This is a genomic window from Sphaerisporangium aureirubrum (genome assembly GCF_042658925.1).
GTDB classification, from domain to species: domain Bacteria; phylum Actinomycetota; class Actinomycetes; order Streptosporangiales; family Streptosporangiaceae; genus Sphaerisporangium; species Sphaerisporangium aureirubrum.
In genome coordinates, this window is record NZ_JBHSRF010000013.1 from 1 (window position 1) to 57671 (window position 57671).

Here is a 57671-nt window from a genome sequence, read left to right on the forward strand (position 1 = left end):
CGGGTGCTGCTGGCCGCGGCGGTCGTCGCGGCCCTCACCGGCGGGGCGGCCGGCGTCGCGGGCGCAGCGCTGACGCCGGGCCGGGAGGCGGCGCCGGCGCCGCTGCCCCGGTCGGCGGCCGGGCCGGTCACCGTCCTCGGAGGGCTGAGCGGCGTCGCGGCGCGGGTGCTGCCGAGCGTCGTCTCGATCGAGGCGGCGGGCGGCACCGGCTCCGGCTTCGTGATCGACGCGGCCGGGCACATCCTCACCAACGCTCACGTCGTCTCCGGCGGCACGCGGGTGACCGCGGTGCTGCACGACGGCAGGCGCGTCACCGCGCGGGTCGTCGGCTCGGAGCCGGACGACGACCTCGCGGTGCTGGAGGTGGACGGCGCCCCCGGGCTCACCCCGGCCGTCCTCGGGAGGTCCCGCGACGTCGCGGTGGGCGACCAGGTGCTGGCCGTCGGCTCGCCGCTCGGGCTGTCCGGCACGGTGACGTCGGGCATCGTCAGCGCGGTCGGCCGCCTGGTGCCGCTGAGCAACGGGCGGCTCAGGGCGGTGCAGACCGACGCCTCCATCAACCCGGGCAACTCCGGCGGCCCGCTGGTCAACGCCCGCGGGGAGGTGATCGGTGTGAACACCGCGATCCTGTCCAGGCGGGGCGGCGGCTCCATCGGCATCGGATTCGCCATTCCCATCGACCGGGCCGCCGCTGTCGCGGAACGAATCATCCGAAACTAGGTTCTTTTCATGAGGTTGCTCGTTGTCGAGGACGAAGAAGATCTGGTCGACGCCCTGAAGGTGGGGCTCGTCCGGGCCGGATACGCCGTGGACGTCGCCTACGACGTCGGTCAGGCGGAGGAGAAGCTCCAGACGAACGACTACGACCTGGTGCTTCTCGACCTGAACCTGCCGGGAGGCGACGGGTTCGACCTGTGCCGGTCGATCCGGCGCGCCGAGTACGGGAACGCCGTGCGGATCCTCATGGTCACCGCCAGGGACCGTCTCGACGACCGGGTCAGAGGGCTCGACGAGGGGGCCGACGACTACCTGGTCAAACCGTTCGCCTTCCCCGAGCTGCTCGCCCGGGTGCGCGCGCTGCTGCGCAGGGACGGCGGGGGAGGCACCGCGGTGCTGGAGGTGGGCCAGCTGCGGCTGGACACCGCCCGGTTCGAGGCGTACCGGGCCGGCCGGCAGCTCCCCCTGACGCCCAAGGAGTTCGGCGTGCTGCACTACCTGATGACCCGGCCCGGGCACGTCATCTCCTCCGAGGAGCTGCTCGAACACGTCTGGGACGAGCACACCGACCCGTTCACCAACACCGTCCGGGTCACCGTCGGCAACCTGCGGCGCAAGCTCGGCGTCGAAGGCCTGATCGAGACCGTGATCGGCAAGGGATACCGGCTGAGAGAGCAGACGTGAAAGGAGTGCCCGGCTTCGCGCACACGATCCGCTTCCGGCTCACCGTGCTGTACTCCGGGCTGCTGTTCGTGCTGGCCGCGCTGGTGCTCGGCTCCATCTACTTCGCGGTGTCCAAGAGCACCGAGCAGCGGCCGTACACCACCCAGTACGCCAAGGCGTTCCGAGACGGCTCCTACGTCGGCAAGCAGGAGGTGGTGCTCGTCAAGGAGGTCGAGAACGCCGTCAACGTCCAGACGCTGCAGACGTTGCGCGACTACTCCCTGGCCACGCTGGCCGCGCTGTTCGTGGCCAGCCTCGGCATCGGGTGGGTGCTGTCCGGCCGGGTGCTGCGGCCCGTGCGGGCCATCACCCGGACGGCCGCGGAGATCCAGGCGACCGACCTCACCCGGCGGATCAGGCTCACCGGGCCCAAGGACGAGCTGCGCGACCTCGCCGACACCCTGGACACCATGCTCGACCGGCTGCAGCACGCCTTCCGCACCCAGCGCCAGCTCGTCGACGACGCCTCCCACGAGCTGCGCAGCCCGCTGGCCATCATCCGGGCCAACGTGGACGCCGTCCTCACCTCACCGGAGAGCACCGACGCGGAACGCGCGCACGCCGCGGCCATCGTCGACCGCGCCACCACCCGGATGACCCGCCTCGTGGAGGACCTGCTGGCGACCGCGCGCCGCGCCGCGCCCGCCCTCGCCGACACCGACGTGGACGTCGGCCCGGTGGCCCGCGAGGCGTGCGAGGAGTTCGGCACACTCGGCGCCGAACGCGAGATCACGCTGCGCCGCTCGCTCCCCGAGGGCCTGGTGGTCATCGGCGACCACGACGCCCTGCGCCGCGCGGTCGGCAACCTGCTGTCCAACGCCGTCCGCCTGGCGCCGTCGCGCAGCGAGGTCGTCGTGGCGGCCGGCGACGCCGACGGCTGGATCTGGGTCGCCGTGGAGGACGCCGGCCCCGGCCTGACCGAGGACGACCAGGGCCGCGTCTTCGACCGCTTCTGGCGCGGCGACGTCAGCCGCCGCGACCGCCACACCGGCCTGGGCCTGGCCATCGTCCGCCAGATCGTCGAATCCCACGGGGGCCACGTCCGCCTGTTCTCCCGGCTCGGCGAGGGCAGCACCTTCGTCCTGTGGCTCCCCGCCGCCGGAACCCTCCCCGGCCCCCTGCCCGGCATCAATCCCCTCGCCCTGCTCGCCCGCCCCTGAGCCCGTTCGCCCTTCCCCCCTTCTAAACTGGACGCCAACGCACAGAAGGGCGCACGGAATGAACGGCGCGCAGTCCCTCATCCGTACCCTCGCCGACGCGGGCGTCGACGTGTGCTTCGCCAACCCCGGCACCTCCGAGATGCACTTCGTGGCCGCCCTCGACACGGTGCCCGAGATGCACGGCGTCCTCGGGCTCTTCGAGGGTGTGGTGACCGGCGCCGCCGACGGCTACGCCCGCGTCGCGGGCAGGCCCGCCGCCGCGCTGCTCCACCTCGGCCCCGGTCTCGGCAACGGCCTGGCGAACCTGCACAACGCCCGCCGCGCCCGCACCCCGGTGGTCGTGGTCGTCGGCGACCACGCCACCTACCACAAGAAGTACGACGCGCCGCTGGAGTCGGACATCGAGGCGGTCGCCGGTTCGCTGAACGGGTGGGTGCGCCGCTGCGCCGCCACCGGGGACGTGGGCGCCGACGCCGCGGCCGCGGTCGCCGCCGCGATGGACGCCCCGGGCCGCGTCGCGACCCTCGTCCTGCCCGCGGACCTCTCCTGGGGCGAGGGCGGGCGCCCGGCGCGGCCCGTCGCGCCGAAGCCCCCGGCGCCGGTCGCCGCCCCGGCCGTCGCCCGGGCCGCCGACCTGCTGCGCGGCGGCGAGCCGGTGGTCCTGCTCATCGGCGGCCCCGCCTGCCTGGAAGCCGGTCTGAACGCCACCAGCCGCATCAGCGCCGCGACCGGCGCCAAGGCGCTGGCCGAGACCTTCCCCGCGCGCCTCCAGCGCGGCGCCGGGCTGCCCGCCGTCGAGCGCCTCGCCTACCGCTCCGACCAGGCGACGGCCCAGCTCGCCGGGCACCGGCACCTGATCCTCGCCGGGGCCACCGCGCCGGTGACGTTCTTCGCCTATCCCGGCGAGCCGAGCGACCTGGTCCCGGAAGGCTGCCGGATCCACACGCTCGCCGAGCCCGGCCAGGACGTCGTCCGCGCGCTCACCGACCTGGCCGATCTGGTGGCCCCCGGCACCGCCCCCGTGCCGCACCCGTCCCGCCGCCCGCCCCTGCCGTCCGGCCCGCTGACCTTCGCCAACTGGGCCGACGTCATCGGCGCCCTGCTCCCGGAGAACGCGATCATCTCCGACGAGAGCAACACCTCCGGCGTCCTGCTCCCGAAGGCGACCGCGGGCGCGCCCCGCCACGACCTGCTCACCCTCACCGGCGGCGCGATAGGCCAGGGCATGCCCGTGGCCACCGGCGCCGCCATCGCCGCCCCCGGCCGCCCCGTCGTCACCCTCCAGTCCGACGGCAGCGCCCTGTACACCATCTCCACCCTGTGGACCCAGGCCCGCGAGAACCTCGACGTCACCACCGTCGTCCTCAACAACCGCGCCTACGCCATCCTCCGCCTCGAATTCCAGCGCGTGGGCGCCAGCTCCCCCGGCCCCGAAGCCGCCCGCCTCCTCAGCCTGTCACCCCCCGACATCGACTTCGTCCACCTGGCCGAGGGCTTCGGCGTGCCCGCCACCAGAGCCACCACCGCCGAAGAACTGGCCGCCCAGTTCGCCGAGGCCCTGCGCGCCCCCGGCCCTCATCTCATCGACGCCGTGATCCCTCCCGTCCTGTGACGGCGGGGATCAGGCCGGTGGCCGCGGGCCGGCGTGCTCGCGCATGAGCAGCTGGTCGAGTTTGGCGTTCACGGCGGACAGTTCCTGGCGCATCGCTTCCAGGTCGGCCTGGGCGCGGGTCTCGGCGGGGGAGGGTTCGGCGTCGTTCATGGCGTTGACGACGACGGCGATGAAGAGGTTCAGGGCGACGAAGGTGGACATCAGGATGTAGGCGATGAAGAAGATCCAGGCCCAGGGGCGGTGGGCCATCACCTCGTGGGCGACGGTGCCCCAGTCGTCGCCCGTCATGATCTGGAAGAGGGTGAACAGCGAGCTGGACAGGTCCTCGAAGCGGGCGGGGACCAGGTCGCCGAAGAGTTTGGTGGTGATCACGGCGGCGATGTAGACCATCAGGACCAGCAGGCCGATGATCGAGGCCATGCCGGGGACGGCGGCCAGCAGGGCTCCGACGACGCGGCGCATGCTCGGCACGGCCGAGACCAGGCGCAGGGCGCGCAGGATGCGCAGGGCCCGCAGCACCGAGGTCGGGCCGGAGGCGGGGACCAGGGACACGGTGACGATGACGGCGTCGAACCAGTTCCACGGGTCCTTGAAGAAGGAACGCCCGTAGGCGTACAGGCGGGCGGCCAGCTCGACGGTGAAGATCGCCAGTGCGGCGCGGTCGACGACGTGCAGCAGGCCGCCGGCGTGGTCCATCAGGTAGTCGCTGGTCTCCATGCCCATGGTGACCGCGTTGACGACGATCACCGTGATGATCGCCCGTTGGACGAGAGGTCTCTCCAGGACGGCGCGGATGAGTTCTTGCCCGGGCACCTTCGCGATCGCTCCCTCTAGCGTGAAGACCGACAGATCCGCCGATCATGGTAGAGGCAGGACGAGGCGGCACAGACCGGCGAGGCGGGGACGACGGCCGCCGGGGGCGGCCTCAGCGGGACAGCAGACCGCGGGCCACCAGCTCGACGGCCACCACGATCGCCACGGTCTCGGCGGCCAGCAGGGCCACCAGGACCACGAGCTGGACGATCCCCGCCTGGACGGGACCGGCGCCGCCCAGCAGCATCCCGACGAAGGCGCCGGGCAGGGTGACGAGCCCGACGGTCCTGGTCTGGTCGAGGGCGGGCACCAAAGCCTGGGCGGCGGCGGGGCGGCAGATCTCCAGGGCCGCGGCGCGGTCGGTGAAGCCGAGGGCCAGAGCGGCCTCCACCTCTCCCCTGCGCTGGGTGAGCTCGTCGACGGCGCGCCGTCCCGCCAGGGCGGTGGCCGTCATGCAGCCGCCGAGCAGGATCCCGGCGATCGGGATGAGCACGAGCCCGGCGTTGGAGACGACCCCGCTGAGGGTCAGCAGGGCCAGCACGGGCACGGTTCCGGCGGCGATCGGCACACTGGCCCACCAGGCCGTGGAGCCGTTCGTGATGCGGCGTCCCGCGGTGAACGCCGCGACGCCGAACATGAGCGCGATGAACCCGCCCACCGCGGGCGACGCCGTCACCACCCAGGTGATGACGGCCGACACCGCGGCCAGCTGCACCGCCGCCCGCACGCAGGCCGTGACCACGGCCCCGCCGTGCCCGAGGTGGCCGAGACGCGCGACGGCCGCGCCCAGCGCGACCATCAGCACCAGCACGACGGGCAGGGCGGGCGTGACGGAGATCAGGGATGACGACTGCACGGCGACCAGTCTGCTACGGGCCGGACGTCACCACAGTTTGTCGATCTCCCCGGGATACAGCTCGACGCGGGCGTGCTCGAAGGAGAGGCGGTGGGTGCGGCCCCGCGGCGAGAAGAAGTCGGCCATGGTGACCTTGTCCATGCCGGGGTGGTCGCTCGGGAAGGGTGCCTCCGGGGTGCCGCCGACCAGGACGGTGCCGGGGAGGGTGTGCCAGCCGGCGCTCTCGTAGAAGGGGGCGAGGGGGCGGTCGCAGGTGAACAGGCCGATGTCGAGGTCGGCGGCGGCCATGGCCGTGTGGGCGGCCGAGACCAGGTGGTGGCCGTGCCCTCGGCGGCGGGCGGTGGAGCGGGTCACCACGGTGCTGAGGCCGCCCGCCCGGTAGGAGCGGCCCGCGTGGGTGATCTGCTTGGTGAGGATGTCCAGGGTGGCGAGCACGTGCCCGTCGTCCACGAGGATCATGGAGACCGGGTGCAGGGCCGGATCGTGGGCGGGGTCGGCGCCGGACGGCCACACCTCGCGCCACAGGTCGAGGATCTGGGTGCGGAACTCGAGCGGGACGGCCTCCTCGGGGAACGACATGATCTGCATGGGACGAGTGTGCCCTGCCGCCGGACCGCGCGATGAGCGCCGCGACCGTTTGTCTCGCGGGTGAATTTTCCGGTGGGCTAAAAGTGATTAACAGCCGGGGCCATCGTCAGCATTTATTGTGCTATTCCCCTCCTACCGCCTGTAGTGCACTGAGCGGCACCAGACGCGGGGAGCGTCAAAAATGGGGAGGAATTACGAAATGTCCGATCAACTGTCGGCGGGGGCCGAGCTCGCGTTAGGCGACAAGCTCACCTCACCTAACGGATTATTCGAACTCGTCCTGCGATCGGATGGGGATCTCGTACTACGTCATCTCTCCACACCGGTCGTACTGCCGAACAATTCATCACGCGGGCTCCCCGCCGGGGACGACGCGGCGTACTGGTCGTCGGGCACCTGGGCGCTGCCCGAGCCGCAACGCCCGTCCCGCGCGCTCATGCGCGACGACGGGAACCTCGTGCTGCTCGACAAGGGCGGGGCGATCCGCTGGGCCTCGGGCACCTTCGGGGACGGCCTGCACGGCGCCTACCTGGCGCTGGAGAACGACGGGAACCTCGTCGTCCGCCACGGCGAAGGGCTGCCCATCTGGGCGACCGGCAGGCCGGGAGGCGCGGGAAACATCCCGGCCGCGGGACGACTGAGGGCGGCGGACGACCTGTCGGCCTCGCTCGACCGGCTCGGACGCCTGCCTCCGGTCATCACGGGATCGAGCGACCTGGCCCCGCCCCAGTCGTCCACCGTGGACGCGAGCGGGGTCGCGTACATCGTGACCGAGCAGCGGCGACGCCTGGTGAACGAGATCGTCGAGCAGTCGTTCCTGCAGGACCTCGCCGCGATGGGCGTCTGGCCCGGACAGGTGATCCAGGGGCGGGCGCTGCTGGCGGGGGACGTCGCCCAGATCGGCCCGCTCTCGCGCGTGCCGGGCACGGTCACGGTGGTCACCGACCTCATCGCCGACGTCGCCGGGGCGGGCCAGAGCCGTGAGGTGGCGAGCCCGTCGGTCTCGACCGTGAACGAGGCGCGGCGCTCGGTCATCACGCAGGTCAATCCCACCGACTCCCCGGGAATCGTCAAATTCGGCGTGGAAAAGGCGTCGACCCTGCGCGAGGTCGGCGTCAAACTCGGCCTCACGGTGAAGGGGACGAGCTTCGGTGTCGACGCGAACGCCTCGCTCACCCAGACGTACAAGCAGAGCGTCGCGGTGGCGGTGATCCGGCAGATCTTCTACTCCGTCACTTTCACGCCCAGTGGCCCGCAGGCGGCGGGATTCTGGGATGAAAGTGTGAAATTCCAGGATATAGCCCCATATGTCGGCCCGGACAATCCGCCGCTGTTCATCGACAGCGTTCAATACGGCCGGCTCATCTGCCTGACGGCGCAGGGATCGTATTCCAGCGCCGACCTGACCGCCGCCCTGCGCGCGAACGTGCAGAACGCGACGTCGGTGACCGGCAGCGCCGACGTCCGCACGCAACAGATCATGGAGAACTCCGAGGTCAAGGCCTACACCATCGGCGTCCCCGGCCGCCAGACCTTCCAGACCCTCGCCGACCCCATCGACGACCTGCGGCAGGTGTTCAAGAACGGCCTGATGTTCAACAGCCAGAACCTCGGCGCGCCGATCTCCTTCACCGCCCGCCACGTCGCGGACGGCACGCTGGCCCGGGTCGCGCTCGCCGCGGAGTACGTCCAGCCGCTGGCCGCGCAGGGCGCCGACATCACCGGCATGCACTTCCACCCCTACGACGGCCCCGGCGGGGGGCTGGTCAACACCGGCATCAACGTCAACCCCGGCGACACCGTCACGGTCAGCACGAACGGCGAGATCTGGTCGGGCGTCTTCGCCGCCGGCCTCCACGGCCCGGAAGGCTGGCCCGGCCACCACGCCGACCAGGCCGCCCCCAAGCCGGACGGCACCGCCTACGCCCTGCTCGTCTCCTTCGGCGGCACCGCGGGCAGCTGGATCGAGGCGGGCCGCTTCTGGCAGGGAACACCCCCCAACGGCAGGCCGGGCCGGCTGCTCCTCAACATCAACGACAACAACCCCTACAACGGCAACGACTGGCGCAAGTTCGACAGCACCGTCGACGTCCACCGCGGCGACGCGGGCTCGGCGGGCGTCTTCATCTGACCGGACGTGACCGGATGCCCCCCCGCGGGGGCGATCCGGTGACGGACCGGTGCGGGACACCCGGGAACGCGGCCCGCTCCCGGGTGTCCCGCCTTCCGTCCCTAGGCCCGAGAGGTCAGCTGTTCCTTGCGGCGCAGCGCGCCGGCGAGCGTCGGGCGGGTAACGGTCATGCGGTAATTCGGACGCCTGTTCCCGTGGTTTCACTCTGGGAACATTCCGGACATTTGACGGTAATTGATCATCTATAGCGTCACGGGCATCCGAGGTTCTCCCAAGGAGCAAGTGGTGCACAGAACCCGCTTCACCCTCACAGCTCTCCTCGTCCTCTCCCTCATCCCCACCCTCGCCCCCACGGCCGCCGAAGCCCACCCCCGGCCGCGGGTGCTCGATCTGGAGACGCTCACCGGAGCGCAGGCCGTGGCCATGATGGCCAAGGGGCAGCTCACCTCCGTGGAGCTCACCAAGGCCTACATCGACCGGATCGAGGCGCTGAACAAGCGCGGACCCGGGTTGAACGCCGTGACGCAGCTCAACGCCGCCGCGCTGAAGGACGCGGAGACCGCCGACCGGCAGCGGCGGTCGGGCCGCGTGCTCGGCCCGGCGCACGGGCTGCCGATCCTGCTGAAGGACCTCATCGACGTCACCGGCATGTACACCTCGGCCGGCAACTACTCGCTGCGCAAGTCGTACCCGGCGACCGACGCGGGCATCACCAAGAAGCTGCGCGAGCACGGCGTGGTGATCCTCGGCAAGGTGGGGCTCTCGGAGTACGCCAACAGCTTCGGCAGCCAGCCGTCCGGGTTCGGCAACCTCACAGGTCAGGTGCTCAACGGCATCGACGCCGACCAGAACCCCAGCGGGTCGTCCTCGGGAACCGGCTCGGCCATGGCGGCGGCCATGTCCACGCTCGGCATCGGCACCGAGACGTCGGGCTCGATCATCAGCCCGTCGAACGCGCAGAGCCTCGTCGGCCTGCGGCCGACCGTCGGGCTGGTGCCGGGGTACGGCATCGCGCCGATCAGCGCGTCGCAGGACATCGCGGGGCCGATGGTCCGCAGCGTGTCGGACGCGGCGATGACGCTCGCCTCGATCGCCGGCCCCGACCCGGTCGCCGACGCGGGCTACCGCGCGATGTTCGGCGACGACTACATCGCGACCGGCGTCATCCCCGCGCTCCCCGCGACGTTGCCGGACTACATGAAGGCCCTGGACGTGAACTTCGTCAGGGGCAAGAAGATCGGCTACAACGGCACGCTCACCGACGGCACCCCACTCAAGATCGCGTATGACGCGCTGACCGCCGCCGGCGCGGTCATGGTGCCCCGGCCGACGGTGCAGATCCCCACGCTGCCGAGCCTGCCGAGCGGGTACGAGCAGCACAAGAGCATCGACGAGTACTACAAGCGGCTCGGCGCGAAGGCCCCGATCAAGTCGCTGGCCGAAGAGGTGGCCGACAACCAGGCCAACGCCCAGCAGGCCCTGAAGTTCGGCAACAACAGCCACCTCAACGCGCTGAACGGCGACGTCACCCCCGGCGGCGCCAACGAGGTCGCGTACCGGGCGAACCTGATCGTCCGCAAGGCCGCCTGGCACAAGGCCATCAACGACATGGTCACCTACACCGACTCCGACCCGGCCAAGCCCGCCGACCCGGTGATCGCGATCCTCGGTAGCGTCCCCAACGGGCCGCAGGCCGGGTACCCGACGATCACCATCCCCATGGGGTACGGCGCCACCAACCGCCGCGCGGTCAACGTGCAGGTGCACGGCACCGCCTACAGCGAGTACGACCTGCTCGGCGTCGGGTACGTCATCGAGCAGGCCACCCGCCTGCGGCAGCCGGCCTCGTCGGTCAACCCGAGCATGTACCGCTGCGCGAAGACCGAACCCGCGCCGCCGTTCGCCAGGCGCGGGCACTGCAACCCCGACTACGACGCCGTCATGGACCTCATCGGCCGCGCGCCGAGGCCGCTGCCGTTCTCGCTGGAGACCGAGTCGGCGCAGAGCCTCGCCACCCGGCTCGCCTCGGGCAAGCTGAGCTCGGAGGACCTGGTCAAGGCGTACCTCTACCGGATCGCGCTGACCAACGCCGAGGGCCCGGCCACCCAGGCGGTGCGCGCACTCAACACCAACGCCCTCAAGGAGGCCAGGGCGATCGACAAGGAGCGCGACAAGAGGGACAAGTGGGGCCGCAAGCCGGTCCGCGGGCCGCTGTACGGCCTGCCGGTGCTGGTCAACGACGGGTTCGACGTGGACTCGCTGCCGACCACGGGCGGCTCCATCGCCCTGCAGGACCTCCAGCCCAAGCGTGACTCGACGGTCGTGGCCAAGCTCAAGGCCGCCGGGGCGATCATTCTCGGCAAGACCAACATCACCGAGCTGAACGGCGTCTTCGACGCCAACCTGCCGAAGGGGTACTCCTCGCTGGCCGGCCAGGTGCTGCTGCCGTCCGACACCGACAAGACCCCGGCCGGTTCGTCCGGCGGCTCGGCGGCGGCGACGGCGTCCGGGCTCGCGGCGATCACCTTCGGCATGGAGACGTCCCCCGACTCCGCGCAGCTGGTGGCCCCCGCCGACGTGGCGGGCGTAGTCGGCCTGAAGCCGACGGTGGGGCTGGTCAGCCGCACCGGCGTGCTTCCGGTGGCCCGGTCGCAGGACGCGCCGGGGCCGATCACCCGCACCGTGCGCGACGCCGCGAGCGCGCTCTCGGTGATCGCCGGGCCCGACCCGTCCGACCCGGCGACGAAGGGCGCGCCGGTCAAGGACTACACCGCGGGCCTGTCCCCGACCGCCCTGCAGGGCAAGAAGATCGCCGTGGTGGCGAGCACGGCCGAGCCGTACCCCACGGTGGTGACGGCGCTGCAGTCGCTCGGCGCCACCACGGCCCAGGTGACGGTGGGCGCGCCGAGCCCCGACCCGGCGAGCGTCGTGCCGAGCGAGTTCAAGCGCGACCTGAACGGCTACCTGGCCGGTATCCGGCGCGGCCCCGGTGCCCGGTCGCTCCAGGCCGTCATCGACTACAACAACGCCAACCCCGTGGAGGGACTCAAGTACCAGCAGGGCCAGCTGCTCGCCGCCCAGGCCGTCGACCTGGCCGACCCCGCGACCGGCGCGGCGTACCAGGCCGATCTGGAGGCGGGCAAGGCGTCCAACCGCGCGGTGATCGACGGCATCCTCGCCAACGGGACACCCGATGACAAGTCCGACGACTTCGACGCCGTGATGGTGCCGAGCGGCAACGCGCTCATCGGTTACGCCGACCGCGCGGGCTACCCGGCGCTGACGATCCCCGCCGGGTACGGCGCGACCGCCAGCTCCGCGGGCCACAACCCGATCGGCGTCACGTTCGTCGGCACGGCGTTCAGCGAGGGCACCCTGCTCGCCGACGCCTACGCCCTCGAACAGGCCGCCAACGTCCGTCTCGCGCCGAGCTTCACCAACCCCAGCATGTGGCGCTGCGTCCCCGGCAGCACGTTCTTCACCGGAGAACTCTGCAACCCCGGCGACCGCCTGCTCGAATCCCACTCCCACCACTGATCCGCACTCCGAGGGCCCGCGCCGTGCACCGGTGCGGGCCTTCGCGTTTCCGGAAGTTATCCACAGTATCCACAGACTCGTACACAGGTTCGAATACGATCTTCCCGGTGGAGGGAGTCATCTCCGCACAGACGGCGTGCATACTCACGAACGGCCCCCGGTGCACGGCTTGCCGGCGGGGCAGGAAGGCGGTGTGCGCCAATGACGGACACGTCCCACGGGGCGCGGGTGCTCAGGCATGCCGAGGTGTCGGGCGCACTGGCGGCGTACGACGACCGGCGGCTCGCGGAGCTGGTCGAAGGCGCTCGGACCACCGGTGCCGGCATCGGCGGCATGTCGGCGACGCTGGACGTCGGCGGGGTGCCGGTGTTCGTCAAGCGCGTGCCGCTCACCGATCTGGAGCGGCGGCCGGAGAACGTCATGTCGACGGCGAACCTCTTCGGGTTGCCGCCGTTCTGCCAGTACGGCGTGGGATCCCCGGGCTTCGGCGCCTGGCGGGAGCTCGCGGCGAACCTCGTGACGACCGAGTGGGTGCTCGGCGGGCGCAGCGGCGCGTTCCCGCTGATGTACCACTGGCGGGTGCTGCCCGGCGCGGCGCCGCCGGCCGAGGAGCACGCCGACGTCGAGCGGGCCGTGGCGTACTGGGGCGGCGCGCCCGAGGTGCGGCGGCGGCTGCACGCGCTGCGGGAGGCGTCGGCGAGCATCGTGCTGTTCCTGGAGTTCGTCCCGCACACGCTGCACGACTGGCTGGTCGCGCGGGCCGCCGCCGGGGAGGACGCCGTCGCGGCGTGCGCGATGCTGGAGTCGCGGCTGCTCGCCGACGTGGCCTTCATGAACGCGGGCGGGCTGGCGCACTTCGACGCCCACTTCGCCAACGTCCTCACCGACGGCCACCGCGTGTACATCTCGGACCTCGGCCTGGCGACGTCCCCGCGCTTCGACCTCTCCGCGCCGGAGGCCGTGTTCCTGGAAAGCCACCGATCGCACGATCAGGCCCATGTGATCATGGGGATGGTGAACCGGCTGGTGTCCGACGTGTGCGGGATCGCGGCGCCGAACACCGGGTCCGCGGAGCGCGACGCGTTCGTCCGGGCGTGCGCGGAGGGGGCCGAGCCGCTCGGCGCCCCGGCCGAGGTGGCGGCGGTCATCCGGCGGTACGCGCCAGTGGCCGCGGTGATGAACGACTTCTACCGGGACCTGTTCGGAGTGAGCCGGGAGACGCCGTATCCGGCGGAAAAGGTGGAGGCCGCCCTAGCCTCGCTCTCCGTGTCGGACCAAGATCGACGCGGCGGTCGTCGCTTTGCTCTCTGAAATGTTTCGACGCGGAACTTTTCATGTTTCTCTGTTGTGTCCCACACGTCTTGCCTATTCTTCCAAGTGAGTTCGGGGATGACCTAAATCAGGTCGAACTGGTGGTTCGGCATAGATCATGCGGAGTGGGTCATTTTGTCGAAATTTTTCGGTGACGTGGCGTGATGATCGGTGACCATGGGCTGACTCTCCCTGACCTGCTGCGGCGCAGGGCGGAGGAGGAGCCCGAGCGAGACGCGCTCGTGGTCGCCGACGTGGGGACGCTCTCGTTCGGGGAGTGGGACAGGCGGGCCGACGGGTTCGCGCGTGCGCTGATCGAGCGGGAACAGCAGGCCGGGGCGCGGGTGGGGCTCGTGTTCGGGGAGCGGGACTGGATCGACTTCGCGGTGGCGTGGTGCGGCGTGATGCGCGCCGGGTGCGTGGCCGTGCCGCTGTCCGACCGGCTGGCCCCCGCCGAGGTGCGGCACGCGCTGACGGACTGCTCGGTGACGGCCGTCCTGCACGGCGCGGGCATCGAGCCGCCCGAGGTGGGCGACTGGCGGGCGACGCCGGCCGAGCTCGGCGAGGAGGACGGCGCCCCGCTGCGGCGCGAGGTCGCGCCCGGCCATCTGGCGCAGATCATCTACACCTCCGGCACGACCGGACGGGCCAAGGGCGTCGGGGCCACGCACGCCAACCTCGGGTACGGCGTCACCACCAACCCGCGCCGCCGCAAGCTCGCGCACTCCAAGCATTTCCTGCACGCGTTCCCCATCGGCAGCAACGCCGGGCAGACCATGCTCGTCAACGCCCTGGACGCCAGCCCCGCCGCGCTGACCCTGCCCCGCTTCACCCCGGGGCGCTTCGCCAAGCTGATCGAGTCGTACCGCGTGGGGACGGTGTTCGTGGTGCCCGCCATGGCCATCGAGTTACTCAACGCCGGGGTGGCGGACCGGCACGACCTGTCGAGCGTGCGGCTGCTCGGCTCCACCGCCGCCAGCCTGCCGCCCGCCGTCGCCGCGGGCATGGCCAAGGCGTTCCCCAAGGCGACCATCGTCAACTACTACACCTCCACCGAGGCCGCCCCGGCGCAGACCACGATGATCGTGGACCCCCGGCGGTCCTCGTCGGTGGGACGGCCCTCGTCCGGCAGCGACCTCAAGATCGTCACCGCGGACGGCACGACGGCCGCGCCCGGCGAACAGGGAGAGGTCTGGCTGCGCTCCCCCGCCGGAACGCGTGCCTACTACCGGGACCGGCGGCTCACCGACGACATCTTCCAGGACGGCTGGGTGCGCATGGGCGACATCGGCTACCTGGACGACGACGGCTACCTCTACCTGGTCGACCGGGAGAGCGACGTCATCAAGTCCGGCGCGCACAAGGTGTCCACGCTCCAGGTGGAGGCCGCGCTGTACGAGCACCCGGCGGTCGCCGAGGCCGCCGTGGTCGGCGTCCCGCACGAGGTCCTCGGCCGGGTGACCGCCGCGGCCGTCGTCACCCGCTACCCGGTCACCGCCGCCGACCTGCGGGCCTTCCTGCTGGACCGGCTGGCGCGGCACGAGCTGCCGAGCCGCCTGCTGTTCCTCACCGAGCTGCCGAAGAACCACGTCGGGAAGGTGGTGAAACCCCGGCTCCTCGAACTGATCGAGCAGCCGGACGCACCCCCGGCGGCCCACTCCACGTGACAACCCCTGGCGGCCCGCGCGGCCAGTGGGTGGGACAGAGAGAACGAACATGACGCACCGCCAGGACAGCCCCCCGGCTTCGCCGGCCCAGGAGGGCATGTGGATCAGCGAGCGCATGGGCGCCGGCACGGCGTACCACATGCCGCTCGCCCTGTGGTTCGACGGCGACCTCGACGTGGCCGCGCTGCTCGCCGCGTGCGGCGACGTGGCCGCCCGGCACCCGGTGCTCGCCACCACGGTCGAGGAGAGCCCCGGTGGCCCGCGCCTGGCCGCGGCGGCGGAGCCGTCGGTGACGCTCACCGACCTGCCGTCCCCGGCCGCCCTCGACCGGCTCGTGCGCGACGAGGTCACCCGCGGCTTCGACCTGGAGAAGGGGCCGCTGGCGAGGTTCACCCTCGTACCCGCCGGGCCGGGGCGGCACCTGCTGCTGTTCGTCGCCCACCACCTGGTCTTCGACGGCATGTCCAAGGACATCCTGGTCCGCGACCTGGCCCGCTACTACCGCGCCAGGACCGGCGGCGGCCCGCGCGAGGCGGTGACGCCGCTGCCGTTCGCCGAGGCGGCCCGCGCCGAGCACGAACGCGTGTCGGCCGCGCTGCCCGCCGCCTGCGAATTCTGGGCGGAGCGCTGGACCGAGCCCGCCGAGATCGTGCTGCCCGGCCAGCGGCGCACCGCCCACCGGTACGGCGACGGCGACCAGGCCGGCACCGGGACCGATCTCGGGCTCGGCCGGGACGCCGCCGCGGTGGCCGAGGCCGCCGGGGCCACGACCTTCGAGACGCTGGTGGCCGCCACGCACGCGCTGCTGTTCCGGTACGGCGCGCGGGACGCGGCGGTCGCGGTCGACGTGACCACGCGCGGCCCGGCGACCCGCGACCACATCGGGCCGTTCGTCAACGAGTTACCCGTCCTCGCCCGCCCGGCGCCCGGCCAGGAGTTCGGCCGGTTCGTGCGGGAGGTCCGGCGTGAGCTGCGCGAGCTGTACCGGTTCCGGGAGGTGCCGCTCGCCCGTGCCGTCAGCCTGCCGCGCGGCGCCGCGACGCCCGTGTCGCTCAGCTACCGCAGGCGGGACGGCGGCGCCGAACCGGTCTTCCCCGGCCTGGACGTCACCGTCGACCGGATGATGTTCGGCGGGGGCACGCGCAACGCGCTGCACCTGCAGTTCGTGGACGGCCCGGACGGGCTCGCGATGAGCGTGCGGTTCGACCCGGCGGCCGTCGGCCGGGACACCGCCGCGCGGTTCGCCGACGGCCTGCGCGCCCTGCTGCGCCACGCCGCCGCCGACCCCGCCGCCCGGCTGGCCGACCTGGAGATCCTTTCCCCGGCGGAGCTGCGGAGCGTGCTCGTCGACTGGAACGACACCGCGGCGGCGTACCCGGGGGAGGCGACGCTGCCCGGCCTGTTCGCCGAGCGGGTACGGGCCCGCCCGGACGCGGTCGCCGTGACGTTCGAGGGCCGCTCGCTGACCTTCGCCGAGCTCGACGCCGCGGCGGCGAGGCTCGCCCACCGGCTGCGGGCCGCAGGCGTGGGGCGCGGGGACCTGGTGGCCGTGCACCTGCGGCGGTCCGACACGCTGATGGCCGCCCTGCTCGCCGTGCACAAGGCCGGGGCCGCCTACCTGCCGCTCGACCCGGACCACCCGGCGGAGCGGCTCGCGATGATCGTGGCCGACGCCCGGCCCCGGCTGCTGCTGTCCGAGACCGCCGCGCCCGGCCACCTGCCGGGGCCGGTGCTCGTCGTGGACGGGGAGCCGGACACGGCTCCGGTGCCGGCCGAGCCGTCACGGCCGCCGCTGCCCGGCGAGATCGCCTACGTCATCTACACCTCGGGGTCCACCGGCCGCCCGAAGGGCGTGGAGGTCGACCACGGCAACCTGGCCAACCTGCTGCTCGCGATGCGCGACCGGCTCCAGGCGAGCGCCGGCGACACATGGCTCGCCCTCACCTCTCCCGCCTTCGACATCTTCGCCCTGGAGGTCTACCTGCCGCTGGTCACCGGCGGCCGGGTGGTGGTCGCCCCGCACGGCGCCGTACGGCGGCCGGAGGCGCTGGCCCGCATGGTCGCCGAGCAGGGCGTCACCCATGTGCAGGCCACCCCGTCGGTGTGGCGGCTGCTGCTGCCGGGCGGCATCGGCGGGGTGACCGCGCTCACCGGCGGCGAGGCGCTGCCCGCCCCGCTCGCCGCCGAGCTGCGCGCCCGCTGCGACCGCGTCGTCAACGTGTACGGCCCCACCGAGACCACCATCTGGAGCACGTCGGGCGAGCCCGGCGAGACGGTCACCATCGGCCGTCCCATCGCCAACACCCAGATCCACATCCTCGACGCGTCGATGCGCCCGGTGCCCGTGGGCGTCGCGGGCGAGCTGTGCGTCGCGGGGGCCGGAGTGGCGCGCGGCTACCGGGCCAGGCCGGACCGCACGGCGGAACGGTTCGTCCCCGACCCGTTCGGCCCGCCCGGGTCGCGGCTGTACCGCACCGGCGACCTGGCCCGCTACCGCGCCGACGGCGAGATCGAGTTCATCGGCCGCGACGACGGCCAGGTCAAGGTGCTCGGCCACCGGATCGAGCTCGGCGAGATCGAGGCCCGGCTGCTGGACCACCCCCAGGTCGGCGAGACGGCGGTGATCGTCCGCGGCGGGGATCCGGACGATCACCGCCTGATCGCTTACATCGTGCCCGCGCCCGGCGCGGCCCCCGACCCCGGCACGCTGACCGCGCACCTGGCGCGGACGCTGCCGCAGCCGCTGCTGCCGAGCGCGTACGTCGTGCTGGACGCCCTCCCGCTGACCCCCGTCGGCAAGCTCGACCGCGCGGCGCTGCCGGAGCCCGTACGCCAGGCGGACCCCCCGGCCGCCGGCCCGCCTCCCGGTTCGGACCTGGTCGAGGAGGTCCGGCGCATCTGGCTGGAGGTCCTGGAGCCGGACGACGTCCACGAGATCGGCGCCGACGACGACCTGTTCGACCTCGGCGGCCACTCGCTCACCATGACCCAGATCACGGCGCGGATCAGGGAGCGCCTCGGGGTGGACGTGTCGCTGGACGCTTTCTTCGACGACCCCACCGTCGGCGGGGTGGTCGAGGAGATCACGCGCCTGCGCGCCGAGGCGGACGAGGCCCCCGGCGACACGCTCCAGGCGGGGGTGCGGCCCCGGCCCGCCGGGGTGGCCCCGCCGCTGTCGTTCGCGCAGGAACGGCTGTGGTTCCTGCAGCGGTTCGACCCCGACGACGCCTCGTACAACATGTACCTCGTGCTGCGGCTGCGCGGGCCCCTGGACATCCGTGCGCTCGGGGACGCGCTGGACGCGGTGGTGGCGCGGCACGAGAGCCTGCGCACGTCGTTCCCCGACATCGACGGCGCGCCGATCGCGGTCATCGACCCGCCCGGCCCCGTGCGGATCGACCGGATCGACCTGACCGGCGCCGCCGACCCCGAAGAGGAGGCGCGGCGGCTGGTCGCCGTGCGGGTCAACGCGCCGTTCGACCTGGCCGCGGCGCCGCCGCTGCGGGCCGGGCTGCTCACCCTCGGTCGCGACGACCACGTGCTGTGCTTCTCGCTGCACCACATCGTCGCCGACGGCTGGTCCAACAGCATCCTGTTCGACGACCTGTTCGCCTTCTACCAGGCGCGGGTCGCGGGCACCGAGCCCGGGCTGCCCCCGCTGCCGGTGCAGTACGGCGACATCGCGCTGTGGCAGCGGGAGCGGGACTCGGGCGCGGCGGCCGAGGCGTCGCTCGCGTACTGGCGCGACCGGCTCGCCGAGCCGTCCCGCCTGGAGCTGCCGACGGACAAGCCCGCCGGGCGGCGGCCCGAGGGCGCCTTCCACACCTTCCGGGTGCCCGAGGAGGTCGTGGCGCGCCTGGAGCGGGTGGCGCAGGAGCACGGGGCGTCCCTGTTCATGGTGCTGGTCGCCGCGTACCAGGTGCTGCTCGCCCGGCACACCGGGCAGGAGGACATCCTGGTCGGCACGCCGTGGGCGGCCAGGGACCGGGTCGAGCTGGAGCCGGTCATCGGCTACCTCACCGACACGCTGGTCCTGCGGGGCGACCTCCGCGGGGACCCGGAGTTCGGCGACCTGCTCGACGCCACCCGGCGCACCGTGCTCGACGCGCACACCCACCGCACGGTGCCGTTCGAACGGCTCATCGGCGAACTGGGCGTGCCGCGCGACATCCACCACAACCCGTTGCTGTCGACCATGGTGATCCTGCACAGCCAGGTCGGCGACGGCACCCCGCCGGAGCGGGTCGGGGACCTCGGGGTGGAGCTCTTCGACGGCGGGTACCGGCAGGCGAAGTTCGATCTGGCCCTGGAGACCTGGCGGGGCGAGCAGGGCCTTATCGCCGTGCTCGGCTACGACGCCACCCTGTTCCACGCCGCCACGATCCAGGGGCTGGCGGCGCGGTTCGACGTGTTGCTGCGGGGCGTCGCGGACGCCCCCGGCACACGGATCTCCCACCTCCCGATGCTGACCACCGCCGACACCGCGGCCCTGGCCGGCGAGCACACCACCGGCCACCTCACCGACCACTCCGCCGACCATCCCACTGGACACTCCGCCGATCACGCCGCGGTCCACGACGACGCCGGGACAGTGCCCGCGCTGGTCGCGCGGGCGGTCGCCGCGACGCCCGCAGCCACGGCGCTGGTGTGCGGCGGCGAGCGGGTGAGCTACGCCGAGCTCGGCACCCGGACGGCGCGGCTCGCGGCCGCGCTCCGGCGGGCCGGCGTGACGCCCGGGGACGTGGTCGGCGTGTGCCTCGGCCGGTCGGCCGACGCGCTTGCGGCGCTGCTCGCGGTGTGGCGGGCCGGGGGCGCGTACCTGCCGCTCGACCCGGAGTACCCCGACGAGCGGCTCGCCTGGCTGATCGCCGACAGCGGCGCGCGCCTGGTGGTGACCGACGCCGGACTCGCCTCCCGGCTGCCGGAGGGCACCGCGCTCGTCACCACCGAGGCGGCCGGATCCACCGGACGCGCCGGGGAGCCCGGACCCGTCCAGGTGCCCGGGGACGCCGAGGGTGAATGGCACCCGGTCCGGCCCGGCGACCCGGCGTACGTGATCTACACCTCGGGGTCGACGGGCCTGCCGAAGGGAGTGCTGGTCGAGCACGGCGCCCTGGCCGGGCGGGTGCGGTGGATGCGGCGGGAGTACGGCGTCCGGCCGGGTGACCGGGTCGTGCAGTTCGCGTCGCTCAGCTTCGACGCGCACGCCGAGGAGCTGTACCCGGCGCTGACGGCGGGCGCCTCGGTGCTGATGCTTCCCGACGGCGCCGCCACCCTGCCGGACGTGCTGCGCGCGCCGGAGGGCCGCGGCGTCACCGTCCTGGACCTGCCCACCGCGTACTGGCACCGGCTCACCGAGGCGCTCGACGACGTGACCTGGCCGGAGCGGCTGCGGCTGGTGATCCTCGGCGGCGAGCAGGCGCACGCCGCCGCCGTGGCCCGGTGGCGTGCCCGGTTCGGCGACGGGGTGACGCTGGTCAACACCTACGGCCCGACCGAGGCGACCGTCATCGCCACGGCGGCCACCCTCGGCGCGGCGGACGCCGGACACCTCCCGCCGATCGGCCGCCCGCTCGGCGGCACGGTCGCGCGCGTCCTCGGCCGGTACGGCGAGCCGGTGCCGCCCGGCGTGCCCGGTGAGCTGTGCCTCGGCGGCGCGGGCCTCGCCCGGGGCTACCTCGGCCGCCCCGCGCTCACCGCCGAACGCTTCGTCGCCGACCCGTACGGCCCACCCGGAGCCCGGCTGTACCGCACCGGGGACCGGGTGCGGACGCGGCCGGACGGGAACCTCGAGTTCCTCGGCCGCTTCGACGCTCAGGTGAAGGTGCGCGGCTTCCGCGTGGAGCCGGGCGAGGTGGCGGCGGCGCTGCTGACCCACCCGGGGGTGCGCCAGGCGGTGGTAAACGCGGACGGGGACCGGCTGGTGGCGTACGTGGCCGGCTCGGCGGACCCCGGCGAGCTGCGCCGTCACCTCGGCGCGGCCCTGCCCGCGCACCTGGTGCCCTCGGGCTGGGTGCGGCTGGACGCGTTGCCGCTCACGGTCACCGGCAAGGTGGACCACGCGGCCCTGCCGGTGCCCGGCCCGGAACCCGCCGCGCGGTTCGTGCCGCCCCGCACCGACGCCGAGGCGCTGGTGGCCGGGGTGTGGGCCGAGGTGCTCGGCCTGGACACCGAGCGGGTCGGCGCGCTGGACGACTTCTTCGCCCTCGGCGGCCACTCGCTGCTGGCGACCCGCGTGGCGGCCCTGCTGCGCAACGCGCTCGACGCGGACGTGCCGATCCGCATGGTGTTCGACCATCCGACCGTCGCCGGGCTGGCCACCGCGGTCGAGAAGCTGCTGATCGAGCAGCTGACCGGGCTGTCCGAAGCCGAGGCGGCCCACCTGCTCGACGAGGAGGAGGTGCCGAAGTGACCGACCCGGGGGCGGAAGGGCTGTCGGCCACCAAGCAGGCGTTGCTGGCGCAGAAGCTGCGGCGGGGCGCGGCGGCCGTGCCGAGGCGGACCATCACGGCGCGGCCCGGCGGGGAGCCGCCGCCGTTGTCGCACGCGCAGGAGCGGCTGTGGTTCCTTGAGCAGTTCGCGCCGGGCACCACGCAGCTCACCATCCCGCTCACGCTGCGGCTGCGCGGCCCACTCGACGCGGACGCGCTGGCCGCCGCGCTGGACGCCGTGGCGGCGGGGCACGACGCGCTGCGCATGCGCTACCCGGCGACCTGGGACGGCCGGCCGCAGGTGGTGGTCGCGGCCGACGTCACGCTGCCGCTGACCGTCCTCGACGTGCCGGACGACGCCACCGCCAGGGCCCTGGTGGAAGGTTTCCTCGCGACGCCGTTCGACCTGACCGAAGGGCCGGTGGCGCGGGCGCTGCTGGTCCGGCTGGACGCCGAGGACCACGTCCTGGTGATCGCGACGCACCACATCGCCTCCGACGGCTGGTCCGCCGACCTGCTGCTGCGCGAGGTCTTCACCCGCTACGAGGGAGGCACACCGCCGGTCCCCGAGGTGGGCTACGGCGACTACGCGGCCTGGCAGCGCGGTCTGGCGCCGTCGGAGCGCGACCTCGCGTTCTGGCGGGACCGGCTGGCCGGGCTGGAGCCGCTGGACCTGCCGTCCGACCGGCCCCGCCCGCCGGAGCGCACCTACGGCGGCGCGGCGTGCGGCTTCCCGCTGGGCCCCGAGCTCGCCGGGGCGCTGGCGGAGCTCGGCCGCGCGCACGGCGCCACGCCGTACATGACGATGCTCGCCGCCTTCACCGCGCTGCTCGGCCGGTACGCGGGCACCGGCGACGTCGCCGTGGGATCCCCGGTGGCGGGGCGGCAGGTGCCCGAGCTGGACGGGGTCGTCGGCTGCTTCGTCAACATGCTGACCATGCGGGTCGACCTGTCGGACGACCCGGCGTTCACGGACCTGCTGCGCCGCGTGCGCGGCGTCGCCGTGGACGCGCTCGCCCACCAGGACCTGCCGTTCGAGCAGCTCGTCTCGGAGCTGGACCTGCCGCGCGACGTGTCCAGGTCGCCGCTGTTCGGCGTCATCCTCGCGATGCAGAACTACCGCACCGGGACCGTCGACCCGCCGGCCGGGCTGACCGTCGCGGACTTCCCGCTGGACACCTGGGCGACCCGGTACGACCTGGAGCTGTACGTCGCCGACGACCCCGGCGGTGGCCTGTCCGGCCTGTTCGTCTACAACACCGACCTGTTCGAGGCCGCCACGGTCGAACGGCTGGCCGGCCACCTGCGTGCCCTGCTGGAGCGGGTCGTCGCCCGGCCCGAGCTGCGGCTCTCCCAGATCGACCTGCTCACCGACGAGGAACGGCGCCTGGTCGTCGGCGGCTGGAACGACACCGCGGTCACGTACCCAGGCGAGGCCACCCTGCACGGGCCGATCGAGGAGCAGGCGGCGCGCACGCCGGACGCGGTGGCGGTGCGCTTCGAGGGGCGGTCGCTGACGTACGCCGAGCTGGACGCGGCGGCCGACCGGGTGGCGCGCACGCTGCGCGGCCACGGGGTCGGCGCCGGATCGGTGGTCGCCGTCTGCGCCGAGCGGTCGCTGGAGCTGCTGCCCGGCCTGCTCGGCGTGCTCAAGGCCGGCGCTGCGTACCTGCCGGTGGACCCCGACTACCCGGCCGACCGGGTGGCGTTCATGCTGTCGGACGCCGCACCCGCCGCGCTGCTCACCCAGCGGAAGATACGGCCCACGCTGCCGGGCACCGCCGCGGTCGTCCTGGACCTGGACGACCCGGACGTGTGGACGGGCGGCCCCGGGCCGCTGCCGCGCACGGAGCCCGGCGACGTCGCGTACGTCATCTACACCTCGGGCTCCACCGGGCGGCCCAAGGGCGTGCCGAACACCCACGGCGGCATCGCCAACCGGCTCGACTGGATGCAGGAGCGGTACGGGATCGGCGCGGGCGACGTGGTGGCGCAGAAGACCCCGGTGAGCTTCGACGTGTCGGTGTGGGAGCTGTTCTGGCCGCTGCGGTGCGGCGCGAGCCTGGTGCTCGCCACGCCCGGCGGCCACAAGGACGCGGCGTACCTGCGCGACCTGTTCGTCACCGAGGGCGTCACCACCGTCCACTTCGTGCCGTCGATGCTGGCCGCGTTCCTCGCCGAGGAGGAGGCGGCGGACTGCCGCCCGCTGCGCCGGGTGATCTGCTCGGGCGAGGAACTGCCCGCCGACCTCGCCCGCCGCTGCCTGGAGACGCTGCCCGGGGCCGAGCTGCACAACCTGTACGGCCCCACCGAGGCGGCCGTCGACGTGTCGTCCTGGCACTGCCTGCCCGCGACGCTCGCCGTGGCGGCCCGGGTGCCGATCGGCACGCCGGTCGCCAACACCGCGCTGTACGTGCTCGACGCCGCCATGGCCCCCGCGCCGATCGGCGTGCCAGGCGAGCTGTTCATCGGCGGCGCCCAGCTTGCCCAGGGGTACCTCAACCGCCCCGGCCTCACCGCCGAACGGTTCGTGGCGAACCCGTACGGGCCGCCCGGATCCCGGCTGTACCGCACCGGGGACCTGGCGAGGCGCCGTCCCGACGGCGCCCTGGAGTTCCTCGGCCGGATGGACGGCCAGGTCAAGCTGCGCGGCCTGCGGATCGAGCTCGGCGAGATCGAGGCGGCGCTGCGCGCGCTGCCCGCCGTCAGGGACGCCGCGGTGATCGTCCGGGAGGACCGTCCCGGCGACCCCCGCCTGGTCGCGTACATCACACCCGGCGACGCCGACCCCGGGCAGAGCCTCGACCAGGTCCTCGACCAGGTGCTCGACCACGCCGCCGTGCGGGCCGGGCTGAAGCGGACGCTGCCCGACTACATGGTGCCGAGCGGCTACGTCACCCTGGCGGCCCTGCCGCTCGGCCCGAGCGGCAAGCTGGACCGCCGCGCGCTGCCCGCCCCCGTCGCCGGCCGGGACGCCGGGGTGGAGTTCATCGCGCCCGGCACCCCCACCGAGCTGGCCCTCGCCGCTATCTGGGGCGAGCTCCTCGGCGTCGAGGCGGTCGGCGTGGACGACGACTTCTTCGACCTCGGCGGGCACTCGCTGCTCGCCACCCAGGTGGTGGCGCGGCTGCGCAAGCAGGCGGGCGTCGCGGTCAGCGTGATGGACGTCTTCAAGCACCCCACCATCCGGGAACTGGCCGCGCTCGCCGACACGCCCTCCGAACAGCGCGGGCCCCGCTCGCTGGTGCACCGGCTGACGCGGGCCCGCAGCACGACGCCCGTGCTGAGCTACGTCTGCGTGCCGTACGGCGGGGGCAGCGCGGTCGTGTACCAGCCGCTCGCCGACGCCCTGCCGGACGGGCACGCGCTGTGGTCGGTGGCGATCCCCGGGCACGACGTCGGCGTGGACGAGGAGTCGCTGCCGTTCGACGAGCTGGCGGGGTCGATCGTGCGGGAGGTCCTGGAGAAGGTCGACGGCCCGATCGTCGTGTACGGGCACTGCGGCGTCGGCTCGGCGCTGAGCGTGGAGGTGGCCCGGCGGCTGGAGGCCGCGGGGCGGGAGCTCGCCGCCGTGTACATCGGGGGGATCTTCCCGTTCGCCCGGCCGCGCGGCCGGCTGATGTCGCGGATCGCGAAGCTCGCCGAGGCGGAGCGGCTGCGCGGCGACCAGCGGTACGTCAACTGGCTGATCTCGCTCGGGCTGGACATGGGCGACATCGACCCCGCGCAGGCACGCCGCATCGTGCGGAACATGCGCCGCGACTCGCGGGAGTCCGAGGACTACTACACCCGCCTGTTCGAGACGGGCGCCGACCGGCTGCGCGCCCCGGTGATCAGCGTGGTCGGCAGCGAGGACCCGGCGACGGACTACTACCAGGAGCGCTTCCGCGAGTGGCACTTCCTGACGTCCACCTCGGCCGTGGTCGTGCTCGCGGAGGCCGGGCACTTCTTCCTGAAGTACCGCGCCGCCGAGGTGGCCGAGATCGTCACCGCCACCCACCGGGCACTCGCCGCCGCGCCGGACACCGAGCGGCTGAAAAAACCCGCGCGGCCACCGGACGCCACGTGGTGGCTGCACGACGTGTCCCGTTCCGCGACGCCGGTGCGGTCCGCCGGGGTCCAGCCGAGCCTCGCGCGGTTCCTCGCCGTCGCGGGCAGCCAGCTGGTGTCGGTGACCGGCTCGGCGCTGACCGAGTTCGCCGTCCCGCTGTGGATCTACACCACCACCGGGTCGGTGGTGCAGTTCGCCCTGCTGGCGGTGGTCGGCCTGGTGCCCGGCCTGCTCACCGCCCCCGTCGCCGGAGCGATCATCGACCGGTCGAGCCGGCGCCGCGTGATGCTGGCCGGGGACGTCGCCGCGTTCTCGACGCAGCTCGCGTTCGGGCTGCTGCTGTGGACCGGGAATCTCTCCGTGGGCGCCGTCTATCCCCTGCTCGGGTGCCTGTCGGTCGCGCTGACCTTCCAGCGCATCGCGTACGCGACGGCCATTCCCCAGCTCGTGCCCAAGCACTTCCTCGGGCACGCCAACGGCATCGCGCAGCTGGGCTTCGGCACCGCGCAGCTGCTCGTGCCCATCTTCGCCGTCGGGCTGCTGGCCGGGATCGGGCTCGGCGGCATCCTGATACTGGACGTGGTCAGCTACGCGGTGGCGATCGTCGTGCTGCTGGTGGTGCGGTTCCCCGCCACCATGGCCTGGCAGCGCAGGGAGACCATCACGGCCGAGATCCTCGGCGGGCTGCGGTACTCCCTCGGGCATCGCGGCTTCGTCGGCATGCTGCTGTTCTTCGTCGTGCTGAACGTGTTCCTGTCCCCGCTGCTGCTGATGTTCGGGCCGCTGGTGCTGTCGTTCGCCGGGCTCGCCGACGTGGGCAGGATCTCGTTCCTCGCCGGGGTGGGCACTTTCGCCGGGGCGCTGGTCATGATCGTCTGGGGCGGGCCGCGACGGATGCGGCTGCGCGGCGTGCTGCTGTGCACGCTGGCGCTCGGCTGCTTCAGCGTGGTCACCGGCCTGCGCGCCGACCTGACCGTGATCGCCGTCGGCGTGTGCGGCATGACGGCCTGGGTCACCCTGCTCAACGGCATCTACTCCACCATCGTGCAGGTGAAGGTGCCGCAGCGGTTCCACGGCCGGGTGTTCGCCATGAACACCCTCATCGCCTGGTCCACGCTGCCCATCGGCTTCGGCCTGGTCGCCCCGTACGCGGCCTCGGTGCTCGACCCGCTGTTGCTGGACGGCGGCGCACTCGCCCCCACCGTCGGCGCGCTCATCGGCACCGGCCCCGGCCGGGGCATCGGCTTCATGTACCTGCTCTTCGGCGCCGCCATCCTGCTGATCACGCTGATCGCGATGCGCGTCCCCGCGCTCGCCCGCTTCGACCACGAGGTGCCCGACGCCATCGCCGACGACCTGGTCGGCGTCCAGGCCCTGCGCGGCACCGTCCCCACCCTCAACGAGACCACGGAGGTCAGGAGATGACCGAGTCCACAACACGGCGGACGGCCGTGGACGCCGCACGGCTCAGGCGGGACCTGGCCGACATGATCGCGAGCGCCTCCGGCGGCGAGGTCCGCGCCGACGACGTGCTGACGACCGGCCACTCGCTCTCCGCGCTCGGCCTCACGTCCCTGGCCCGGATCCGTCTCATCGACGCCCTGGAGGACACCTACGGCGTGGACGTCGACCTCAGCGGCGACCTGTCCTCCTTCGAGAGCGTCGACGCCCTGGCCACCCACGTCGCGGACCTGCTGGCGGGGAAGCCGTGCTGATCGGGACCTCCGCCACGGTGCCGTTCCGCGGCATCCGGGACGGCGTCTCGACGCTCACCTGGGGCCAGCGCCTGATGTGGCGCGCCGTCCATCTGATGGGACCCAGCCAGTCGTTCCTCAACTGCCCCTGGGTGCTCCCCGTCTACGGCAAACGCGACCTCGCCACCGTGCTGGACGCCCTGCGCGCGCTCCTGGAACGCCACGAAAGCCTGCGGACCACCTTCGCCGCCACCCCCGACGGCCCCGTGCAGCGGGTGACCCGTGAAGGTGAGCTGACCGTGGAGCTGGTGGAGGCCGGCGAGGAACGCGCGCTCCAGGCCGCCGAACGGCTGGCCGCCGAGATGAGCGAAACCGTCTTCGCCCACGACACCGACCTGCCGCTGCGCTGCGCCGTCGTCATCAAGAACGACCGCCCCATGGCCCTGGCGTTCACCTTCTCCCACCTGGCCGTCGACTTCCAGGCCCTGGCGCTGCTGGCCGCCGAGTGGCGTTCTTTGCTGCGCGGCGAAGAGCTGCCCCCCGCCGACTGGCAGCCCATGGACCAGGCGGAACTGGAACTGGAGGAGTCGTTCCGGTCCCGCTCGGAACGCTCGATCCGCTACTGGCGCTCGATCCTCGAAGACGTCCCCCTGGAGGTCTTCGACCACGCCCCCCGCGAGCCCGAGGACCCCCGCTTCATAGAGGTGGGCATGGAGTCCGTCGCACTGGCCATAGGCGCCGAACGCCTGGCGACCCGCTGGACCATCAGCACCACCAGCGTCCTGCTCGCCGCCTGCGCCACCGTCCTCGCCACCGTGAGCGCCCGCCCCCGAGCCGTCATGCAGCTGGTCCACAGCAACCGCCGCGACCCCCGCACCCGCACGATGGTGGGCACCGTAGGCCAAGACGGCCTCTTCGTCCTCCCCCTCCCCACCTCGGACTTCCCCACCACCTGCCAGGAAGCCCACCGCAGCGCTTTGATGGCCTACCGCAACGCCCACTACGACCCCTTCGCCATGGTCGCCATGCGAGAGGAAATAGGCCGGACCCGCGGCACCGAACCCGACCTCGACGCCTTCCTGAACGACCGCCGAGGCGGCACCACCTGGCCCTCCCTCCCCCACCTGGCCCCCACCGCCGACGTAACCCCCCTCCTCCCCAAAACCCGCATAACCATAAAAAACGCCTGGCCAGGCGTCCGCTTCAAAGTCTTCTTCACCATAGGCACCGCCCCCGACACCGCCCAACTGAGCATCATCATCGACACCGCCTACCTCCCCCGAGAAACCGCCAAGAAAATGCTCCTAGGCATAGAAGCCCTACTGGTCCGCAGCCTCACCGAGGACATCCCCATGACCGCCATCCCAGAGGTCTGCGGCATCACCGCATTCAAGTCGCCCTAACGACCATCACCCAGCACTCTCGAAACGGTGCCTTCGGCGCTGTCCTTCTCAGGCGACCCTCACCCAGCCCACGACGCCCCGCAGCGCAAGCCGCCGACGACGCGGAGATCGTGAATCAGAGACATCGCTGCCCCTCCTACGCCGTCAAGGCGTGCAACTCATGAGCGTCGGGAAGGGTGCGAGCCTTCTCGGGGAGGGTGTGGAGGAGATGGGTGGCGTACGTTTCGTTCCAGAGGACTGCTTCCAGCGGGAAGCCATGGCCCGAGTGGTCGGCGGTGACGTGGTCCGGTAGCCGGTCGAAGGTCCGCCTTGCTCCACTCGGACTCCCGCGAAGGCGGAAAGGTGACACTCGCGATCGCCGATTGCCACGACCGCATCCACGTGGACGTCGTGGACGCCGGAAGCGACAGCACCCCTCGCATCCGCGGCGCCGCCCTGTCGGAGGGCGGCCGAGGCCTGCTACTGGTAGCGCGCATCTCCAGTTCGTGGGGCGTCTACGACCACCAGTCCGGCCGCACCATATGGTTCCAAATCGAATACCGGCGCGGCAACGGTCCCTCCAATGATCCCGCACATACGAACGATGCGTTCATCGATCCCATATCAAAGATGATGAATCCGGCCCAGTCACACTGACCAGGATCGCGGATGACCTAGAGAAGCCATACCGGACAGAATTGCACAAGGGAAATCAGACCCGCCTCCTCGCCATGTCCTCTCGGGAGGTGGCGCACGGCACGCGCAACGGACCGTCGGAGGAGCAGGCGAGGGTCGCCTGAAAGAAGACAGCGCCGGAGGCACCATTTCCGGGAGAGCTGCCGCGATACGGGTCAGCCGAGGGCGTGGTCGAGGTTGAAGGCGGCGCTGATCAGGGCCAGGTGGGTGAAGGCTTGGGGGAAGTTGCCTAGTTGTTCGCCGGTGTGGCCTATTTCTTCGGCGTATAGGCCTACGTGGTTGGCGTAGGTGAGCATCTTTTCGAAGGCCAGGCGGGCTTCTTCTACGCGGCCGGCGCGGGCCAGGGCCTCCACGTACCAGAAGGAGCAGATGGAGAAGGTGCCTTCTGGGCCGGTGAGGCCGTCGGGGCTGGCTTGGATGTCGTAGCGGTAGACGAGGGAGTCGGAGACCAGGACGCGGCCGAGGGTGTCCAGGGTGGAGAGCCATTTGGGGTCGGTGGGGGAGACGAACTTGGCCAGGGGCATCATGAGGACGGAGGCGTCCAGGAGGTCGCCGTCCAGGTGCTGGGCGAAGGCGCCGAGGGCGGGAGACCAGCCTCGGCGCATGATCTGGCGGTAGATCTCGTCTCTGGCGTGGCGCCAGCGGGGGATGTCGGCGGGGAGGCCGCGGCGGGCGGCCATGCGCATCGCGCGTTCGATGGAGACCCAGCACATCAGGCGGGAGTAGACGTAGTCGTGGCGTCCGCCGCGGGTCTCCCAGACGCCCTCGTCGGGCTGGTCCCAGTTGGCGCAGACCCAGTCGACCAGGAGGCACAGCTCGTCCCAGCGGTCGCTGGAGATCGGCTGGGCCCACTTGTCGTACAGGTAGATCGAGTCGATCAGGGCGCCGTAGATGTCGAGCTGGAGCTGGTCGGCGGCGGCGTTGCCGACGCGCACGGGGGCCGAGCCCTGGTAGCCCTCCAGGTGGCCGAGCTCGCGTTCGGGGATCTCCCGGCCGCCGTCGATGCGGTACATGATCTGCAGCGGGCCCGTCGGGCTGTCGTCGGAGAGCGTGACGTGCTCGGAGAGGAAGCCCATGAAGGATTCGGCCTCTTCGGTGAAGCCCAGCCTGAGCAGCGCGTACACGCAGAACGCGGCGTCACGGATCCACACGTAGCGGTAGTCCCAGTTGCGCTCGCCGCCGATCCGCTCGGGCAGGCTGGTGGTGGGCGCGGCGACGATGCCTCCGGTCGGGGCGTAGGTGAGCAGCTTCAGCGTCAGCGCGGAGCGGTGCACCATCTCCCGCCACCGGCCCCGGTACCGCGAGCCGGACAGCCAGCGCCGCCAGTACGCCACGGTGGCGGTGAACTCCTCCTCGGCCTCGGCGATCGGGCAGTCCCGGGACACCAGCGACTCGACGTCGCGGTCGAGGGCGAAGACGGCGGTCTCGCCCTCCTGGAGCTCGAACCTGGCGCGGACGTCCTGCCCGTCCTGCTCGATCGGCACGGTGGCGGTCAGGGCGAGGCCCAGGGACGGGGAGGTGAAGATCGCCCGGTCGTCCTCCAGGCGCAGCGTGTGCGGCTCGGCGCCGTACCCGAACCGGGGTGCCACGCGGGCGCGGAACGGCAGGGCGCCCCGCACACAGATGATGCGGCGGATCAGCCGGTGCCGGTCGGCCTCCCTGGCGTCCTCGGGGATCGGCATGAAGTCCTGGATCTCGCCCACGCCGTCGGCGGCGAAGAACCGGGTGATCAGCACGTTGGTGTCGGGGAAGTAGAACTGCTTGGTGGTGCACGGCACGTCCACGCCGAGCTCGAACGACCCGCCCCGGTCGGCGTCCAGGATCGACCCGAACACACTCGGCGCGTCGAAGCGGGGGGAGCAGTACCAGTCGATCGTGCCCTTGGTGTCCACCAGCGCGACCGTGCGCAGGTCGCCGATCATGCCGTGCTCGGCGATGGGCGGGTACCTGCCGTCACCGCCGAACAAGTTTCCCGCTTCAGGCATACCTTCACGCTATGTTCGTGGTTGACCACCCGGGGCCAGCCGAACGCCAACGGCGCACCAGGTTTTCGTAAGCCGGGACCGGGGGCGCGGACAGCCCTCCGCGCGGGTCCCGCGACGGACGGGAGTATGGGTGATCATGACAGACACCGACGCGCTCGCCCTGGTCGTCGGCGGGACCGGGATCGCCGGCCGTGCCGTGTGCCAGGAGCTTGTCGACCAGGGACGGCAGGTGGTGAGCCTGTCGCGGCGGCCCCCGGCGGCGCAGGCCGGCGTGCGGAACGTCCGGGCCGACCTCACCGACGCCGGGTCGGTCGGTGCGGCGCTGGCGGGCCTCGCGCCCGCGCACGTGTTCGTCACCGCGTGGAGCCGCAGGCCGACGGAGGCGGAGAACATCACGGTCAACTCCGCCATGGTGCGGAACGTCCTGGACGTGACGGGGCCGTCCGCCCGCCACGTCGCGCTGCTGACCGGCCTCAAGCACTACCTCGGCCCGTTCGAGGCGTACGCCGTCGGGGAGACGCGCGACACGCCGTTCCACGAGGACGAGCCGCGCCTGCCGATGCCGAACTTCTACTACGCGCAGGAGGACGAGCTGTGGCGGGCCGCTGAGCGGGACGGGTTCGCGTGGAGCGTGCACCGGTCTCACTCGATCATCGGGCACGCGGTGGGCAACGCCATGAACATGGGGATGACGCTTGCGGTGTGGGCGTCCCTGTGCCGTGCGGAGGGGCGGCCGTTCGTCTTCCCGGGCAACGAGGTGCAGTGGAACGGCGTCACCGACGTGACCGACGCCGGCCTGCTGGCGCGTCAGATGATCTGGGCGGCGACCGCCGAGGGCCTGCCCAGCCAGGCGTACAACACCGCGAACGGGGACGTGTTCCGCTGGCGCTGGATGTGGCCGCGCGTCGCGGAGCTGCTGGACGTCGAGCCGGAGGGATACGCGGTGCGGCCCCGGCCGCTGGAGGAGCAGATGGTGGGGAAGGCCGGCGCCTGGCGGGCGCTGGCCGAACGGGAGCGGCTCGCCGAGCCCGACCTCGACCGCGTCGCGTCCCCGTGGCACACCGACAGCGACCTCAACCGGCCGGTCGAGTGCTTCACCGACATGGCCCGCAGCCGGTCGGCGGGCTTCACCGGCTACGTCGGCACCCTTGATTCCTTCGCCGCGTTGTTCGGCAGGCTGCGGGCCGACCGGATCATCCCTGAGTGACGCCGTCCCTGGAGTTATCCACAGTTTCCACAGAGTCGTACACAGGTTCGAATCGAGCGCCTAGCGTAGGTCTCCCATCAAGCGGTTCTCCCAGGCCCAGGCGGCGACCTCGACGCGGTTGCGCAGCCCGAGCTTGGCCTGAATGCCAGAAAGGTGGCTCTTGACCGTGCTCAGCGAGATGAACAGCTCCGCGGCGATCTCCTGGTTGGTGCGCCCCCGGCCGATGGCCCGGACCACCTCGGTCTCCCGCTCGGACAACGGCCGCGCGGGCCCGCCGGCGACCGGCGCCCTCGTGGCCGTGAGGTGGCGCAGCAGCCGCAAGGTGACCGACGGGGAGACCAGCGCGTCCCCGGCGTTCGCCGCGCGCACGGCCTCGACGAGCAGGGCCGGCCCCGCGTCCTTGAGGATGAACCCCACCGCCCCACCGCGCAGCGCTCCATAGACGTACTCGTCGAGATCGAAGGTGGTGACCACCACGACCCGCAGCGGATCCGGCACCCCGGGCCCGGCCAGCACACGCGTGACCTCCAGCCCGTCCAGCCGAGGCATCCGAATGTCCACCAGGCACACGTCAGGCCTGAGCCGCCGAGCCAACTCCACCGCCTCGGCCCCGTCGGCAGCCTCCGCGACCACGGCGATATCCGGCTGATCCTCCAGGATGAGCCGCAGTCCCCCGCGAACCATCGCCTGGTCATCGGCCACCAGCACCCTGATGGTCATCAGCGCCTCCGGACAGGAACCGGCAAAACGGCGTCGTCCGCCGACAGGACGGTGAGGGTCATCGGCGCCTCCGGGTAGGGACCGGCAGGGTGGCGAGGACCGACCAGCCGGTGCCGGGGGCCGGGCCGGCGTGCAGGGTGCCGCCGAGGGCTTCCAGGCGTTCGCGCATACCGGTGAGGCCGTAGCCGGTGCGGTGGCGGGTGGGGAGTTGGGGGGCGTCGTCGGACACCTCGACGGTGACGATGTTCCGGTTCTCGGTGACGCTGACGGTGGCGGAGGCCGCGTGGGGGGCGTGGCGGGAGACGTTGGTCAGGGATTCCTGGACGACGCGGTAGACGGTGCTGGTGATCTCGGGTGGCCATTCGAGGTCGTGGTCCGGGAGCCGCAGGTGTACCGGGAGGCCGTGGCTGCTGAAGCGGCCGACCAGGTCGCCGAGGCCTTCGGGGGCGGGGGTGGCGGGGGGCGCGTCGTCGGCGTCCCGGAGGATGCCTACCACGCTGCGCATCGCGGCCAGCGCCTCCGAGCCGGCTCCCTCGATGCCGGCGAGTGAGTCGGCCAGCTTCTCGGGGTGTTTGCGGGCGACGAGCCGTGCGGCCTGGGACTGCACCACGATGCCGGTGATGTGGTGGGCGACGACGTCGTGCAGTTCCCTGGCCAGTGCCAGGCGTTCGTCGCGGCGCACCTTCTCGGCGACGACGCGGCGGTTCATGTCGAACATGCGCAGGTTGAGCCCGACGGCGAGGGCGGCGAGCCACGCCACACCGTTCAGCACCATCACGGAGGGAAGCCCGGCGGTGGCGGCGGCGAACCCGCAGACGGCCACCACCAGGAACCCCCCGGCCGCGACGGCCCCGGCCGTCAGGACCGGAAGCACCCTGACCGCGGAGCCGACGAGCACGGCCAGCGCCAGGGCCATCGCCGGGCCGGGTTCGCTGGGCAACTCGGCGAGCCGCGCGACCACCGCGGCGGCCGCCGCCACGACCATGCCCGCGACCGCCGCCCAGACGCGGCCCCGTCCGCGCCGCAGGGCGATCGCGCACACCACGACCCCGGTGGCGACACCGAACTGCCACTTGTCGCCGCCCCGCGCCCAGGCGAGCTGGAACGCCCAGAGGGCGAGCACCAGGACGAACACGCCACCGAGCCAGGCGTCCCCCGGAACTCCACGCCACCTCACTGGAACACCCAACGTGTGAGCACCACGGCGAAGGCCGCACCCGGCCAGGCGTCCACCGCAAAGCCCCGCCACCTCACTGGAACAACCAAAGTGTGAGCACCACGGCGAACACCGCACCCGGCCAGGCGTCCCCCGAAACACCGCGCCACCTCACTGGAACAACCAAAGTGCTAGCACCACGGCGAACACCGCACCCGGCCAGGCGTTCGCCGCAAAGCCCCGCCGCCTCACTGGGACGCCCACAGGGCGGGCCTCACGGCGAGCGCCGCATCGAGGCGGGTGCCTGTGGCGGCGTCGCGCCGGCTCACCGGCCGGTTGCGTACGTTCACACGGCCCAGGCTATGAGAGTCGACGCCCGTGCCGAACCAGCCGAAAGTACGGTCGTGCACGGGGGTTTCCCTGCTTTCGACCGATGCCGTCCATCGGCCGGATCCGCAGGCTGGGGCACTATGCCACCTGAGAACTCCTCCTCGGCGCCATCAGACCCACGTGATCACGGCGCGACAGCATCCTCGTCGGCGGCGACGCATGCGGCCGGTGCCGGACCGATGCCGCCGCAGACGTCCTCTCCGCCGCCGGTCCTGCGAGCTCAGGACGCGACACCACCCTTTTCGTCGGCGCCGCACGCGACGGGCACTGGGCCGATGCCGTCGCAGCCCCCTTCCTTCTCGTCGGCGGGTCCGCGTGCTCGCGACGCGGCGCCACCCTCGTCAGCGGCGCCGAGTGTGGCGGGTGCTGGGCCGATGGTGCCGCGGGACGCTTCGTCCTCCGGGCGGTCAGGGGCCGGGCAGGGGGCCGGGTCTCGGCCGAGGATCATCGCGTTGGATGTGGTGCGGGGGTTCGCGTTGTGCGGGATTCTGCTGGTCAACGTCCAGCCGATCGCCAACGCGGGGGCCGTCGTCGTGGGGCCGGGGGCGGAGGGGGGGACGGACGCGGCGTGGATGGGGCTGCTTTTCCCCATGCGCATCTATCCGATCTTCGCGTTGCTGTTCGGTGTGGGGTTCTCGCTGTTGCTGGAGTCCGCGCGAGGACGGGCGGGACGGCCTCGGCTGCTTCTGCTGCGGCGGCTGGTGGCGTTGCTCGGGATCGGGGCGGCGCATCATCTGCTGCTGTGGGAGGGGGACATTCTGGCGATCTACGCGGTCGTCGGGCTGGTGGTGCTGTTGCCTTCTACCTGGCTGCCGCGCCGGGCGGTGGCGGTGGTCGCCGCCGTCCTTCTCGGGACGGCGCTGGTGCTCGCGGGTGGGCAGGTCGCGCTGGTGCCGGGACTGCTCCTGCTGGGGTCGGCGCTGACCCGGTACGGCGTGATCGAGCGGATCGAGCGCTCCACCAAGGTGCCCGCCCTGCTGGGCCTGGCGTTCGCCGTGGCGGCGGCGCCCGCGTTGTGGCTGCAGGCCGGGGTACGGATCGACGACCCCCTGTTCGCCTACGTGTTCCCGCTGGCCGGGCTGCTGGTCGCGGGCGTGTACGTCTGCACGCTGCTGGTCCTGCTCAGGACGCCGCTGCGCTCGGTGCTGCGGGCCGTCTTCGTGCCGCTCGGGCGGATGGCGCTGACCAACTACCTGACGGCGTCGGCTCTCGTGCTGGCGATCACGCCGTTCCTCGGCGGGGCGCCGCACACCTGGTCGGCGACGAGAGTGACGCTGATCGCCGCGGGCATCCTCACCGGCCAGTGGGTGTTCTCCAGCCTCTGGCTGCGCCGGTTCCGGCAGGGACCGCTCGAATGGCTCTGGCGGTGGGCCACCTGGGCTCGCCGGCCTCCCCTGCTCCGGGCGCGGTGACCGCCGTCTCTCGCACACCGCGAGTTCGGCACAGGTGAAATTTTCAGCAGGTCAGGCGGTACGTGCCGAGCACCTTTTGGCTGGTCGCCCAACTAATTACACCACAGGCGCCTGGTCGACGTCCGGTTGACCAGGCGCTGTCATTTGTGCGCCCGTACCTGGTCAGATACTTTCGCTAATGCGGGAGCGCTCCCTTCCACCCCGGATCCCCTCGACCGGAAGACGGAGACCGCACGATGTCCCACCATCTCCTCGGCTCGCGCCGCTGGACACTCCGCACCCTCGCCCTGCTGGTCAGCGCGTCCCTGCTCAGCATCGTCCCCTTCACCGGCACCGCGTCGGCCCACGGCTCGACGATCAACCCCGCCTCGCGCAACTACGGCTGCTGGCAGCGCTGGGGCAACGACTTCCAGAACCCCTCCATGCAGCAGCAGGACCCCATGTGCTGGCAGGCATGGCAGAGCGACACCACCGCCATGTGGAACTGGAACGGCCTCTACCGTGAGAACGTCGCCGGCAACCACCAGGGCGCGATCCCGAACGGCCAGCTGTGCAGCGCCGGTCTCACCTCGGCCGGCCGCTACCGCTCGATGGACACCCCCGGCGCCTGGAAGACGACCACCCTCTCCCGCACGTTCAACATCAACCTGTGGGACCAGGCCAGCCACGGCGCCAACTACATCCGGGTCTACATCTCCCGCCAGGGCTACAACGCCACCACCACGCCCCTCAGCTGGAGCAACCTCGAACTGGTCCGTGAGACCGGCCGATACGCCCCGGGCAACACCTACATGATCAACAACATCTCCGCGGGGAGCCGCACCGGCCGTCACGTCGTCTACACGATCTGGCAGGCCTCCCACATGGACCAGTCGTTCTACTTCTGCAGCGACGTCGTCTTCTGACCTCCCCCTTCCGCCGAACGCCCCGTGGACGCGGCGACGCGGCCGGGATGCCCCGGCCGCGTCGCCCGCCGGCAACGGATCGAGCGGCGGTGCTACGAGATGCTGACGCGGAAGATGCGGTCGGAGCCGGCCGGGTCACCTCCGGCGACATCGGAGTTGGTCGTGGTCAGCCAGAGCTGGTTGGCTCCGGGAACCTTGATCACGGTGCGCATGCGCCCGTAGGAGCCCACGAAGTAGGCGGTCGGTGTGCCGGTCGTGTCGCCGGAGCCCAGCGGGATCCGCCACAACCGCTCGCCGCGCTGCGCCGCCATGTAGATGACGTCCCCGACGACCGCGATGCCGCTGGGAGAGGCGGTGCTCACCGCCCATTCACGCGCGGGGTTCTCCATGCCGGCGGTGGTGCAGGTGCCCTCGCAGACGGGCCAGCCGTAGTTGAGTCCCGGCTTGATCAGGTTGAGCTCGTCGACCCGGTTGTTGCCGAACTCCGCCTCCCACACCCGCCCCCGGGAGTCAAAGGCGATGCCCTGCGGGTTGCGGTGGCCGTAGCTGTAGACCAGCGTGCCGAACGGATTGCCGGGGGCCGGGCTGCCGGTGGTGGTCATCCGAAGGATCTTGCCGCCGAGCGAGTCGCGGTTCTGCGCCTCGTTGGGTGTCTGCGCGTCGCCGGTGGTGGCGTACAAGTAACCGTCGGGGCCGAACGCGAGCCGGCCGCCGTTGTGGTAACGGTTCTTCGGAATGCCCGTGACCAGCGCCGTGTAACCGCTCAGGGTGGTCCCGTCGTAGGTCATCCGAGCGACCCGGTTGCCCTCGGTGCCGGTGTGGTAGAAGTACACGTAATGGTTGCTCGCCCAGTTCGGGTCCACGGCCACCCCGAGCAGCCCGCCCTCGCCTCCGGTGCCCACCGTGTTGGGCATGGTGCCGATCAGGGTCTTGGTCCCCGACAGCGTCACCCGGTGAATGGTGAAGCTGTCGCGCTCGGTGACCAGCGCGCTCTGCCCGTCGGGCAGCCACGCGATGCCCCAGGGAACCGTCCAGCCGGTGGAGATCTGAGTGATGCCGGACGGCACTCCGCCACCGCAGGCCGCGGTGGTGAAGGTCACGGTGTTGCTCGCCGTGGAGGTGTTGCCCACCGCGTCCCGGGCCACCACGTTCAGGGAGTAGGGGCTGGCGCACGCCAGTCCGGTGACCGTGGTCGAGGTGGCGGGCGGGGTGCCGGTGACGGTCGCGTACACGGTGCTGCCACTGCGCACCTCGTACGAGGTCACGCCGCGGTTGTCGGTGGAGCCGGTCCAGCTCAGGTTCGCGGAGTTCGCGGACACCCCCGACGAGGTCAGGTTCGCCGGCGCGCTGGGCGGCGTGGTGTCGGACGAGGCCGAGGTGGTGCAGATGGCCTGGGAGCTGCTGGACGAGGCGTTGCCGGCGGCGTCGCGGCCGAACACCGACAGGCGGTACTGCGTGGCGGGGCTGAGGCCGGTCAGCACCTTTGAGGTCGCGGTGCCGGACGCCTCGTCGATCTTGTTTCCGTCGTTGTAGATGTCGTAGGCCACGACGCCGACGTTGTCGGTGGACGCCCCCCAGCTCAGCGTGAGCGAGGTCTCGCCGATCGCCGAACAGGCCGGAGCGCCCGGGACGGTCGGCGGCTGGGTGTCGGCCGAGGTCGTGCCGAGGTCCAGGTAGTCGAAGTTGGGGTTGCCGCCGGAGGTGGCGGCCCGCGCCCGGACGGTGTTGGTGCCGGCGCGCAGCGAGACGGTGAGCGTGCTGGTCGCCCAGGTGCTCCAGGCGCCGGTGGGGGCGAACGTCCGGCGGGACGAGACGAGCGTGCCGTTGACCAGGATGTCGCTCGGCCGGTTGCCGGTGGTCCCGTTGGCGTAGCGCAGCGCCACCGAGGTGGACCCCGCGGCGGCCGCCTGGACGGTCCACTCCACGTAGGAGCCGATCACGTTCGTGCCGTCGACGAAACCGGTGCCCGAGTACCCGGGGTAGTCCGACGCCACGCGTCCCTGGTAGATACGGGCGTTCTCGGCTTCGTAGCGGGTCGCGGCGCCGGCGGGTGGCGGGGCGAAGAGCGCCACCGCCGTCGCGATCGCCAGCATGACCGTCAGCGCGCGGCCGCGCGGGACCACCCGTAACGAACTCGGGCCGCGCTGGAGCGGCTTCATCCGTGGCATCCGACTGCTCCTTTTATCGTGGCTGAGAAGTGGGAGGTCGGCGAAAGCAGGTCTCCCCGATGTTCCGGAGGTCCAGAACGCGACCAATTGTTAGCGCTATCAATAACTGAGTCAAGATCTCTTTGTGATCTTTCCTGACACGTCGAGTCAGCCGTGTAAGTTTCATTCCTGCTGCTGAGGGAGACGTCGGCGGTCGACCGGCAAGGTCACACCGAGAACAACAGCCCGATCCCGCACGGATCCGTCGGCAAGAATGCCGGCGATCACACTCATTCCGGCTGGACACACGCCCCGCCGGCCGCCACACGCCCGGCCATGGTCGCCACATACCGGGCTGGACGTTATGCGGCAAACATCCAGTTTTATCTATATGTCGGCGAAATATGCCGAAATATACCCGGAACACGCCTGTCGATCATCGGCAACAGAGCGCGCTCACACTCCTTCAGAGATCTTGGAGGTGTTCTGTGAGTTACAGCAGGCGTGGATTCCTCACGACGGTCGGCGCGACGGGCGGGGCAGGGGCGCTGTTCGCCACGATGGGGGCCTTAGGGCTGGCGCCCACCGCCGAGGCGGCGGCGCGTACACCGTTCGAACCGCCGCGGCCCTCGGACTTCAAGCTGACGGGCCGAGGGGCCAAGAAGGTCGTCGTGCTGGGGGCGGGGATCGCGGGGCTCGCCACGGCGTACGAGCTCGGGAAGGCGGGGTACGACTGCACGGTTCTGGAGGCGCTGGATCGGGTCGGAGGGCGGAACTGGACGATCCGGGGCGGGGACCGGGTCACCGAGCTGGACGGGTCAACGCAGGTCGCGCGGTTCTCCGACGGGATCTACTTCAACGCGGGGCCCGCGCGGCTGGCGCAGTGGATGGTCACGATGGACTACGCGCGCGAGCTCGGGGTCGAGCTGGAGGTGTTCACCAACTCCAACGCGCAGGCGTACATCTTCAACGAGCGGGCCGGGATGACGGCGCCGGTGCGGTGGCGGACGGCCAAGGCCGACGTGTACGGGTACGTGTCCGAGTTGCTGGCCACGGCCGCGGACGGTGGCGCGCTGGACGGGAAGCTGACGGCGCAGGACAAGGAGCGGCTGCTCTCGTTCCTCGGAGGTTTCGGGGCGATCGGCAACAAGGCAAGCGGGTTCGCCTACACCGGGGGCGAGCGGCGGGGGCACGCGGTCGATCCGGGGGCAGGGGAGCAGCCGGGCACGCCGTTGCTGCCGGTGCCCTCGTTGTCGGACGTGTTCGCGAGCGGGGTCGGGCAGCGGTTCTCGTTCGAACTCGGGTACGACCAGGCGATGCTGATGTTCCAGCCGGTGGGGGGCATGGACGCCATCCCGAAGGCGTTCGCGCACGCCATCGGCAAGCACAGGATCTCGCTGCGGTCGAAGGTCACCAAGATCACGGACCTGCCGCACGGCGTCGAGGTCGAGTACCAGGACAAGACCGGCAGGACCCGGAAGATCACGGCGGACTTCTGCGTGGCCGCGATGCCCCCGCACATCCTGGCCAGGACCCCGCACAACCTCGGGCCGGACGTGCAGGCCGCGCTGGCCACGCCCACGGTGACCTCGTCCGGCAAGATCGGGCTTGAGTACAAACGCCGCTGGTGGGAGACCGACGAGGACATCTACGGCGGCATCACCAACACCGACCTCGACCTGTCGGTGGTCTGGTACCCGTCGTACGGCTACGGCGGGCGGCGCGGCCTGGTGGTCGGCTACTACCACAACGGCGCCAACGCGGACTCCTACGCGGCGCTGCCGCACCCCGAGCGGGAGAAGCGCGCCATCACCCAGGGCATGAAGATCCACGGCGCCAAGTACCGCGACGAGCTGGCCACGTCGGTGTCGGTGGCGTGGAAGCTGCAGCCGCACATCGAGGGCGCCTGGGTCGGCTGGCCGTCCCGCACCGGCGCGTACCAGCTGCTCAACAAGCCTGCGGGCCGGGTGCACTTCGCCGGCGACTGGCTCAGCTACATGATCGCCTGGCAGGCCGGCGCCCTGGAGTCGGCCCGCAAGACCGTCACCGAGCTGCACCAGCGGGTGCTCACGGACTGACACGAAGGGTCGTGCCCACCGGCCGCCGGGTGGGAAGCGTCACCTGGCGGCCTGGGCGGGCACGGCGTGGCCCGCCCACGCCTCCCGGCCGGTCGTGACGCCGGTTCCCGTGCGCAGCGACTCGCCGATCGCCAGGCTGATCAGGTGGTCCTGGCAGCCTTCGGCCAGCGGGTACGGCTCGGGGGCCTCGCCGCGGCACCAGTCCGTCATGCGGCACAGCAGGTCGACGACGGCCAGGTCGTCCTCGGAGAAGCGGGCCCCCTGGTACTCGTTGCGGTAGACCACCCGGCCGTCGAAGCTGATGTGGTCCAGCTCGAAGCCCTCCAGGTTGAGGTCGATGCCCGTCTGGCGGCGGACCAGCGGCGACTCCACGGGCGTCCTCGGGTCGGCCAGGCGTACGACGCGGTCGTCCACCAGCTCGCCCAGTGAGCCGCGCACGACGATGCGCCGGGTGCGCAGGGGGTTCCACCACTGGTTGTCGGTGAAGTCGTACAGGCCGGTGCCGCTCGCGAACTCCAGGGTGGCGATCGTGGTGGCCCTGTCCTCAGGGGTGGCGTCGCCCGACCAGCCGTCCTTGGACAGCGGGTCGGCCAGCGGTGCGGTGAACGAGCGGGCGTGCACCGTCGCGTCCTCGAAGCCCGCCCCCAGCATGTGCCTGATCAGCGACACCGCGTGGTACAGGTGTGTGGAGGAGATCTGCACCGACGTCACCTGCCCGATGACACCCTCCCGCAGCACGGCCAGCCGCGCCGCGTGCCCCGGCATGAGGACGTACTGCTCGGCCACCTGCACCAGGCCGGTGGACCCCACGGCGGCCCACAGGTCGCGCAAGCCGTCCAGGTCGGGTGCCGGAGGCGTCTCGGCCAGCACCGGGACGCCGTACCCGGCCACTTCCGCGGTGACCTCCGGGGTGACCGGCCACGGCACCGACGGGATGACGTACTCCGGGCGCTCCGCCGCGAGCATGTCCCCCACCGAACGGAACGTCGGCACCCCCCACCGGGCCTCCACCTCGGCCCCGCGCTCCGCTGTGCGGGTAACCACGCCCGACACCGACAACCGCTCGGGAAGCCGCCTCGCGAGGCGCAGGAAGAACTCCGAACGCCATCCGCTTCCCACGACACCGAACCGGCCCGGCCGCGCAGCACTCATGGACGTCACCCTCCCACGCGCGCCCCCGCCGGTGATCGCCGGGGGCGTCCCGGGAAATCGTGAAGGCCTCACCGGAAGTGGTCCGGCGAGGCCTTCACCGCGGTTCGGCGATCAATCCGAGCGGCTCACGAGGGTCCTATCAGTTGTAGGGGTTGTCGTAAGTCGAGGTCCTGGTGCGCTCGCGGTAAACCTGATTGATGAAATCGGAGGCCACCAGAGTGAAGGAAACATTCGCGACCGTACCGCCGTGATTCACCTCGGCGGACAGTATCGTCGCGGTGTAACCACTCGGACACAATGCCGTCGCCGAGCCGACGTTGTAGAACAGCGTGTACTGGTAGACGCCGTTGACCGCGACCCTGATACTCGGCGCGACGAAGCTGGAGACGCGGCACAGCTCGATGTAGTACTTGTACTTCGTGTTCCCGTCGTCGAACTGCAGCGTCCCGTCCGAACGGGCCAGGAGCTGGGCGTTGTTGACGCCGCCGTAGATCGCCTGCTGGATCGGCAGGGGGGCGCCGTAGGCCGCGTGCGCCGGCGTGAGCGGCAGGAGAGCCGCGACGGCCACCAGCAGACCGACGGCCAGGGACCTCGTCGAGCGAAGCCGCCGAGTAGTGGACAGCAATTCGCAACCTCCTTCGACTGACGGCGGCGAAACGCCGCGTCCGGTGTTTCACACCACGGAAAGTCAGGCGTTCCGCACCTGGAGATTATTGTCGGCGACTGAGACTGTCTAATGTGAGCCCGAGTCACGGGGCAACGCATCCCAAAAGGCAAGACGGCACTTATCAACGGTGCCGTTGAACAGGCCGGACGACGCATATTCCCCGCATTGGCCCGTGGAAATTTCATGCCCCGGGAGTACGGTCGCGCCGCGCCGTCGCGGGAAAACCGGCGCCGGAGGCCGGGCGAGGGCGGCAGTATGACTCGACATGGCGGGAAAGACGGTGACCGAGGAGCAGATCCGCGAGTGGTCGGAGGGCCAGGCCTTCGAGCGCGGCAAGATCTATATGGCCCAGGGCCGGGTCGAGGATCTGTCGGTGACGGGGACCGGCGCGACGGCCACGGTGGACGGCTCGCAGCCGTACGAGGTGCGGCTCGAACTCACCGACGCCGGGATGTCCGGCGAATGCTCCTGCCCCCAGGGGGGCGAGGGCGCGTTCTGCAAGCACTGCGTGGCGGTCGCCCTGGCCTGGCTGGACCGGTCGGGCCCGCTGGCCATGCCGGAGGCCCCGGAGAAGATCGGCGACGCGCGGCTGCGCGCGTTCCTCACGGGCCAGGACCACGAGTGGCTGGCCGACGAGCTGATGCGGGCGGCCTCGGCCAGCCCGGTACTGCGCGCCCGGCTGGAGGTGGCGGCGGGGGGCGACGTGCGGGCCGCGCTGGACGACGGGCGGCTGCGGCGGCGCCTGGGGAAGGTGGTCAAGGCCGGCCGTACCGCCACCGCCAAGGAGCAGGACGAGCGGTTCGCCGAGATCGAGGCGGTGCTCGGGGAGGTGTCGGGGCTGGTGGGGGCCGGGTTCGCCGGTACCGCCGCCGGGCTGGCCGAGTACGCGATCGACCTGCTCGTCCCGTACATGGAGCGGGACGGATACCTGGTGTCCAGCACGCTCACCCAAGCGCGGCGGATCCACCTGGAGGCCTGCGCGACCGGCCACCCCGACCCGGTGGCGCTCGCCGACCGCCTGGTGGACCAGGCGCTGGCGACCGGCCGGCTGTTCGTGGACGCGCTGCCCGGGTACGCCGAGGCGCTCGGCACCGCGGGGATGGCCCGCTACCGGGAGCGCGTCGAGCAGGCCGTCGACGACCCGGACGCCGAACCGGCGACGGTCGCGCGGCTGCGGGAGCGGCTGGCCGAGCACGAAGGGGGAGCCGACGCGCTGATCGCGCTGCTGGCGTCCGGCAAGCCCTCCGGCCAGGACGTCCTGCGCATCGCGCGGGCGCTGGTCACCGAGGGCAGGGACCAGGACGCCGTCGGGTGGATCAGGCGCGGCCTGGAGGACTCCCCGGCCGACGCCGATCTGCGCGGTCTCGGCGCCGAATGCCTCGTGCGTGCCGGGGACCGCCGGGGAGCCGTCGAACTGCTGTGGCCCGTCTTCATCGGCGCCCCCACCCTGGTGACCTACCGGGCACTCGCCGAGGCCGCCGCCGGTCACTGGCCACGCTGGCGCGACCGGGCGCTGACCCTTCTGCGCGACCAGCTCACCGAGGCCGGCGACCCGTACCGCTTCGGCATCCTGGTCGAGATCCTGCTGTGGGAGGAAGACGTCGAAGGCGCCTGGCAGGTGGCCGGCGCGGGCGGCATCTCCGAGAACCTGCGGCTCCGCGCGGCCCGCGCCCGCGCCGCGACCCACCCCGCCGACGCCGTCCCCCTGCTGCTGGAGCTCGCCGAGCAGGAGATCGTGAGCAAGCGGAAGTGGGCCTACCCCCGCGCCGCGCAGCTCCTCGCCGAAGCCCAGATCCTGTCCGCCCGGGCCGGGACCGGCGACGACTTCGACCGCCACATGGCCGCCCTGCGCACCCGCCACAAGGCCAAGCCGGCCCTGCGTCTCCAACTCGATCTGGCCCGGCTGCCCTGACCCGCCGAGCCCACGGCGTGAACTCGATGCTGCCTTTGTAAAGCGGATGTAACCGGCGGATGATGACAAGGGTGACAAGCGCGTAACAGGGCCTTTCTATGGTGCCGTGGTGACGTTCCCGCCACCGACTGTCGGGGTGGCAGTTGAGGGGGGAGTCAGGTGACGGTGACCGAGCCGGGGCGTGCCACCACCACCGCGGTGAAGACGGTGTGCTCCTACTGCGGCGTCGGCTGCGGCATGGTGCTGGAGGTCGACCAGGACCCCGGCGGGCGGCGAAGGGTCGTGCGGGCCGTCGGGGACAAGGAGCATCCGGCCAACTTCGGGCGGCTGTGCACCAAGGGCGCGACCACCGCCGACATGCTCGGCGCGCCGGGGCGGCTCGGGACCGCGCTGGTGCGGGCGGAGCGCGGGGCCGTACCCGCCGCGACCCCGGTGGACGCGGCGATCAGCGAGACGGCACGGCGGCTGCGCGCGATCGTCGACGAGCACGGGCCGGACGCGGTGGCGTTCTACGTGTCGGGCCAGATGAGCCTGGAGGCGCAGTACCTGGCCAACAAGCTCGCCAAGGGCTTCGTCGGGACCAACCAGATCGAGTCCAACTCCCGGCTCTGCATGGCCAGCGCGGGCACGGGGTACAAGCTGTCGCTCGGCGCCGACGGCCCGCCCGGGTCGTACCAGGACTTCGAGCACGCCGACCTGTTCTTCGTCATCGGCGCCAACATGGCCGACTGCCACCCCATCCTGTACCTGCGGATGATGGAGCGGGTGAAGGCCGGGGCGCGGCTCATCGTGGTCGACCCCCGACGCACCGCCACCGCCGCCAAGGCCGACCTGTACCTCCCGATCGCCCCGGGCACGGACCTGGCGCTGCTCAACGGGCTGCTGCACCTGCTGGTGGAGAACGGGCACGTCGACGAGGAGTTCGTCGAAGAGTTCACCGACGGCTGGGAGGCGATGCCGGAGTTCCTGGCCGGCTACCCGCCCGAGCGGGTCGCCGAGATCACCGGCTTGGCCGAGGACGACATCCGCCGGGCCGCCCGCATGATCGGCGAGGCCGGCGAGTGGATGAGCTGCTGGACCATGGGCCTCAACCAGAGCACGCACGGCACCTGGAACACCAACGCGCTGTGCAACCTGCACCTGGCCACCGGCGCGATCTGCCGCCCGGGCAGCGGCCCGTTCTCGCTGACCGGCCAGCCGAACGCCATGGGCGGGCGCGAGATGGGCTACATGGGCCCCGGGCTGCCCGGCCAGCGCTCGGTGCTGGTGGAGGAGGACCGCCGCTTCACCGAGGAGCTGTGGGGCATCCCCCCGGGCACGCTGCGCACCGACGTGGGCAAGGGCACCGTGGAGATGTTCTCCCAGATGGCCGAGGGCCGGATCAAGGCGTGCTGGATCATCTGCACCAACCCGGTGGCCTCGGTCGGCAACCGCAAGACGGTCATCGCGGGCCTGGAGGCCGCCGAGTTCGTCGTCACCCAGGACGCCTTCGCCGAGACCGAGACCAACTCCTACGCCGACGTGGTGCTGCCCGGCGCGCTGTGGGCCGAGGGCGAGGGGGTGATGATCAACTCCGAGCGCGGCCTCACCCTGCTCAACCCCGCGGTGGACCCGCCCGGCGAGGCGCTCCCCGACTGGCAGATCATCGCGCGCGTGGCCCGCGAGATGGGGTACGCCGAGGGGTTCGCCCACGCCACGGCGGAGGAGGTCTTCGAGGAGATCAAGCGGGCCTGGAACCCGAAGACCGGCTACGACCTGCGCGGCGTGACGTACGACCGGCTGCGCGCGGCCCCGGTGCAGTGGCCGAGCGCCACGGCGGACGGCGACGGCCGCACCCCCATCCGGTACCTCAACGACGGCGTCAGCCAGCACCTGGCCGAACGGCCGGACGGCACCCGGCCCCGGCTGGTCTTCCCCGCCGCCGGTGGCCGCGCGGTGTTCTTCGCCCGCCCGCACATGCCGGCCGCCGAGCTGCCGGACGACGACTTCCCCTTCGTGCTGAACACCGGCCGCCTCCAGCACCAGTGGCACACGCTGACCAAGACCGGCAAGGTCGCCAAGCTCAACAAGCTCAACCCCGGCCCGTTCGTGGAGATCCACCCCGGCGACGCCGAGCGCCTCGGCGTCCGCGAGGGCGACTCCGTGCAGGTCACCTCCCGGCGCGGGCGCGCGGTGCTGCCCGCCGTGGTGACCGACCGGGTGCGGCCCGGGGACTGCTTCGCGCCGTTCCACTGGAACGACCTGTTCGGCGAGTACCTGAGCGTCAACGCGGTGACCAACGACGCGGTCGACCCGCTGTCGTTCCAGCCCGAGCTGAAGGTCTGCGCGGTCTCGCTCACCAGGGTCGCGACCGCCGCGGACACGGGCGACGGCGACAGGGCCGCCACCGGCCGCGCGGACGAGAGCGGATGGCCCGCGGCGACCGTCCCGCAGCAGGCCGCCCCCCTGGCCCGCCTGTTGGGGCTCGACCTCTCCCCGCCGTCCTTCGACGCCAACGAACGCCTCTACCTGTCAGGCTTCCTGGCCGGGCTCGCCGCGGCCCCCCCGGACACGTCCGGCGTGCCCGTGCTGCCGGCCATGGCCCCCTTCGACCCCGGCCACGCGCTGTGGGTCGACGGGGCGCTGGCCGGGATGTTCTCCCGGACGGCACCCGGCCGCGCCGGGGTGGCCACCCTGGCGCCCCCCGCCCCCGAGCGGCGCGAGGATCGCCGCCTGGTCGTCCTGTGGGCCTCGCAGACCGGCAACGCCGAGAGCTTCGCCGCCGCCGCCGCGCGGATCCTGGCCGAGAGCGAACGCGTGCCGGCGCTGCTCAGCATGGCCGACTGCGCCCCGGCGACCCTGGCGGACGACATCGACCTGCTGGTCGTCACCAGCACCTTCGGCGACGGCGACGCCCCCGACAACGGCGCCGACTTCTGGGACCGGCTGGCCGCCCCGGAGGCGCCCCGCCTGGAAAGGGTGCGCTTCGCGGTCCTGGCCTTCGGCGACACCAGCTACGCCGACTTCTGCGGCCACGGCCGCCGCCTCGACCAGCGGCTGGAGGACCTCGGCGCCGTGCGGCTGACCGCCCGGGTGGACTGCGAGCCGGGCGACGACCAGTCGGCCCAGCTGTGGCTGAAGCAGGTGCTCCACGCCCTGACCGCTCCCCCGGCCGTACTCCCCGGCACGGGTCCGGACGGCCCGCCCGCGCCCCGTCCCGCCACGGCCGGCCCGGCGCTCGCGACCGCGACCCAGGCGGACGGACGGCAGGCCAGGGAGACGTCGTTCGTCGCGCGTCTGACGGGCAACCGGCTGCTCAGCCTGCCCGGCGCCACCAAGGAGGTGCGGCAGTTCACCTTCGACACCGGCGAGGAGCCGTTGCCGTACAAGGCGGGCGACACCCTGGGCGTGTGGCCGGCGAACCCGCCCGAGCTCGTCGCCGAGTGGCTGGCGGTCACCGGCCTGGACCCGGCCGCCGTCGTCACCGTGGACGGCGAGCAGGTCACGCTGAGCGAGACTTTGCGCCACCACCACGACATCAGCAAGATCACAACAGACCTGCTGCGGTTCCTCGCCGACCGCGTCCGCGACGACCGCCTGCTCAGGAAGCTGCTGCGCCCCGACAACCGCAACGAACTGGCCCAGTGGACGTGGGGCAGGCAGGCCGTGGACGTCGCCGCCGAGTTCCCGGTGCCCGCCTCCGCCCAGGAGTGGGTGGACGTGCTGAAGCGCATGCAGCCACGTCAGTACTCCATCTCCTCCAGCCCACTGACCAGCCCCGGCGAGATCAGGCTCACCGTCTCGGTGGTGCGGTTCGACAACCGGCACGGCCGGCGCCGCAACGGCGTGTGCTCCGGCTACCTCGCCGACGTCCCGCTCGGCACCCCCGTCCCGGTCCACGTGCGGCGCTCCCCCCACTTCCGCCCGCCTGCCGACCCCGCCACCCCGATGGTGATGGTCGGCCCCGGCACCGGCATCGCCCCCTTCATCGGCTTCCTCGACGAACGCCGCGCCCGCGGCCACCGGGCCCCCAACTGGTTGTTCTTCGGCGAGCAACACCGCGCCACCGACTTCTACTACCGCGGGGAACTGGCCGAGTTCCGCTCCGACGGCGCCCTGACCAGGCTCGACCTGGCCTTCTCCCGCGACCAGCGCGCCAAGGTCTACGTCCAGGACCGGATGCGCGAACAGGGAGCCAGACTGTGGTCCTGGCTCCAGGACGGCGCCCACCTCTACGTCTGCGGCGACGCCACCCGCATGGCCAAGGACGTGGACAACACCCTGCGCGAGATCGCCCGCGTCCACGGCGGCCTCTCCCCCGAGGCCGCCGACGCCTACGTCAAGAAACTCACCACCGACCGCCGCTACGCCCGCGACGTCTACTGAGGCGGGACCGTCACGGTGTGGCCCGCTCCAGGTGGCGGCGCAGGGCGGCGGCCTCCCGGGTCAGGACGGCGGGGTCGTCGCCGGGGACGAACTCCAGGGAGACGGACATCGGGCGGCCCGTGGCGGCGAGCATGTCCGCGACGGCCTTCCACAGGGACTCGCGGTGGTCGAGGGGGTGGCGGTCGAGGGGGGTGGGCCACCAGCTGAAGGCGTGGACGGCGTCGACGCGGTCGAGGACCGCTTGGAGGCCGGTGAGGGCTTCGGGGGTAGGCATGCCGTTGGGGGGTTGCCAGTAGGTGCGGAGGGTGGGGATCTCGTCGAGCATGGCGCGGGTGGAGGCTGAGGTGTCGGTGAGGGTGCGGTCGTGGAACTCGGTGGCGACGGTCAGGCCGGGGGCGGATTCGGTGCAACGTCTCAGGGCGTCGAGGGTCTCGCGGCGGGTGGCGGGCGGGGCGGTGGCGGAGGGGTGGGTGCCCGCCCAGACGCGGACGCGGGGGGCGCCCAGGGCGTGGGCGGCGGCCACCACGCGGCGCCATACGCGTTCGTCCTCGGCGGGGTCGGTGATGGCGCCCGCGCGGTAGTAGGAGCCGAGGGCCGAGACGGACAGGCCGGCGGCGCGGGTCGCCTCGCCGACGCGGTGGGCCCTGGACTCGTCGCCGAAGGGGACGTGGACGTCCTGGCCCCATTCGATGTGGTCCAGGCCGGCTTCCGCGGCCAGGGCGATCACGCGTTCGGGGGGCAGGGCGCGGTAGGTCACGCTGCACAGGCCCGCGGTGAGCAGCCGGGCCATCAGGCGGGGGCGCCGTCGGGCAGCAGGGGGGCCACGATGAAGCGGGTGGTGGCCCACGCGGCGTAGAGCAGGGGCGAGCACGCCAGCAGGAGGCCGATCAGCGGCTTGGCGAGGACCACGGCCGCGGTCAGGCCGAGGACGGCGACCACGACGGGGGCGAGGTACCAGCGCCGCGCCACGAGGTACAGGCACGGCAGGACGGTGCCGTGCGACCGGCCGGGCCGGACGTCCGGCGACCGGCCGGGCCGGGGTTCCGAGGCCAGGACGAGCAGGGCGAGGACAGTGGCCACGGTCAGCACGGCGGCGGTGGCGAAGAACGGGACGAGGGCCGGGCCCCAGGGGGTGCGGGAGACGATGACGGCGTCGAGGACGAGGACGGCGACGATGGCCGTCCCGGCGGTCCAGGTGGCCAGGGCGCGGGGGGCGGAGCGGCGGTAGGCGCGCCAGAACGTCCGGGCCACGCCTGCGGGCGGGGCCTCGCCGAGGGTGGCGAAGCAGGCGAAGGCGCCGGTCAGGGCGGGGGCGCAGGGCAGGGACAGCACGGCGAAGAACGGCCAGGACGCCAGAGGGTCGCGGACCACGGCGAGCGCGGCGAGCAGGGGGGCGCAGGTGAGGGCGAGCAGGACGTTCGTCAGAAGGGCGGTGTAGACGGTGCCGAACAGGCTCTCGTAGGTCGCCTGGCGGGCGGGGCGGAGCAGCCCGCGCATCCCGTTCATCCCTTCAGGCCGGACGTGGCGATGCCGCGGATGAAGTACCGCTGGCCGAACAGGAAGATCACCAGGACGGGCAGCACGGACAGCACCGCCCCCGTCATGATCATCGCGTACTCGGCCTCGTACTGGCCGACGAACGAGCGCAGGCCGAGCTGCACGGTCCACAGCTCGTTGCTGGTCAGGTAGATGAACGGCCCCATGTAGTCGTTCCAGGTGCCGACGAACGTGAGCAGGGCCAGGCTGGCGAGCGCGGGCTTGGACAGCGGCAGCATGATCCGCCGGTAGATGCCGTACTCGCTCAGCCCGTCGATGCGCGCGGCCTCGCACAGCTCGTCGGGGATCGACATGTAGTACTGGCGCATCAGGAAGACGCCGAACGCCCCGAACGCCTGCAACAGGATGATCGACCAGTACGTGTCCGTCAGCTCGGCCCGCTGCATCATGATGTACTGCGGCACCATGTAGGCCTGCCACGGCACGGCGATCGTGCCGATGTAGGCGAGGAACAGCGCGTCCCTCCCGGGGAAGCGCACCTTCGCGAACCCATAGGCGGCGAAGCTCCCGGTGAGCACCTGCAACGCGGTGACGGCGACCGACAGCAGGGCCGAGTTGCCGAGGTACGTCACCATCGGGACGCGTCCCCAGATCTCGGTGAAGTTCGACCAGCGCAGCTCCCGGGGGAACCACTCGAAGGGGATGGTGAAGACCTGGTTGTCCTGCTTCAGCGACGCGGACACCATCAGCCCGAGCGGCAGGAGCACCAGCAGCGCCACGGCGGTGAGGGACACGTAGGCCACCGCCGTGCGCAGCGGCCCCCGCCCGGCGGTGCCCCGGGTCTCGGGCGGCGCCGTCACGGGCGCCTCACGGAGCAGGGTCACTGGGCGTACCTCCGTTCGTTCACCCGGAACTGCGTCACGGTGACGGTCAGCACGATGACGAACAGCACCAGCGCGATCGCGGACGAGTAGCCGAAGTGGCCCTCGACGATGCCCTCCCGGTACACCAGCTGCGACAGCACCAGCGTGCTGCGGCCCGGCCCGCCACCGGTCATCACCACGATCAGGTCGAGCACCTTGAAGCTCTGAATGGTCAGCATGACCAGGACGAAGAACGTCGTGGGCCGCAGGCACGGCAGGGTGATGCTCCAGAAGCGCTGCCATGCGTTCGCGCCGTCCACCTTGGCGGCCTCGTGGTACTCCGGCGGGATCGTCTGCAGCCCGGCGAGGTAGAGCACCATGTAGTACCCCATGTCCCGCCACACGCTGGTGACGATCACCGCGGGCATCGCCCAGGTGGTGCTGGCCGTCCACCGGGGCGGGTCCGCGATCCCGAGGGCCTCCAGCAGCTGGTTGATCGGCCCGGCCGTGGGGTTGAACAGCATGTTCCAGACGATGGCCACCGCGACCAGGGAGGTGATGTACGGCAGGAAGGCCGCCGTGCGGAAGAACCGCGCGCCGCGGATCCTGCTGTTCAGCAGGATCGCCAGCCCGAGCGCGGCGGCCAGCGTCAGCGGGATGTGGCCGGCGGCGTAGTAGAGGGTGTTGACCAGGGCGACCCGCATGTTCTCGTCGTCGAGCAGCCGCCGGAAGTTCTCCAGCCCCACCCACTCGGGGGTGTTGTAGGAGTCCCAGTCCATGAACGCCAGGGCGAGCGCCGCGAGCATCGGCACCAGGGTGAACAGGGCGAAGCCGATGAAGTTCGGCAGGATGAAGCTCCAGCCGACCAGGGCGCCCCGCCGCGCCCGCCGCCGGGCCGCCGCCCGGCCGGAGGGCTCGTCCGGCCGGGCGGGGGCGTCCCGCGTCTCCTTCGTCAGCGCTTGTGTCATCGGCTGTCCTCGTCCCGCGGCTCCCGTCAGTTCAGGACTTCGCTCCTGACGCGGTCGTTCATCGTCTTGATGCCGTCGGCGACCGACTTCTCGCCGACCATGATGAGCTGGTGCTCCTCGTTGAGGATGGTGTCGACGTCGGCGCTCTTCTCGTCCACCGGCATCTCCAGCACCACCTTGTCCGGCGCGAACGCCTTCTTGGACAGCGCGTCGGCGGGCATGCCCTGCACCGAGAAGTACGCGTCGATGATCTCCGGGGTCTGCAGCGCGGGCGCGACGCCCACCTTGGCGACGACCTCGGCCCCCGCCTTGCTCGCCGCGAACGCCACGAACTTCTTGGCCGCCTCGGCGTGCTCGGACCGCTTGTTGACGGCGAACGCGGTCGGCGCGCCGAACGTCGTGACGCCGGTGGCGCCGGGACGCTGCGGCATCGGGGCGAGACCCCACTCGACGTCGGTCGTGCCCTTCTTCCTCGACTCCAGGATGCCGGAGGCGTACCAGGTGCCCATCGGCATCATCGCGGTCGCGCCGCTCTCGAACGTCGAGCGGTAGTCGGCCTGCTGGGAGGTCGCGGTGCCGTAGTCCATGGCCGCGCCGGACTTCTGCAGGTCCAGGCCCATCGTGTACTGGTCGGTCATGAAGCCGTAGTTCCCGCTGAGCTGGTCGCCGCCGGTCTGCGCCGCCGCGATGGCCTGGAAGACCGAGCGCCAGGTGTGGTGGTAGGTGCCGTAGACCTTCTTCGTGCCCTCGCCCTTGGTGAGCCGCTTGGCGAGGGCCGCGTACTGGTCCCAGGTCAGGCCGTCGGGGTAGTCGGCGCCGGCGTCGTCGAAGACCTTCTTGTTGTAGTAGAGCAGCCAGAAGTCCTGGCGGTAGGGCATGGCGTAGTAGGCGCCGCCGACGTCGTAGGTGTCGAGACCCGCGAGGCCGTTGGTGTCCGCGGACTTGACCACGGAGGTGATGTCGAGGAGCTGGCCGCGGCTGGAGTGCCGCGCGTAGTCGGTGAGGGTCTTCATGGTGACCACGTCGCTCTTGTCGCCGCCCGCGAGCATCGTGGTGACCTTCTGCGGGTAGTCGTCGGCGAGGATGTCCACCGGCTTGACGGTGATGCCCGGGTTGGCCTTCTCGAAGGCGTCGAAGAGCGCGGTGAACTCGGGGGTCTTGGCGAGGTTCCACGTCGTGACGGTCAGGGTGACCGGGCCGCCGCCGCCGCTCTCCGGTTCGTCCGCGCCGCCGCCGCAGGCCGCGAGGACGAGGGAGAGCGCGGCCACCGCGCCCAGGCATACCCCGAGACGGCGGCGCGCGGCGGCCCTTCCCGAGGTGGTCGATACGGTCATCGTCCGGTCTCCTCTCCGTCGAGCCGGGTCGGGCTCAGGCGCCTGTGGCGATTTCTTCGGCGGTGACGGCGGCACGCGGCGGCCGTCCGGTCAGGTAACGGTCGAGCTCGTCGAGCGCGCTCTCGCTCAGCCGCCGGGCCTCGGCGCCACGGGACCCGGCGATGTGCGGCGTGATCATGACGTTGGGCAGGTCGTACAGCACCGACGCGGCGGGCAGCGGCTCGGGCTCGGTGACGTCGAGGATCGCGTACAGCCGTCCCGAGGCGCACTCGCGCTCCAGCGCGGCGGTGTCGAGGACGGCGCCGCGCGCGGTGTTGATGACGGTCGCCCCGTCACGCAGCAGCGACAGCTCCCTGGCGCCGATGAGGTGGCGGGTGGACGGCAGCGCCGGGACGTGCAGCGTCAGCACGTCGCTGCGGCGCAGCAGGTCGGGCAGCCGCACCAGCCGGGCGCCCGCCTCCGCGACCTCGGCCTCGACGGCGTACGGGTCGGTGACCAGCACGTTCATCTCCAGGCCGCGCAGCCGCTCCACGACGCGGCGCCCCACCCGGGAGTAGCCGACGACGCCGACGGTGCGCCCGCGGTTGGACAGGTCGCCCCGGCCGCCCACGTAGGACCAGTCGTCCCGGTGCCTGCGCGCGTCCTGCGCGAGGAACGGCGCCTTCTTGCCGGCGAAGATGACGGCGGCCAGGGTGAACTCGGCGACCGGGATGGCGTTCTCGTGCGCGGCGTTGGTCACCAGGATGCCGCGGCGCCAGACCTCGTCGGTGACGAAGAAGCGCACGGTGCCCGCGCAGTGGAAGATCGCGCGCAGCCTCGGGGCGTCGGCGAGCCGTTCCCCGGTCAGCGGCGGGCAGCCCCACGAGGTCAGCAGCACCTCGACCTCGCGCAGCCTGCGCCGCACGTGGGCCGCGTCGAGGTCGGCCGTGCTGACCGGCTCGGCCAGTTCGGCCAGGCTGCGCAGCCGCCGGAGTTGCGGCGTCTGGAACTGCATCCGGAAACTGCCGGGATCCATGACCAGCAGAGCCTGCGGGCGACGTCGATCGGTCACGCAGATCCCCTCACACGGAGAGCGCTTAACCAGTGGGCCCGATCATTTACGGTCATTACAATCATGTCAAGACCAGGTAAAGCGTGATTCAAGGCCGGTTCTGATCGTTGGTGATCGGACCTGCGAGCCGGAAGGACGTTATGGGCATGCCGCCGGACGACCGGGACCTCTCGCCGTGCACCGGATGGACCCGGGACCACTGGGCGGCGCTCGCCGACCGCCTCCTGACGTCCGCGAGGAAGTACGCCTCGCCCTCCCACGCGCGGATCTCGTTCCCCGGCCCGCCGGGAGGCTACGGCGCGGACGTCGACGGGCTTGAGGGCTTCGCCCGCACCTTCCTCGCCGCCGGGTTCCGCGTGGCGGGCGAGGGAGGGCACGACCCCTTGGGGCTGATGGAGTGGTACGCCGAGGGCATCGCCGCGGGCACCGACCCCCGCTCGCCCGAGCGCTGGGTGCGCCTGGAGGAGCACGGGCAGGCGAAGGTCGAGGCCGCGTCCATCGCCCTGGTGCTCCACCTGACCCGGCCGTGGCTGTGGGACCGCCTCGACGCGCCGGTGCGGGAACGGGTCGTGGACTACCTCGCGGGGGCGATCGGCGCGGAGTACCCACCGATCAACTGGCTGTGGTTCCAGATCGTCGTCGAGCAGTTCCTCGCCTCGGTCGGCGGCCCGTTCTCCCCGGAGGACATCGACTCGGCGCTGGAGGTCACCGACGGCTTCGCGCGACGGGACGGCTGGTACCGCGACGGCGCCGAGCGCTCCTACGACCACTACGCCGGGTGGGCACTGCATTTCTACCCGCTGCTGTGGGCCGAGATGGCGGCGGGCGACCCCCGGGCGGAGTCGCGACGGCCGGCGTACCTGCTGCGGCTCGAACGCTACCTGGACGACGCGCTCCACCTGGTCGGCGGCGACGGCTCGCCCCTGATGCAGGGCCGCAGCCTCACCTACCGGTTCGCCGCCGCCGCGCAGTTCTGGGCGGGCGCCCGGCACCTGCCGGGACTCTCCCCCGGGCTGCTGCGCCGCGCCGCCTCCGGGATCGCCCGCCACTTCACCGACCGGGGGTCGCCGGACGGCGACGGCGTGCTGACCCTCGGCTGGCACCACGAGTGGCGGCCCATCGCCCAGTCGTACTCCGGCCCCGGCTCGCCGTACTGGGCCTCCAAGGGTTTGTACGGGCTGGCCCTGCCCGCGGACCACCCGGTGTGGACGGCCGTCGAGGAGCCGTTGCCGGTGGAGCGCGGCGACTTCCACCGCGTGGTCTCCGCGCCCGGGTGGCTGGTCGCCGGCACCCGCGCCGACGGCGTCGTGCGCGTGGTCAACCACGGCACCGACCACTCCCTGCCCGGCACCCACCTGACCGACGCGCCGCTGTACGCGCGCCTCGGGTACTCCACCGCCACCTCGCCGATCCTCGCCGGGGAGCACGCGGGCCGTCCCCTGGACCAGTCGGTCGTGCTCCTCGGCCCCGGCGACGAGCCCAGCCACCGGACGGGCTTCGAGACCCTGCGGGCCGGGGCCCTGCTCACCGGGACAACGGCCGGGGCGTCGCGCTGGCGCGCCCACTGGGTGACCCCGGACGCCGGGCAGCCCGACCACGGCTCCGGCTACTCCGGCGCGGTGCGCCTCGGCCCGTGGATCGAGGTCGTCTCCGCCGTACGCGGCCCCTGGGAGGCCCGCCTGATCCGCCTGTCCGCGCCCGCCGGCGAGGAGTGCGGCCCGCTGCGCGTCGGCGGCTGGCCCGTGCCGGCGCCGCACCCGGACTGGACGGCCGCGGACTCCCCGGCCGACGGGGCGGCCACGGCGCGGGGCACGGTGTGGTCGCGGGTCGTCGGCGGGCCGGGGCTGGAGGCGTCCGGGGTGGTCTCGGCCGGGGACGGGACGCCGCTCGCGCCCTGGACGCTCGTGCCGTGGTGCGCCACCCCGGGGCCCGCGCGGCCGGACCGGTGGTACACGGCGCTGATCCACCTCGGCGGCGAGGAGCCGGGCGGCGCGCCGGTCGTCACCTGGGACGGGCCGGGACGCGCCCGGGTGGCCTGGCCGGACGGGGTGACCGACGTGGTGGAGACGCCCTGATCAGGCGGGTGGCGCCGCCGAGGACGAGCGCACGATCAGGCGGGGGGCGATGACCACGCGGTGCGCGGCGCGGTGCGGGTCGCGGTCGGCGAGGCGGGCGGCCAGCAGGTCGAAGGCGGCGTGGCCGACGGAGGCCTTGGGCGGGCGGACGGCCGTCAGGGGCGGGTCGCAGAGCTCGGCCACCTCGTCGTCGTAGGCGACCACGCTGAGGTCGCCCGGCACCCGGACGCCGCGCACCTGGCAGCGCACCACCAGGGAGATCGCCTCCCGGTCGGAGTGGACCAGCAGCGCGGTGGTTCCGGAGGCGAGGCACGCGTCGAGCACGCCGTCGAGCGCCTCGGGCAGCCCCGGGTCGGTGTGGTCCACCGCGTTGTCCACGTCGGGCGTGCCGTCCAGCGGCAGGCCGAGCTCCTCGCAC

The 57671-nt window shown here is 72.2% G+C and carries 36 protein-coding genes (1 of these 36 running past the window's edge); 20 read left to right on the forward strand and 16 right to left on the reverse strand.

Translation table 11 applies throughout. The annotated features are described in order from the left end of the window. The 4 genes from ACFP1K_RS12175 to ACFP1K_RS12190 all read left to right on the forward strand — a co-directional run. Positions 1–720, forward strand: a 720-nt coding sequence (locus tag ACFP1K_RS12175; protein ID WP_380750841.1) for a S1C family serine protease, incomplete at its 5' end; no start/stop codon positions are given. A gap of 9 nt (positions 721–729) precedes the next feature. Beyond that, positions 730–1401: a response regulator transcription factor gene (locus tag ACFP1K_RS12180; protein ID WP_380750844.1), complete on the forward strand. Its 672-nt coding sequence runs from the start codon at positions 730–732 to the stop codon at positions 1399–1401. After that, complete coding sequence (locus ACFP1K_RS12185; protein ID WP_380750846.1) at positions 1398–2600, forward strand: sensor histidine kinase; 1203 nt, start codon at positions 1398–1400, stop codon at positions 2598–2600. The genes ACFP1K_RS12180 and ACFP1K_RS12185 overlap by 4 nt, the downstream gene beginning before the upstream one ends. A gap of 58 nt (positions 2601–2658) precedes the next feature. Further along, positions 2659–4212: an acetolactate synthase large subunit gene (locus ACFP1K_RS12190; protein ID WP_380750848.1), complete on the forward strand. Its 1554-nt coding sequence runs from the start codon at positions 2659–2661 to the stop codon at positions 4210–4212. 9 nt (positions 4213–4221) lie between these two features. Here ACFP1K_RS12190 and ACFP1K_RS12195 read toward each other — a convergent pair whose 3' ends face one another. The 3 genes from ACFP1K_RS12195 to ACFP1K_RS12205 all read right to left on the reverse strand — a co-directional run bounded on the left by ACFP1K_RS12195 (position 4222) and on the right by ACFP1K_RS12205 (position 6469). Beyond that, entirely contained in the window at positions 4222–5025 is an 804-nt protein-coding gene (locus ACFP1K_RS12195; protein ID WP_380750851.1) for an ion transporter, read from the reverse strand. A gap of 112 nt (positions 5026–5137) precedes the next feature. Then, positions 5138–5881 carry an ABC transporter permease gene (locus ACFP1K_RS12200; RefSeq protein ID WP_380750854.1) on the reverse strand — a complete coding sequence of 248 codons (744 nt, stop codon included), beginning with the start codon at positions 5879–5881 and terminating at the stop codon, positions 5138–5140. Positions 5882–5908: 27 nt separating this feature from the next. Next, positions 5909–6469, reverse strand: a complete 561-nt coding sequence (locus ACFP1K_RS12205) for a GNAT family N-acetyltransferase (RefSeq protein ID WP_380750857.1) — start codon at positions 6467–6469, stop codon at positions 5909–5911. A 199-nt stretch (positions 6470–6668) separates the two neighbouring features. Here ACFP1K_RS12205 and ACFP1K_RS12210 point away from each other — a divergent pair, with 199 nt between their 5' ends. The 9 genes from ACFP1K_RS12210 to ACFP1K_RS12250 all read left to right on the forward strand — a co-directional run bounded on the left by ACFP1K_RS12210 (position 6669) and on the right by ACFP1K_RS12250 (position 29330). Further along, positions 6669–8600, forward strand: coding sequence for a thiol-activated cytolysin family protein (locus ACFP1K_RS12210; protein ID WP_380750860.1), 1932 nt, complete (start codon positions 6669–6671; stop codon positions 8598–8600). A 285-nt stretch (positions 8601–8885) separates the two neighbouring features. After that, a complete protein-coding gene (locus tag ACFP1K_RS12215; protein WP_380750862.1) occupies positions 8886–12137 on the forward strand; it encodes an amidase family protein in 3252 nt (1083 codons plus the stop codon). Between the two features lie 201 nt (positions 12138–12338). Further along, complete coding sequence (locus ACFP1K_RS12220) at positions 12339–13448, forward strand: serine/threonine protein phosphatase (RefSeq protein WP_380750864.1); 1110 nt, start codon at positions 12339–12341, stop codon at positions 13446–13448. Between the two features lie 164 nt (positions 13449–13612). Continuing rightward, entirely contained in the window at positions 13613–15115 is a 1503-nt protein-coding gene (locus ACFP1K_RS12225) for a class I adenylate-forming enzyme family protein (RefSeq protein WP_380750867.1), read from the forward strand. A gap of 49 nt (positions 15116–15164) precedes the next feature. After that, entirely contained in the window at positions 15165–21527 is a 6363-nt protein-coding gene (locus tag ACFP1K_RS12230; protein ID WP_380750870.1) for an amino acid adenylation domain-containing protein, read from the forward strand. Beyond that, positions 21524–27022 (forward strand): non-ribosomal peptide synthetase/MFS transporter, encoded by a 5499-nt coding sequence (locus ACFP1K_RS12235; protein ID WP_380750873.1) that lies wholly within the window; start codon positions 21524–21526, stop codon positions 27020–27022. Before ACFP1K_RS12230 ends, ACFP1K_RS12235 begins: the two co-directional genes overlap by 4 nt. Then, a complete protein-coding gene (locus ACFP1K_RS12240; RefSeq protein ID WP_380750876.1) occupies positions 27019–27312 on the forward strand; it encodes an acyl carrier protein in 294 nt (97 codons plus the stop codon). Before ACFP1K_RS12235 ends, ACFP1K_RS12240 begins: the two co-directional genes overlap by 4 nt. Then, positions 27306–28694, forward strand: a complete 1389-nt coding sequence (locus ACFP1K_RS12245; protein ID WP_380750879.1) for a condensation domain-containing protein — start codon at positions 27306–27308, stop codon at positions 28692–28694. Before ACFP1K_RS12240 ends, ACFP1K_RS12245 begins: the two co-directional genes overlap by 7 nt. A gap of 342 nt (positions 28695–29036) precedes the next feature. Next, the gene (locus tag ACFP1K_RS12250) at positions 29037–29330 is read left to right on the forward strand and encodes an ATP-binding protein (protein WP_380750882.1); all 294 of its coding nucleotides are present in this window, start codon (positions 29037–29039) and stop codon (positions 29328–29330) included. Between the two features lie 194 nt (positions 29331–29524). On the opposite strand, the gene ACFP1K_RS12255 is transcribed toward ACFP1K_RS12250, so the two are convergent. Continuing rightward, the gene (locus tag ACFP1K_RS12255) at positions 29525–31354 is read right to left on the reverse strand and encodes a glycoside hydrolase family 15 protein (RefSeq protein WP_380750885.1); all 1830 of its coding nucleotides are present in this window, start codon (positions 31352–31354) and stop codon (positions 29525–29527) included. 136 nt (positions 31355–31490) lie between these two features. Here ACFP1K_RS12255 and ACFP1K_RS12260 point away from each other — a divergent pair, with 136 nt between their 5' ends. Beyond that, positions 31491–32561, forward strand: a complete 1071-nt coding sequence (locus ACFP1K_RS12260) for an SDR family oxidoreductase (RefSeq protein ID WP_380750888.1) — start codon at positions 31491–31493, stop codon at positions 32559–32561. 60 nt (positions 32562–32621) lie between these two features. On the opposite strand, the gene ACFP1K_RS12265 is transcribed toward ACFP1K_RS12260, so the two are convergent. Next, positions 32622–33281, reverse strand: coding sequence for a response regulator (locus ACFP1K_RS12265; protein WP_380750891.1), 660 nt, complete (start codon positions 33279–33281; stop codon positions 32622–32624). A 58-nt stretch (positions 33282–33339) separates the two neighbouring features. Beyond that, positions 33340–34458, reverse strand: coding sequence for a sensor histidine kinase (locus tag ACFP1K_RS12270; RefSeq protein WP_380750894.1), 1119 nt, complete (start codon positions 34456–34458; stop codon positions 33340–33342). Between the two features lie 827 nt (positions 34459–35285). Here ACFP1K_RS12270 and ACFP1K_RS12275 point away from each other — a divergent pair. Both ACFP1K_RS12275 and ACFP1K_RS12280 read left to right on the forward strand, forming a co-directional pair. Then, on the forward strand, positions 35286–36239 hold the full coding sequence (locus tag ACFP1K_RS12275) for a DUF418 domain-containing protein (protein ID WP_380751185.1): 954 nt from the start codon (positions 35286–35288) through the stop codon (positions 36237–36239). Between the two features lie 236 nt (positions 36240–36475). Then, positions 36476–37144 carry a lytic polysaccharide monooxygenase auxiliary activity family 9 protein gene (locus ACFP1K_RS12280; RefSeq protein WP_380750897.1) on the forward strand — a complete coding sequence of 223 codons (669 nt, stop codon included), beginning with the start codon at positions 36476–36478 and terminating at the stop codon, positions 37142–37144. Between the two features lie 92 nt (positions 37145–37236). On the opposite strand, the gene ACFP1K_RS12285 is transcribed toward ACFP1K_RS12280, so the two are convergent. Next, positions 37237–39312: a PQQ-dependent sugar dehydrogenase gene (locus tag ACFP1K_RS12285; protein ID WP_380750900.1), complete on the reverse strand. Its 2076-nt coding sequence runs from the start codon at positions 39310–39312 to the stop codon at positions 37237–37239. A gap of 467 nt (positions 39313–39779) precedes the next feature. Between ACFP1K_RS12285 and ACFP1K_RS12290 the strand changes: the two genes are divergently transcribed. Continuing rightward, positions 39780–41369 (forward strand): flavin monoamine oxidase family protein, encoded by a 1590-nt coding sequence (locus ACFP1K_RS12290; RefSeq protein WP_380750903.1) that lies wholly within the window; start codon positions 39780–39782, stop codon positions 41367–41369. 39 nt (positions 41370–41408) lie between these two features. On the opposite strand, the gene ACFP1K_RS12295 is transcribed toward ACFP1K_RS12290, so the two are convergent. Further along, complete coding sequence (locus ACFP1K_RS12295; protein ID WP_380750906.1) at positions 41409–42521, reverse strand: Gfo/Idh/MocA family protein; 1113 nt, start codon at positions 42519–42521, stop codon at positions 41409–41411. Positions 42522–42660: 139 nt separating this feature from the next. Beyond that, the gene (locus tag ACFP1K_RS12300) at positions 42661–43146 is read right to left on the reverse strand and encodes a hypothetical protein (RefSeq protein ID WP_380750909.1); all 486 of its coding nucleotides are present in this window, start codon (positions 43144–43146) and stop codon (positions 42661–42663) included. 307 nt (positions 43147–43453) lie between these two features. Between ACFP1K_RS12300 and ACFP1K_RS12305 the strand changes: the two genes are divergently transcribed. Further along, a complete protein-coding gene (locus tag ACFP1K_RS12305; RefSeq protein WP_380750912.1) occupies positions 43454–45100 on the forward strand; it encodes an SWIM zinc finger family protein in 1647 nt (548 codons plus the stop codon). A 159-nt stretch (positions 45101–45259) separates the two neighbouring features. Further along, on the forward strand, positions 45260–49465 hold the full coding sequence (locus ACFP1K_RS12310; protein ID WP_380750915.1) for a molybdopterin-dependent oxidoreductase: 4206 nt from the start codon (positions 45260–45262) through the stop codon (positions 49463–49465). A 10-nt stretch (positions 49466–49475) separates the two neighbouring features. On the opposite strand, the gene ACFP1K_RS12315 is transcribed toward ACFP1K_RS12310, so the two are convergent. From ACFP1K_RS12315 to ACFP1K_RS12340, 6 genes are read right to left on the reverse strand one after another with little or no spacing between them, the layout of a single operon-like run. Further along, positions 49476–50255, reverse strand: a complete 780-nt coding sequence (locus tag ACFP1K_RS12315) for a sugar phosphate isomerase/epimerase family protein (protein WP_380750918.1) — start codon at positions 50253–50255, stop codon at positions 49476–49478. Then, complete coding sequence (locus ACFP1K_RS12320; RefSeq protein WP_380750921.1) at positions 50255–50962, reverse strand: hypothetical protein; 708 nt, start codon at positions 50960–50962, stop codon at positions 50255–50257. The genes ACFP1K_RS12315 and ACFP1K_RS12320 overlap by 1 nt, the downstream gene beginning before the upstream one ends. Before the next feature lie 5 nt (positions 50963–50967). Then, complete coding sequence (locus ACFP1K_RS12325; protein ID WP_380750924.1) at positions 50968–51846, reverse strand: carbohydrate ABC transporter permease; 879 nt, start codon at positions 51844–51846, stop codon at positions 50968–50970. Then, positions 51843–52793, reverse strand: a complete 951-nt coding sequence (locus ACFP1K_RS12330) for a carbohydrate ABC transporter permease (RefSeq protein WP_380750927.1) — start codon at positions 52791–52793, stop codon at positions 51843–51845. The genes ACFP1K_RS12325 and ACFP1K_RS12330 overlap by 4 nt, the downstream gene beginning before the upstream one ends. A gap of 26 nt (positions 52794–52819) precedes the next feature. After that, positions 52820–54127, reverse strand: coding sequence for an ABC transporter substrate-binding protein (locus ACFP1K_RS12335; RefSeq protein WP_380750930.1), 1308 nt, complete (start codon positions 54125–54127; stop codon positions 52820–52822). A gap of 34 nt (positions 54128–54161) precedes the next feature. Beyond that, positions 54162–55178: a hydroxyacid dehydrogenase gene (locus ACFP1K_RS12340; RefSeq protein WP_380750933.1), complete on the reverse strand. Its 1017-nt coding sequence runs from the start codon at positions 55176–55178 to the stop codon at positions 54162–54164. A 146-nt stretch (positions 55179–55324) separates the two neighbouring features. Here ACFP1K_RS12340 and ACFP1K_RS12345 point away from each other — a divergent pair, with 146 nt between their 5' ends. Further along, positions 55325–57253, forward strand: coding sequence for a DUF2264 domain-containing protein (locus ACFP1K_RS12345; RefSeq protein ID WP_380750936.1), 1929 nt, complete (start codon positions 55325–55327; stop codon positions 57251–57253). On the opposite strand, the gene ACFP1K_RS12350 is transcribed toward ACFP1K_RS12345, so the two are convergent. Continuing rightward, on the reverse strand, positions 57254–57671 hold the end of the coding sequence (locus ACFP1K_RS12350; RefSeq protein ID WP_380750939.1) for a substrate-binding domain-containing protein. 701 nt of this gene lie beyond the right edge of the window; the window shows 418 of its 1119 coding nt (coding positions 702–1119); its start codon lies off the right edge, out of view; the stop codon is at positions 57254–57256. It lies immediately after the preceding gene.

What these genes read in the sequence shown, in the direction of transcription:
- ACFP1K_RS12205 (WP_380750857.1), bottom strand. Translation starts at nt 6,469, where the DNA reads ATGCAGATCATGTCGTTCCCCGAGGAGGCCGTCCCGCTCGAGTTCCGC.
- ACFP1K_RS12330 (WP_380750927.1), bottom strand. Translation starts at nt 52,793, where the DNA reads ATGACACAAGCGCTGACGAAGGAGACGCGGGACGCCCCCGCCCGGCCG.
- ACFP1K_RS12345 (WP_380750936.1), top strand. Translation starts at nt 55,325, where the DNA reads ATGCCGCCGGACGACCGGGACCTCTCGCCGTGCACCGGATGGACCCGG.
- ACFP1K_RS12280 (WP_380750897.1), top strand. Translation starts at nt 36,476, where the DNA reads ATGTCCCACCATCTCCTCGGCTCGCGCCGCTGGACACTCCGCACCCTC.
- ACFP1K_RS12220 (WP_380750864.1), top strand. Translation starts at nt 12,339, where the DNA reads ATGACGGACACGTCCCACGGGGCGCGGGTGCTCAGGCATGCCGAGGTG.
- ACFP1K_RS12285 (WP_380750900.1), bottom strand. Translation starts at nt 39,312, where the DNA reads ATGCCACGGATGAAGCCGCTCCAGCGCGGCCCGAGTTCGTTACGGGTG.
- ACFP1K_RS12265 (WP_380750891.1), bottom strand. Translation starts at nt 33,281, where the DNA reads ATGACCATCAGGGTGCTGGTGGCCGATGACCAGGCGATGGTTCGCGGG.
- ACFP1K_RS12320 (WP_380750921.1), bottom strand. Translation starts at nt 50,962, where the DNA reads ATGCGCGGGCTGCTCCGCCCCGCCCGCCAGGCGACCTACGAGAGCCTG.
- ACFP1K_RS12210 (WP_380750860.1), top strand. Translation starts at nt 6,669, where the DNA reads ATGTCCGATCAACTGTCGGCGGGGGCCGAGCTCGCGTTAGGCGACAAG.
- ACFP1K_RS12225 (WP_380750867.1), top strand. Translation starts at nt 13,613, where the DNA reads ATGATCGGTGACCATGGGCTGACTCTCCCTGACCTGCTGCGGCGCAGG.
- ACFP1K_RS12335 (WP_380750930.1), bottom strand. Translation starts at nt 54,127, where the DNA reads ATGACCGTATCGACCACCTCGGGAAGGGCCGCCGCGCGCCGCCGTCTC.
- ACFP1K_RS12240 (WP_380750876.1), top strand. Translation starts at nt 27,019, where the DNA reads ATGACCGAGTCCACAACACGGCGGACGGCCGTGGACGCCGCACGGCTC.
- ACFP1K_RS12180 (WP_380750844.1), top strand. Translation starts at nt 730, where the DNA reads ATGAGGTTGCTCGTTGTCGAGGACGAAGAAGATCTGGTCGACGCCCTG.
- ACFP1K_RS12315 (WP_380750918.1), bottom strand. Translation starts at nt 50,255, where the DNA reads ATGGCCCGGCTGCTCACCGCGGGCCTGTGCAGCGTGACCTACCGCGCC.
- ACFP1K_RS12260 (WP_380750888.1), top strand. Translation starts at nt 31,491, where the DNA reads ATGACAGACACCGACGCGCTCGCCCTGGTCGTCGGCGGGACCGGGATC.
- ACFP1K_RS12255 (WP_380750885.1), bottom strand. Translation starts at nt 31,354, where the DNA reads ATGCCTGAAGCGGGAAACTTGTTCGGCGGTGACGGCAGGTACCCGCCC.
- ACFP1K_RS12190 (WP_380750848.1), top strand. Translation starts at nt 2,659, where the DNA reads ATGAACGGCGCGCAGTCCCTCATCCGTACCCTCGCCGACGCGGGCGTC.
- ACFP1K_RS12305 (WP_380750912.1), top strand. Translation starts at nt 43,454, where the DNA reads ATGGCGGGAAAGACGGTGACCGAGGAGCAGATCCGCGAGTGGTCGGAG.
- ACFP1K_RS12295 (WP_380750906.1), bottom strand. Translation starts at nt 42,521, where the DNA reads ATGAGTGCTGCGCGGCCGGGCCGGTTCGGTGTCGTGGGAAGCGGATGG.
- ACFP1K_RS12230 (WP_380750870.1), top strand. Translation starts at nt 15,165, where the DNA reads ATGACGCACCGCCAGGACAGCCCCCCGGCTTCGCCGGCCCAGGAGGGC.